The 56,671-nt window shown below is 67.6% G+C and carries 50 protein-coding genes (2 of these 50 only partly in view); 15 read left to right on the top strand and 35 right to left on the bottom strand.

The window, feature by feature from the left end; translation table 11 throughout:
* The 3 genes in view from FHR94_RS08065 to iadA are tightly spaced (each overlapping or abutting the next) and all read left to right on the top strand, a layout consistent with a single transcriptional unit that may run on beyond the window.
* Positions 1–377 carry the final stretch of a cyanophycinase gene (locus FHR94_RS08065; protein ID WP_183325124.1) on the top strand. It extends 472 nt beyond the left edge of the window, so only the last 377 of its 849 coding nucleotides appear in the window; the start codon falls outside the window, past its left edge; its stop codon occupies positions 375–377.
* A complete protein-coding gene (gene cphA / locus FHR94_RS08060; RefSeq protein ID WP_183325123.1) occupies positions 374–3,007 on the top strand; it encodes a cyanophycin synthetase in 2,634 nt (877 codons plus the stop codon). Before FHR94_RS08065 ends, cphA begins: the two co-directional genes overlap by 4 nt.
* Entirely contained in the window at positions 3,004–4,179 is a 1,176-nt protein-coding gene (gene iadA, locus FHR94_RS08055; RefSeq protein ID WP_183325122.1) for a beta-aspartyl-peptidase, read from the top strand. Before cphA ends, iadA begins: the two co-directional genes overlap by 4 nt.
* Before the next feature lie 13 nt (positions 4,180–4,192).
* Here iadA and FHR94_RS08050 read toward each other — a convergent pair whose 3' ends face one another.
* The 10 genes from FHR94_RS08050 to FHR94_RS08005 form a co-directional block, all read right to left on the bottom strand.
* Positions 4,193–4,597 carry a putative zinc-binding protein gene (locus FHR94_RS08050; protein WP_183325121.1) on the bottom strand — a complete coding sequence of 135 codons (405 nt, stop codon included), beginning with the start codon at positions 4,595–4,597 and terminating at the stop codon, positions 4,193–4,195.
* Between the two features lie 27 nt (positions 4,598–4,624).
* Positions 4,625–5,368 carry a Crp/Fnr family transcriptional regulator gene (locus FHR94_RS08045; protein ID WP_183325120.1) on the bottom strand — a complete coding sequence of 248 codons (744 nt, stop codon included), beginning with the start codon at positions 5,366–5,368 and terminating at the stop codon, positions 4,625–4,627.
* A complete protein-coding gene (locus FHR94_RS08040) occupies positions 5,328–6,584 on the bottom strand; it encodes a molybdopterin molybdotransferase MoeA (RefSeq protein WP_183325119.1) in 1,257 nt (418 codons plus the stop codon). The genes FHR94_RS08045 and FHR94_RS08040 overlap by 41 nt, the downstream gene beginning before the upstream one ends.
* A complete protein-coding gene (moaB, locus tag FHR94_RS08035) occupies positions 6,581–7,177 on the bottom strand; it encodes a molybdenum cofactor biosynthesis protein B (RefSeq protein WP_183325118.1) in 597 nt (198 codons plus the stop codon). The genes FHR94_RS08040 and moaB overlap by 4 nt, the downstream gene beginning before the upstream one ends.
* A gap of 11 nt (positions 7,178–7,188) precedes the next feature.
* Positions 7,189–8,010, bottom strand: a complete 822-nt coding sequence (locus tag FHR94_RS08030; protein WP_183325117.1) for a peptidylprolyl isomerase — start codon at positions 8,008–8,010, stop codon at positions 7,189–7,191.
* A 22-nt stretch (positions 8,011–8,032) separates the two neighbouring features.
* Positions 8,033–8,716 (bottom strand): respiratory nitrate reductase subunit gamma, encoded by a 684-nt coding sequence (gene narI, locus FHR94_RS08025; protein ID WP_183325116.1) that lies wholly within the window; start codon positions 8,714–8,716, stop codon positions 8,033–8,035.
* Between the two features lie 12 nt (positions 8,717–8,728).
* On the bottom strand, positions 8,729–9,514 hold the full coding sequence (narJ, locus tag FHR94_RS08020) for a nitrate reductase molybdenum cofactor assembly chaperone (protein WP_183325115.1): 786 nt from the start codon (positions 9,512–9,514) through the stop codon (positions 8,729–8,731).
* A complete protein-coding gene (narH, locus tag FHR94_RS08015) occupies positions 9,507–11,093 on the bottom strand; it encodes a nitrate reductase subunit beta (RefSeq protein ID WP_183325114.1) in 1,587 nt (528 codons plus the stop codon). The genes narJ and narH overlap by 8 nt, the downstream gene beginning before the upstream one ends.
* On the bottom strand, positions 11,090–14,866 hold the full coding sequence (locus FHR94_RS08010) for a nitrate reductase subunit alpha (RefSeq protein ID WP_183325113.1): 3,777 nt from the start codon (positions 14,864–14,866) through the stop codon (positions 11,090–11,092). The genes narH and FHR94_RS08010 overlap by 4 nt, the downstream gene beginning before the upstream one ends.
* 219 nt (positions 14,867–15,085) lie before the next feature.
* Positions 15,086–16,390, bottom strand: a complete 1,305-nt coding sequence (locus FHR94_RS08005) for an MFS transporter (RefSeq protein WP_183325112.1) — start codon at positions 16,388–16,390, stop codon at positions 15,086–15,088.
* Positions 16,391–16,562: 172 nt separating this feature from the next.
* On the opposite strand from FHR94_RS08005, the gene FHR94_RS08000 reads away from it, so the two are divergent.
* The 7 genes from FHR94_RS08000 (at position 16,563) to FHR94_RS07970 (ending at position 24,218) form a co-directional block, all read left to right on the top strand.
* Positions 16,563–18,467 carry a histidine kinase gene (locus FHR94_RS08000; RefSeq protein ID WP_183325111.1) on the top strand — a complete coding sequence of 635 codons (1,905 nt, stop codon included), beginning with the start codon at positions 16,563–16,565 and terminating at the stop codon, positions 18,465–18,467.
* A 6-nt stretch (positions 18,468–18,473) separates the two neighbouring features.
* Positions 18,474–19,139: a two-component system response regulator NarL gene (narL, locus tag FHR94_RS07995; RefSeq protein ID WP_183325110.1), complete on the top strand. Its 666-nt coding sequence runs from the start codon at positions 18,474–18,476 to the stop codon at positions 19,137–19,139.
* A gap of 278 nt (positions 19,140–19,417) precedes the next feature.
* A complete protein-coding gene (locus FHR94_RS07990; RefSeq protein ID WP_183325109.1) occupies positions 19,418–21,073 on the top strand; it encodes an MFS transporter in 1,656 nt (551 codons plus the stop codon).
* Between the two features lie 198 nt (positions 21,074–21,271).
* Positions 21,272–22,666 carry an MFS transporter gene (locus tag FHR94_RS07985; protein ID WP_183325108.1) on the top strand — a complete coding sequence of 465 codons (1,395 nt, stop codon included), beginning with the start codon at positions 21,272–21,274 and terminating at the stop codon, positions 22,664–22,666.
* 176 nt (positions 22,667–22,842) lie between these two features.
* Positions 22,843–23,301: a DUF4870 family protein gene (locus FHR94_RS07980; RefSeq protein WP_183325107.1), complete on the top strand. Its 459-nt coding sequence runs from the start codon at positions 22,843–22,845 to the stop codon at positions 23,299–23,301.
* Positions 23,298–23,867 carry a cytochrome c oxidase subunit 3 family protein gene (locus FHR94_RS07975; protein WP_183325106.1) on the top strand — a complete coding sequence of 190 codons (570 nt, stop codon included), beginning with the start codon at positions 23,298–23,300 and terminating at the stop codon, positions 23,865–23,867. The genes FHR94_RS07980 and FHR94_RS07975 overlap by 4 nt, the downstream gene beginning before the upstream one ends.
* A 60-nt stretch (positions 23,868–23,927) precedes the next feature.
* Positions 23,928–24,218, top strand: a complete 291-nt coding sequence (locus FHR94_RS07970) for a hypothetical protein (protein WP_183325105.1) — start codon at positions 23,928–23,930, stop codon at positions 24,216–24,218.
* Positions 24,219–24,233: 15 nt separating this feature from the next.
* Here the strand turns inward: FHR94_RS07970 and FHR94_RS07965 are convergent, their stop codons facing one another.
* From FHR94_RS07965 to FHR94_RS07890, 16 genes are all read right to left on the bottom strand, one after another.
* Complete coding sequence (locus FHR94_RS07965) at positions 24,234–24,443, bottom strand: hypothetical protein (protein ID WP_183325104.1); 210 nt, start codon at positions 24,441–24,443, stop codon at positions 24,234–24,236.
* 25 nt (positions 24,444–24,468) lie between these two features.
* Complete coding sequence (locus tag FHR94_RS07960) at positions 24,469–26,415, bottom strand: nitric oxide reductase activation protein NorD (protein ID WP_183325103.1); 1,947 nt, start codon at positions 26,413–26,415, stop codon at positions 24,469–24,471.
* Between the two features lie 173 nt (positions 26,416–26,588).
* Positions 26,589–27,398, bottom strand: coding sequence for a CbbQ/NirQ/NorQ/GpvN family protein (locus FHR94_RS07955; protein ID WP_183325102.1), 810 nt, complete (start codon positions 27,396–27,398; stop codon positions 26,589–26,591).
* A gap of 55 nt (positions 27,399–27,453) precedes the next feature.
* Positions 27,454–28,809 (bottom strand): cbb3-type cytochrome c oxidase subunit I, encoded by a 1,356-nt coding sequence (locus FHR94_RS07950; protein ID WP_183325101.1) that lies wholly within the window; start codon positions 28,807–28,809, stop codon positions 27,454–27,456.
* Between the two features lie 39 nt (positions 28,810–28,848).
* Positions 28,849–29,301 (bottom strand): c-type cytochrome, encoded by a 453-nt coding sequence (locus FHR94_RS07945; RefSeq protein ID WP_183325100.1) that lies wholly within the window; start codon positions 29,299–29,301, stop codon positions 28,849–28,851.
* 189 nt (positions 29,302–29,490) lie between these two features.
* Positions 29,491–29,811: a carboxymuconolactone decarboxylase family protein gene (locus FHR94_RS07940; protein ID WP_183325099.1), complete on the bottom strand. Its 321-nt coding sequence runs from the start codon at positions 29,809–29,811 to the stop codon at positions 29,491–29,493.
* 60 nt (positions 29,812–29,871) lie between these two features.
* Positions 29,872–30,258, bottom strand: coding sequence for a SirB2 family protein (locus tag FHR94_RS07935; RefSeq protein ID WP_183325190.1), 387 nt, complete (start codon positions 30,256–30,258; stop codon positions 29,872–29,874).
* Between the two features lie 142 nt (positions 30,259–30,400).
* Positions 30,401–31,612 (bottom strand): NnrS family protein, encoded by a 1,212-nt coding sequence (locus FHR94_RS07930; RefSeq protein ID WP_183325098.1) that lies wholly within the window; start codon positions 31,610–31,612, stop codon positions 30,401–30,403.
* Between the two features lie 97 nt (positions 31,613–31,709).
* Positions 31,710–33,290 (bottom strand): cytochrome D1 domain-containing protein, encoded by a 1,581-nt coding sequence (locus tag FHR94_RS07925; protein WP_343064647.1) that lies wholly within the window; start codon positions 33,288–33,290, stop codon positions 31,710–31,712.
* Positions 33,287–34,135, bottom strand: a complete 849-nt coding sequence (gene cobA / locus FHR94_RS07920) for a uroporphyrinogen-III C-methyltransferase (RefSeq protein ID WP_183325097.1) — start codon at positions 34,133–34,135, stop codon at positions 33,287–33,289. Before cobA ends, FHR94_RS07925 begins: the two co-directional genes overlap by 4 nt.
* A gap of 19 nt (positions 34,136–34,154) precedes the next feature.
* Positions 34,155–35,357: a heme d1 biosynthesis radical SAM protein NirJ gene (gene nirJ / locus FHR94_RS07915; protein ID WP_183325096.1), complete on the bottom strand. Its 1,203-nt coding sequence runs from the start codon at positions 35,355–35,357 to the stop codon at positions 34,155–34,157.
* A gap of 18 nt (positions 35,358–35,375) precedes the next feature.
* A complete protein-coding gene (gene ahbB, locus FHR94_RS07910; RefSeq protein ID WP_183325095.1) occupies positions 35,376–35,918 on the bottom strand; it encodes a siroheme decarboxylase subunit beta in 543 nt (180 codons plus the stop codon).
* Positions 35,893–36,351: an Lrp/AsnC family transcriptional regulator gene (locus FHR94_RS07905; protein WP_183325094.1), complete on the bottom strand. Its 459-nt coding sequence runs from the start codon at positions 36,349–36,351 to the stop codon at positions 35,893–35,895. Before FHR94_RS07905 ends, ahbB (FHR94_RS07910) begins: the two co-directional genes overlap by 26 nt.
* Positions 36,348–36,881 (bottom strand): siroheme decarboxylase subunit beta, encoded by a 534-nt coding sequence (gene ahbB, locus FHR94_RS07900; RefSeq protein WP_183325093.1) that lies wholly within the window; start codon positions 36,879–36,881, stop codon positions 36,348–36,350. The genes FHR94_RS07905 and ahbB (FHR94_RS07900) overlap by 4 nt, the downstream gene beginning before the upstream one ends.
* Entirely contained in the window at positions 36,878–37,363 is a 486-nt protein-coding gene (locus FHR94_RS07895) for an AsnC family transcriptional regulator (RefSeq protein WP_183325092.1), read from the bottom strand. The genes ahbB (FHR94_RS07900) and FHR94_RS07895 overlap by 4 nt, the downstream gene beginning before the upstream one ends.
* Before the next feature lie 63 nt (positions 37,364–37,426).
* Positions 37,427–39,154, bottom strand: a complete 1,728-nt coding sequence (locus FHR94_RS07890; protein ID WP_281375960.1) for a nitrite reductase — start codon at positions 39,152–39,154, stop codon at positions 37,427–37,429.
* Positions 39,155–39,514: 360 nt separating this feature from the next.
* On the opposite strand from FHR94_RS07890, the gene FHR94_RS07885 reads away from it, so the two are divergent.
* From FHR94_RS07885 to FHR94_RS07875, 3 genes are all read left to right on the top strand, one after another.
* Positions 39,515–39,856: a c-type cytochrome gene (locus FHR94_RS07885; RefSeq protein WP_183325091.1), complete on the top strand. Its 342-nt coding sequence runs from the start codon at positions 39,515–39,517 to the stop codon at positions 39,854–39,856.
* A 29-nt stretch (positions 39,857–39,885) separates the two neighbouring features.
* On the top strand, positions 39,886–41,088 hold the full coding sequence (locus FHR94_RS07880; protein WP_183325090.1) for a cytochrome D1 domain-containing protein: 1,203 nt from the start codon (positions 39,886–39,888) through the stop codon (positions 41,086–41,088).
* Positions 41,089–41,236: 148 nt separating this feature from the next.
* Positions 41,237–43,003: a PHA/PHB synthase family protein gene (locus tag FHR94_RS07875; protein ID WP_183325089.1), complete on the top strand. Its 1,767-nt coding sequence runs from the start codon at positions 41,237–41,239 to the stop codon at positions 43,001–43,003.
* A gap of 36 nt (positions 43,004–43,039) precedes the next feature.
* On the opposite strand, the gene FHR94_RS07870 is transcribed toward FHR94_RS07875, so the two are convergent.
* Positions 43,040–44,458, bottom strand: coding sequence for a dihydrolipoyl dehydrogenase (locus FHR94_RS07870; protein ID WP_183325088.1), 1,419 nt, complete (start codon positions 44,456–44,458; stop codon positions 43,040–43,042).
* 86 nt (positions 44,459–44,544) lie between these two features.
* Entirely contained in the window at positions 44,545–46,101 is a 1,557-nt protein-coding gene (gene norR / locus FHR94_RS07865) for a nitric oxide reductase transcriptional regulator NorR (RefSeq protein WP_183325087.1), read from the bottom strand.
* Positions 46,102–46,289: 188 nt separating this feature from the next.
* On the opposite strand from norR (FHR94_RS07865), the gene hmpA reads away from it, so the two are divergent.
* Positions 46,290–47,459, top strand: coding sequence for an NO-inducible flavohemoprotein (gene hmpA, locus FHR94_RS07860; RefSeq protein WP_183325086.1), 1,170 nt, complete (start codon positions 46,290–46,292; stop codon positions 47,457–47,459).
* 172 nt (positions 47,460–47,631) lie between these two features.
* Here hmpA and FHR94_RS07855 read toward each other — a convergent pair whose 3' ends face one another.
* The 7 genes from FHR94_RS07855 to norR (FHR94_RS07825) form a co-directional block, all read right to left on the bottom strand.
* Positions 47,632–48,120 (bottom strand): hypothetical protein, encoded by a 489-nt coding sequence (locus FHR94_RS07855; protein WP_183325085.1) that lies wholly within the window; start codon positions 48,118–48,120, stop codon positions 47,632–47,634.
* A 205-nt stretch (positions 48,121–48,325) separates the two neighbouring features.
* Positions 48,326–49,033: a succinate dehydrogenase iron-sulfur subunit gene (locus FHR94_RS07850; protein WP_183325084.1), complete on the bottom strand. Its 708-nt coding sequence runs from the start codon at positions 49,031–49,033 to the stop codon at positions 48,326–48,328.
* A 32-nt stretch (positions 49,034–49,065) separates the two neighbouring features.
* Positions 49,066–49,413: a hexameric tyrosine-coordinated heme protein gene (locus FHR94_RS07845; RefSeq protein WP_221188411.1), complete on the bottom strand. Its 348-nt coding sequence runs from the start codon at positions 49,411–49,413 to the stop codon at positions 49,066–49,068.
* Between the two features lie 132 nt (positions 49,414–49,545).
* On the bottom strand, positions 49,546–52,647 hold the full coding sequence (locus FHR94_RS07840) for an efflux RND transporter permease subunit (RefSeq protein WP_183325083.1): 3,102 nt from the start codon (positions 52,645–52,647) through the stop codon (positions 49,546–49,548).
* Positions 52,644–54,026, bottom strand: coding sequence for an efflux RND transporter periplasmic adaptor subunit (locus tag FHR94_RS07835; RefSeq protein WP_183325082.1), 1,383 nt, complete (start codon positions 54,024–54,026; stop codon positions 52,644–52,646). Before FHR94_RS07835 ends, FHR94_RS07840 begins: the two co-directional genes overlap by 4 nt.
* Positions 54,023–54,640 carry a TetR/AcrR family transcriptional regulator gene (locus tag FHR94_RS07830; protein ID WP_183325081.1) on the bottom strand — a complete coding sequence of 206 codons (618 nt, stop codon included), beginning with the start codon at positions 54,638–54,640 and terminating at the stop codon, positions 54,023–54,025. The genes FHR94_RS07835 and FHR94_RS07830 overlap by 4 nt, the downstream gene beginning before the upstream one ends.
* 107 nt (positions 54,641–54,747) lie before the next feature.
* Positions 54,748–56,283 carry a nitric oxide reductase transcriptional regulator NorR gene (gene norR, locus FHR94_RS07825; protein ID WP_183325080.1) on the bottom strand — a complete coding sequence of 512 codons (1,536 nt, stop codon included), beginning with the start codon at positions 56,281–56,283 and terminating at the stop codon, positions 54,748–54,750.
* 151 nt (positions 56,284–56,434) lie between these two features.
* Here norR (FHR94_RS07825) and ytfE point away from each other — a divergent pair, with 151 nt between their 5' ends.
* Positions 56,435–56,671: the 5' end (the start) of an iron-sulfur cluster repair protein YtfE gene (ytfE, locus tag FHR94_RS07820; RefSeq protein ID WP_183325079.1), read on the top strand. The gene runs 420 nt beyond the window's last position; 237 of the gene's 657 nt are visible here — the first part of the coding sequence; its start codon is at positions 56,435–56,437; its stop codon lies beyond the right edge, outside the window.

The following is a 56,671-nucleotide window of genomic DNA, read 5'->3' as shown; positions in this document are numbered from 1 at the left end:
CCGTCAACATGACCTTCGGCCTCGGCCTCGTCGAAGGCCTGATCATCGACAGCCACTTCCTCGAGCGTGGACGCTTCACGCGCCTGATGGAGGTCGGGGCGACCAACCCGGAGTACCTGGGCGTGGGGCTGGGCGAGGATGCGGCGGTGATCATTCATGCAAACCGGGTTCTCGAAGCCATCGGCCCGGGCCATGTCATCCTCATCGACAGCCGCGACCTGGCGAGCTCGAACATCGCCGACCTGGCAATGGGAGAGGCGGTGGCCATCGAGCACCTGATTCTGCATGCGCTGGTCAGCGGTCACGGCTTCGATATCGAGGCGCGTCGCTATCTCGCCGCCGATGCGCTCGTCACCACGCTGGCAGATCGCCGATGAATATCCTCGAACACCGGGCCCTGCGGGGCCCGAACTACTACAGCCGCTACCTAGTCATCTTCATGCGCCTGGACATCGGCGAACTCGAGGAACGGCCGAGCGATACCGTCCCCGGCATCGTCGAACGCCTCCTCGGGTTATTGCCCACCCTGCAGGAGCATCGTTGCTCGGTCGGCCGACCCGGCGGCTTCGTGGAGCGTTTGGTGCGAGGTACCTGGGCCGGCCACGTCGTCGAGCATGTGGCGATCGAACTCCAGAACCTGATCGGCTTCTCGGTCGGCTACGGCAAGACCATCGACAGCTACGAGCCCGGGATCTACAACGTCGTCTACCGCTACCGGGACGAAGCCTGCGGCCTGGCGGCCGGGGTCGAAGCCGTCGAGCTGGTCACCCGGCTCTTCCAGGGAGACGAGATCGACATGCCGGCGATCATCACCCGCCTCAAGGCGGTACGCGACGCCCACATGCTGGGCCCCTCCACCGCCTCGATCGTGGCGGCCGCCGAGCGTCGTGGCATCCCCCACATCCGCCTGAGTGACGAGAACAGCTACATCCAGCTGGGTCACGGCCACCGCCAGCAGCGGATCCAGGCGACGGTGACCTGCCATACGGATCTGATCGGCTACGGCATCGCCGACGACAAGGCCTGGACGAAGCAGGTGCTCGGTGACGCCGGCATTCCGGTTCCCCACGGCCGAGTCTGCGCCGGCGTCGATGACGCCCTCGACGCCGCGCGCGACATCGGCTACCCCGTCGCGGTGAAGCCGCTGATCGGCAACCACGGCCGTGGCGTGAGCACCAACATCGATGATGGCCAGGCCCTGCGCGAGGCCTTCGGCATCGCCGCCCACCGCCATCCCTCAGTGATCGTCGAGCAATACATCAAGGGCGAGGATCATCGACTGCTGGTCATCGACAGCAAGCTAGTGGCCGCCGCCAGGCGGCGACCGGCCCATGTGATCGGCGATGGGGTCGCCACGCTGCAGGCCCTGGTCGACAGGGAAAACCAGGACCCGCGACGCGGCGTGGGGCACGAGAACCTGCTCACGCAGATCCAGCTGGACGAGCAGTCCCAGCGGCTGATCGACCAGCAGAACCTGACCTTGCACAGCGTGATTCCAAAGAACGAGATCGTCTATCTGAAGCCTACGGCGAACTTGAGCACCGGCGGCACGGCCACGGACGTGACCGACGACGTCCACCCGGAGGTCCGCTACGCGGCGGAGCGAATCGCGCGCCTGGTCGGGCTCGACATCATCGGCATCGACCTGCTGGCCGAGACCCTGACCCGGCCACTGGAAGAGCAGTCCGCCGCGGTGGTCGAGGTCAATGCCGGACCCGGTTTTCGCATGCACCTGTCGCCCACCCACGGCAACGGCCGCGATGTCGGCCAGCCTGTGATCGACATGCTGTTCCCGGACAGCGAGACCGACGCCCGCATTCCCATCGTTGCGGTGACCGGGACCAACGGCAAGACGACCACGGTGCGCCTGCTCTCGCACCTGCTGCGCCAGGCGGGACGCAACGTCGGCATGGCCTGTACCGGGGCCATCGAGATCGACAACCATGTCATCATGCGCGGGGACTACAGCGGCCCCCAGGCGGCGGCCATCGTGCTGCGCGAACCCACGGTCGAATACGCCGTGCTCGAAGTGGCCCGCGGCGGCATCATGCGCCGTGGCCTGGGGTTCGACGAGTGCGACGTGGGGGTGCTGCTCAATATCGCCAGCGACCACCTGGGGGAGCATGACATCCATACCCTCGACGAGCTGGCACGCTGCAAGACGGTGGTGATCGACGCCGTGAGCAAGAGCGGCACCGCCGTGCTCAATGCCGATGACCCCCGGGTGCTGGCCGGCCAGGAGTGGGCGCGGGGCGATATCATCTTCTTCACCCTGGACCCGGATTCACGCCCCATCCGTCAGCATGTCCGCGATCATGGGGTGGCCTTCACGGTCCACAATGAGCGGATCGTGATGCGTCAGGGCCATGTCGAGGCCGAGGTGATCCCGGTAGTGGACGTGCCGATCACCTTCGAGGGGCACGCCAGCTTCAATGTCGCCAATGCCCTGGCCGCCAGCGCGGCCGCCTATGCCCTGGGGCTCTCCATCGCCGATATCCAGATGGGCCTGCAGACCTTCCATCCCACCCCCGGCCAGAATCCCGGACGCACCAACCTCATCGACGCCGAGGGCATGAAGGTGCTGATCGACTACGGGCACAACGTGCCGGCGCTCGAGGCCTTGAGCGAGCTGGTGAGCGCTATCCCGGCGCGACGCCGCATCAGCGTGGCCAGCGCACCCGGCAATCGCCGCGACGAAGACCTCTTCAACCTCGGCACGCTGCTCGCCCGGATGCACGATGTCGTCTTCATCTACGAGACCGACGCCCGCGGTCGTGCCATCGGCGAAGCCGCCGGCCTGTTGCGCGACGGTGCCGAGTCGATGGGGGGCTGCCGGGTCGAGCTCGTCCTGGAGGAGCAGCAGGCCGTCGACCGTGCCTTCGATGAGGCCAGCGAAGGTGACCTGCTGGTGTTGCTGATCGACGATGTCGAGGGCGCCATCGAGCGCCTGAAGGGACGTCGCTTCGCGCCGCCGGCGGCGACTGCCCCCACCGACGAGTCGCCATGATGTCCCTCGATGAGCGGGACGTCCCCCTGCTGACCCTGCTGCGCGTCGGCCGCATCTTCGCCCCGGCGCCCCTCGAGGCCACCGACCTGCTGATCGCGGACGGGCGGATCGCGGTGCTGGGGCGCGACCTCGCCGTGCCCGAAGGGTGGCCCGTGCGCCTGGTCGAGGCACGCGATCTCACCGCCGTTCCCGCCTTCATCGACCAGCACGTGCATGTGACCGGTGGCGGCGGCGAAGGCGGCTGCGGCAGCCGCTGCCCCGAGATCACCGCCCGGGAGATCGTCGCCATGGGGATCGGCACCGTGGTGGGGGTGCTGGGCACCGACGGCATCAGCCGCTCGCCGGCGGACCTGCTGGCCAAGGTCCGTGGACTCAAGGCCGAGGGCATCGCGGCCTACATGTACACGGGGTCGTATCGCGTGCCGCCACCGACCCTCACCGGCGACGTGCAGCGCGACCTGGCCTGGATCCCCGAGGTCATCGGCCTGGGCGAGCTGGCGATCTCGGATCATCGCTCCAGCCAACCCCGCCAGGACGAGATCGCGCGGCTGGTCGGTGAGGCGCGCGTCGGCGGCATGCTGGCCGGCAAGCGTGGCATCTGCCACTTTCATGTCGGCGACGGACAGCGGGGGCTCGAACCGCTGCGCCAGCTGCTCGCGGAGACCGAGATTCCCGCCGAGCAGGTGATCCCCACCCACGTGAACCGCCACCGCGCCCTGCTCGAGGAGGCCGCCGACTATGCGCTGGCCTTCGCCGCCAGCGTGGATGTGACCGCCTTCGACGACCCCGGCGAGGAAGGCCTCTCCGGCTTCGAGGCGGTGTCGCGGCTGCTCGCGCGCGGCGTGCCGGTCGAGCGCATCACCATGAGCTCCGACTGCAACGGCAGCCTGCCCGAGTTCGATACCCAGGGTAACTACATCGGCATGCGGGTGGCGCGCAACACCGCCCTGATTGCGGACTGGCAGCGCCTGGTCCGCGAGGAGGTGCTGCCACTCGACCAGGCCCTGGGCCTGATCTCGGGCCATGTGGCCCGGGTGCTGGGGCTGCATGACCGCAAGGGTCGCCTGGCCATCGGCCATGATGCCGACGTGACTCTGCTCGACGGAAACCTCCAGCCGCAACAGACCTTCGTGGCAGGGAAGCGACTCTACGCCAGGGACGGCTCGCCGTAGTGCCGTGGACGCCTCAGGTGTCCATGACGCGAGCCGTCGCTCCCATGGGCAGCCGGGCGATCAGCTCGCCGACGCCTTCAGTGACCGTGGCGATGGTCGCCTCGTCGTAGAGCCGCCCCTTGCGCTTCTTCAGCCCCTGCTCGTAGAGCCGCACGTGCTCGGTGGGCGCGACCCCGACATTGGCCAGGCAGTGGCTCGCGCAGTGCATCTGGCAGCCGTCGATGGCCACGATGGGGCGGCCGGAACGGGCGATGCGCACCAGGCCCGGCACGCCACCGCCCACCCCGGCGATGCAGGACATCTCCGCCACGCCGCCATGGTCGAGGCGCAGGGCCACCTCATTGGCCAACTGCGCCACGTCGGAGCAGCCGGAACAGGAGTAGACCAGGGGGCGGGACGGCTTCACGGTTCGGGACATGGGACCTCCAGGAAAGATGACCAGATGTCAGTCCTCGGCGAGCATGATGTCGCGGAGCTTCTGCTCGTCGAGCACTTTCAGGCGCTGCCCGTCGATATGGATGGCGCCCTCGTCACGCAGCCGGGCCAGAAGCCGTGACAGGGTTTCCGGCGTCATGGCCAACTGGGCGGCCAGCCAGCGCTTGGGCATGGCCAGGCGCACCACCGGCGCCTGCGTCGTGTGTCCGGACGGCAGTTCACGCAGCAGATAGCTGATCAGCCGCGCCATGGCGTCGGCCTGGGTCAGCAGCGCCAGATCCTCCAGGCGCTCGGTGAGCTCCAGCGCCAGGCGGCTCATGAACTCGGCGCGACAGGCCGGCTGGCGGTCGAGAATCGCGCGGCAGCGGTCCGCGGGAATCGCCAGCACCCGGGTCCGGCGCAGGGCCTGGGCAGAGTAGAGATAGACGCCGGCACGGGACACCATGCTCAGCTCGCCGAGGGTGCCGCCCCGTGCCACGCAGCGGATGGTGGCGAGCCGGCCGTCCCGAGTGGCGCGAACCAGGCGTACCGCCCCGCTGATGACGATATACAGCCAGTGGGCCGGGGCCTCCTGGCGGAACAGCCACCCGTGGCTCGCGAGGGTGCGCACCTCGGTGTCCTTCAGCAACGCCTCGAGCGCGTCGTCGTCGAGGTCGCCCAGCCAGGACACGCCGCGCACCAGCTCACGCAGCTGCCGAGGCCGCAGCAGCGGCTCAGTCGAGGAACTGGGCACCGGGACAGTATCCGTAAGCATGGCCTTCCTCCACCGGGGTGTCGGCATCGATGATCAGGTAGCCATGGGCCTGGCTGGCGGCTCCCAGCATATGCGAGCCCTGACCGCCCGCGAGGCGCGCGACCGGCGCCCCGCCGGTCCAGTCGAGCACCACCCGGAGCAACTCCCGGCGGCCCCGAGGTGCCGGTCGGGAGAAGCCGGCGGTGACCGAGAAGCGTTGCAGAGGCGGTGGCGTGCGCCCTTGGCAGCCCTGCACGAGGGGCAGGGCCAGCCACTGCCAGCCCACCAGCGAGGCCACCGGGTTGCCCGGCAGGCCGATCAGCGGCGTGCCGTGCCGGAGCGAGTCGCCCAGGTAGCCCAGGGCGAAGGGCTTGCCGGGCTTCATGGCCACGCCATGGAAGGCGATCCCGCCCAGGCGTTCCAGTACCGGTCGCACATGGTCCTCCTCGCCCACCGAGATCCCGCCCGTACACACGACCAGATCGGCCTCGTCACGCGCCCGGGCAAGACATTGACCCAGGTCATCCGCCCGGTCCGCCGCGATGCCCAGGTCGAGGATCTCGCAGCCCTGGCCGGCTATCAGGGCCCGCAGCATGGCACCGTTGCTGTTATAGACGGCGCCCGGGGTCCAGGCCTGGCCGGGCTCGATCAGCTCATCGCCGGTGGCGAGAAGCGCCACCCGCAGCCGTCTGTGGACCTCGACCTCGGCGATGCCCTGCCCGGCCAGCAGGGCGATGGCCGCGGCGGTGAGTGGCGCGCCGGCCTCGAGCACGACATCGCCGGCCCGATGCTCCTCGCCACGCCAGCGGATATTGGCACCGTGGGCCACCGCACCGGCCAGGTGCACGCGTCCCTGGCCATCGACCTTCACGCGCTCCTGAGGCACCACGGCGTCGGCGCCCCGCGGCACCGGGGCGCCGGTGAAGATCCGCGCACAACCGCCCGTCGGCAGGTGCGTCACACCGGCACCGGCGGGGAGACGCTGAGCCACCGGCAGGCCGTCGGGCGCCGCGGCCAGGTCCGAAAGCCGCAGGGCATAGCCGTCCATGGCGCTGTTGTCCACCCCCGGCATGTCCAGCAGGGCCCGGACCTCCTCGGCCAGCACCCGCCCCGCGGCGTTGCCGAGCGTCAGGCGCTCGCGTCCGGCCACCGGCCGGGCGGCGGCGATCATCCGGGCTCGCGCGTCGAAGAGGTCGAGCAGGCCGGGAGTGACCACGTCTGCGCAGCCACAGTTCATGAGGCCACTCCTTCGCGGGTCCTCGTGTCCGCCGGCCTCCCCGTCGGTGCCTGGCGGCTGTCGCAGCGCTCGGCCTCGGGCAGCACCATGGCGACGAAGTTGCAGGGCCGGGTACGGGCATCAAGCTGGGCGGCCAGGATGCCATCCCAGGCGGTGGCGCAGGCCTTCGGCGAGCCGGGCATGGCGAACACCAAGGTGCGGTCGATCAACCCGGCCACGGCGCGAGACTGCACGGTGGAAGTCCCGATGCTCTCAAGCGACAGATGGCGGAAAAGCTCGCCGTAGCCGTCGATCGCCTTGTCGAACAGGGGCATGAGCGCCTCGGGGGTGGTATCGCGGGGCGTGAAGCCGGTACCGCCGTTGACCAGCACCACCTGGATATCGTCGCGCACCACCCAGGCCGATACGACGGCCCGGATGCGGTAGACATCGTCGGGCACGACCTGGCGCTCCCTCAGGGCATGGCCGGCCGCGGCAAGCCGTTCGCCGAGAAGATCACCGCTGCCATCCTCATTAAGGCCACGGGTGTCGGAGACGGTCAGCACGGCGATGCCCAGGGGCACGAAGGGCGCATCGGCAGGGACATGGGACATGGAAACTCTCCTCACTGCATCAGCGCCCCGGCGGCATCGTCGTCGAGCACGATGCCCTCCACGCCGATCTCCGCTTCCAGGGCCAAGAGGTAGTGGCGCAGGGCGCGGCGGGTGGCCTGCTCCCGCAGGCTGTGACGGACCTGGTCGGCCACCGCCTCATAGGGCAGCTCGCGACCCTCCACGCGCTCGTCGATGCTCACCACATGCCAGCCATAGCGGGAAGCCAGCGGCCGCTCGTAGAGTCCCTCAGGCAGGCGCTGGAGCGCCCGGTCGAACTCGGGCACGGTCTGACCCGGCACCAGCCAGCCCAGCTCGCCGCCCTGGTCCTTCGAGGGGCAAACGGAGTGGCGCTGGGCCAGCTCGGTGAAGCGCGCCGGCGCTTCCTGGAGCTCACGGATCAGCGTCTCGCCCAGCCGATAGCCGCTGTCGCGGGCCGGGGCGTCATCCGGGGCCGCGGCCAGCAGCAGGTGGCGTACCCGCAGGCAGGTGGGCTCGCTGAAGCGCTCGGGATGGGCGGCATGGAAGCGTCGGCAGTCCGCCTCGGCAGGCTCGGGCACGTCCAGCTCCTGCTCCAGCAAGGCCGCGATGGTGGCGTCGCCCTCGTCCAGGGCATCGCCATCGGCCTCGACCAGGCCCAGAATCGCGGCGCGCTGGCGTAGCAGCTCGCGCACTACCAGGGCCCGAGCCGCCTTGAGCTGGGCGCTGCCGGCGCTGTCCGCCGGGTGATACTGCATCTCTCGGGCGATGGTGGCCTCGTCGAGGGTCGCCTCACCGACCCGGATCGGTGGGGGGCTGGCGCCCCCCGGAAGCTGCTCGATATCGATCTTCTGCATGGCACTTTTCCTCCCCGTTAGATTAGCCGCGGCGACGGACCACCTGATAGCGCCGAGTGATATAGCCGAAGGGCACGCTCCATACATGTACCAGACGGGTGAAGGGGAACAGCAGGATGATGGTCAGACCGAGGAAGACATGCAGCTTGTAGATCCAGGACACCTCGGTCATGTAGTCCGCCGCCCCGCCACCGAAGAACACGATGGCCTGTGCCCAGGCGGCCAGGGTCAGCATCATCTCGCCGTCCAGGTGGCCCAGGGAGAAGAACACGCTGACCACGCCCAGGGCGGCCTGGAAGACGATCAGCCCGAGGATCAGGTTGTCCATGGTGCTGGACGACGCCTTGACCCGCGGATTGGTCAGGCGACGATGGAGCAGCATGGCGCCGCCGACCAGGCACAGCACCCCGGCGATGCCGCCGACCACGATGGCGACCACCTGCTTGGCCCCGGCACTGAGGAAGGGCGCATAGACCCAGTGGGGGGTCAGCATGCCGAACAGGTGACCGAAGAAGATCACGATGATGCCGATATGGAAGAGGTTGCTGGCCAGGCGCATGTTCTTCGACGAGAGCATCTGGCTGGAGCCGGTCTTCCAGGTGAACTGGCCGTGGTCGTAGCGCATCAGGCTGCCGACCAGGAACACCGTTCCGGCCAGGTACGGGTAGTAGCCGTAGAGCAGGTGTTGCAGGTATTCGCTAAACATGACGGGTCTCCTTTAGCGTTCGGTCGCGGCGCGGTCGGTCGAGCCGATGCTGGGCATGATCTTGACGGGGTCACTGGGCACGGCCTGCTTGCGCTCGGCGAGTCGCCGGCCCTCGGCGGACTGCAGGGCGCAGTCCTGGTCGGAGGAGGCGGAGAAGCGCACCGCCTCCTCCTCCCAGACCTCGTCCAGCGCCTCGGGGGTATCGTCGGGCGTCTCGTCCCGGACCGTCTCACGGTGGGCGTTCACGTCGTCCTCGGCACCGACCAGGGCCAGCAGCCCCAGCGGCACCAGGGCGTGGTCGGCGTCGCGTTCCTCCAGGCGGGCGGTGAGCAGCGCCAGGATGTGGCGGATCTCCCCCAGCCAGCGGCCGATGTCGGCCTCGGGCCGGGTGGAGAGGTACTCCAGGAACAGCGGCAGATAGTCGGGGAGCTCTCGGGCGTCGAGCTCGAAGCCCGCGGTGCGGTACTCGGCCATCAGGTCGACCATGGCCTGGCCGCGGTCCCGGGACTCGCCATGGACATGCTCGAAGAGCAGCAACGAGGTGGCCCGCCCGCGGTCGAACAACGCCACGTACTCGGCCTGCAGGTCCATGAGGTCGGCCTCCAGCAGGCGCTGACACCAGTCCATCAGGCGGGTGCGCAGCGCCGCCGGCCAGCGGCGCTCGGCGTCGAGGATCTCGATCATCTCACCGGCGGCCGCCTGGAGCTCCGCCGTGGGGTAGTCGAGCAGCCGGGCCAGCACCCGCAGGCTCAGCATCGGCTCGACCGGCTCGGGCAGTGTCATCGCACTCTCAACCATGACGGGCCTCCTCAGGTTTTTCATGGCGCCGACCCTCGCTCTGGGCCTGGGGTTCATAGACCTCCACCGGCTTGACCAGGGTGGTGGTTTGGGGACGGCCGTTGAACAGGCTCGGCTTGCTCTCGCCGTGGCAGCCATCGCCGAAGCTGAAGCCGCAGCCGCCGCGCTCCGGGAAGGCCTCGGTGGCCATCTCGCGGTGGCTGGTGGGGATCACGAAGCGATCCTCGTAGTTGGCGATGGCGAGATAGCGGTACATGTCCTCTACCTGGGCCTCGGTGAGGCCCACGCTGTCGAGCACCTCGGTCTCGGCCTTGCCGTCGACGTGCTTGCCACGCATGTAGAGGCGCATGGCCATCAGGCGCTTGAGCGCCAGCACCACGGGCTCCTCCTCGCCGGCGGTGAGCATGTTGGCCAGGTACTTGACCGGGATGCGCAGCGACTCGATCTTGGGCATCACGCCGTCGAACTCGACCTTGCCGGCTTCGGCGGCGGACTGGATCGGCGACAGCGGCGGCACGTACCAGACCATGGGCAGGGTGCGGTACTCGGGGTGCAGCGGCAGCGCCAGCCCCCAGTCCATGGCCAGCTTATAGATCGGGCTCGCCTGGGCGGCCTGGATGACGTTGTCGGGGACGCCATCCTTGCGCGCCTGGGCGATCACCTCCGGGTCGTGGGGGTCCAGGAAGATCTCGCGCTGACGATGGTAGAGGTCGCGTTCGTCCGGGGAACTCGCCACCTCCTCGATGCGGTCGGCGTCATAGAGCAGCACGCCGAGGTAGCGGATGCGGCCCACGCAGGTCTCGGAGCAGACGGTCGGCTGGCCGACCTCGATGCGCGGGTAGCAGAAGATGCACTTCTCGGATTTCCCGGTCTTCCAGTTGTAGTAGATCTTCTTGTAGGGGCAGCCGGAGATGCACATCCGCCAGCCGCGGCACTTGTCCTGGTCGATCAGCACGATGCCGTCTTCCTCGCGCTTGTAGATCGCGCCGGACGGACAGGAGGCCACGCAGGACGGATTGAGGCAGTGCTCGCACAGCCGCGGCAGGTACATCATGAAGGTGTTCTCGAACTGGCCGTAGATGTCGGCCTGGATCTGCTCGAAGTTCGCGTCCTTGCGGCGCTTGGCGAACTCGGTGCCGAGGATCTCCTCCCAGTTCGGACCCCATTCGATCTTCTTCATGCGCTGACCGGAGATCAGCGAGCGCGGCCGGGCGATCGGCTGGTGCTCGCCCTGCTTGGCGGTATGCAGGTGCTGGTAGTCGAAGGTAAACGGCTCGTAGTAGTCGTCGATCTCCGGCAGGTCGGGGTTGGCGAAGATGTTCGCCAGCACCCGCCACTTGCCGCCGATACGCGGTTCGATGCGGCCATCCTTGCGACGCAACCAGCCTCCCCGCCACTTCTTCTGGTTCTCCCACTCCTTGGGATAGCCGATGCCGGGCTTGGTCTCGACGTTGTTGAACCAGGCATACTCCATGCCCTCGCGGCTGGTCCAGACGTTCTTGCAGGTCACCGAGCAGGTATGACAGCCGATGCACTTGTCGAGGTTGAGGACCATGCCTACCTGGGAACGAATCTTCATTTCACGGCCTCCTGCTCATAGTCGTTGCCTTCGCCGTCCAGCCAGTCGATCTTCCGCATCTTGCGCACGATGACGAACTCGTCGCGGTTGGAGCCGACGGTGCCGTAGTAGTTGAAGCTATAGGAGAGCTGCGCATAGCCCCCGATCATGTGGGTCGGCTTGGGACACACGCGGGTCACCGAGTTGTGGATACCGCCCCGGGTGCCGGAGATTTCCGAGCCGGGGATGTTCACCAGGCGCTCCTGGGCGTGATACATCATCGCCATGCCGTTCTTGACCCGCTGGCTGACCACGGCCCGGGCCGTGATGGCGCCGTTGGCGTTGTAGAGCTCCATCCAGTCGTTGTCCTCGATACCGATGGACTTGGCGTCGTCCTCGGACAGCCAGACGATCGGGCCGCCTCGTGACAGGGTCTGCATCAGCAGGTTGTCGCTGTAGGTGGAGTGGATGCCCCACTTCTGGTGCGGAGTGATCCAGTTCAGGGCGATCTCCGGATTGCCGTTGCTCTTGGGCGCATGGACGCTGGCCACCGCCTTGGTGTCGATGGGCGGACGGTAGACCAAAAGGCTCTCGCCGAAGGCGCGCATCCAGGGGTGATCCTGGTAGAACTGCTGGCGACCACTCACGGTGCGCCATGGGATCAGCTCGTGGACGTTGGTGTAGCCGGCGTTGTAGGAGACGTGCTCGTCCTCGAGGCCGGACCAGGTTGGGCTGGAGATGATCTTGCGCGGCTGGGCGACCACGTCGCGGAAGCGGATCTTCTCCTCTTCCTTGGGCTCGGCCAGGTGGGTGTGGTCGCGGCCGGTGATCTTCGACAGCGCGTCCCAGGCCTTCACGGCGACCTGGCCGTTGGTCTCCGGCGCCAAGGCCAGGATCATCTCGGCGGCATCGATCGCGGAATCGATCAGCGGGCGGCCCTTTTGCGGCCCGTCCAGCTTGCGATGATTCAGCTTGCCGAGCAGCTCGACTTCCTTCTCGGTGTTCCAGCTGATGCCCTTGCCGCCATTGCCGATGTTCTCGAGCAGCGGCCCCACGGAGGTGAAGCGCTCGAAGGTCTCGGGGTAGTTACGCTTGACCTCGATCAACGCCGGCATCGTCTTGCCGGGGATCGGCTCGCACTCGCCCTTTTTCCAGTCCTTGACCTCTGGCTGGGCCAGCTCGGCCGGGGAGTCGTGCTGGTGTGGCAGCGTGACCAGGTCGGTCTCCTCGCCCAGATGCCCCACGCAGACCTTCGAGAAGGCCTTGGCGATGCCCTTGTAGATCTCCCAGTCGCTGCGCGACTCCCACGCCGGGTCGGTGGCCGCGGTCAGCGGGTGGATGAAGGGGTGCATGTCGGAGGTGTTGAGGTCGTCCTTCTCGTACCAGGTCGCCGTGGGCAGCACGATGTCCGAGTAGAGGCAGGTGGTGGACATGCGGAAGTCCAAGGTCACCAGCAGGTCGAGCTTGCCTTCGGCGGCCTCGTCCTGCCAATCGACTTCCTGAGGCTTGATGCCATCCATCTTGCCCAGGTCCTTGCCCTGCACCCCGTGGTTGGCTCCCAACAGGTACTTGAGCAGGTAGTCATGCCCCTTGCCGGAGCTGCCCAGCAGGTTGGAGCGCCATACGAAGAGGTTACGCGGGAAGTTCTGCGGGCTGTCAGGATGCTCCGCGGCGAAGCGCAGCTTGCCGCTCTTGAGCTCGTCGACCACGTAGTCGGCGGTGGACTTGCCCGCCTCCTTGGCCGCGCCGGCCAGGCGCAGCGGGTTGGTATCCAGCTGTGGCGCGGAGGGCAACCAGCCCATGCGCTCGGCACGCACATTGAAGTCGATCAGGCTGCCGGGGTAGTCCTCGACCCTGGCCAGCGGCGAGAGGATCTCCTTGACCTCGAGCTTCTCATAGCGCCACTGCGAGGAGTGGTTGTAGAAGAAAGAGGTGGAGTTCATGTGGCGCGGCGGGCGATGCCAGTCGAGGCCGAAGGCCAGCGGGGTCCAGCCGGTCTGCGGGCGCAGCTTCTCCTGGCCCACGTAGTGGGACCAGCCGCCGCCGCTCTGGCCGATACAGCCGCACATGACCAGCATGTTGATCAGGCCACGGTAATTCATGTCCATGTGGTACCAGTGGTTCATGCCGGCACCGACGATGATCATGGACCGTCCCCGGGTCTTGTCGGCATTCCCGGCGAACTCGCGGGCGATGCGCAGGCACTGGTCGGCGGGCACACCGGTGATCTTCTCCTGCCAGGCCGGGGTATAGGGCTTGACCTGGTCGAAGGCGGTGGCGCCGTCGTCCTCGCCGTCCTTGCCGAAACCGCGGTCGATGCCATAGTTGGCGCACATCAGGTCGAAGACGGTGACCGCCAGGACCTCGCGTCCGTCGGCCTTCTTGAGGCGCTTGGCCGGCAGGCTGTGGAACAGCAGCTCGTTGCTGGCTCCCTCGCTCTTCACATGCGCAAAGTGCTCATGGGCGATGCCGCCGAAATAAGGGAAGGCGACCTTGGCCACCGTGTCGCGCTTGTCGGCGAGCGTCAGCAGCGGCTCGATCTCGTTGCCCTCGGCGTCCAGCGGCTCGAGGTTCCACTTGCCCTGCTCGCCTTCCTTCTCTCCCCAGCGGAAGCCGATGGAGCCGTGCGGGACCACCAGCTGGTCGCGGGTCGCGTCCCAGGCCACGGTCTTCCACTCGGGGTTATTGTCCTGCCCCATGTTCTCGGCAAAGTCGCTGGCGCGCAGCTGCTTGCCGGGCGCATAGCTGCCATCCTCACGAGCCTCGAGCTCGACCAGGAAGGGCATGTCACTGTAGCGGCGCACGTAGTCGGTGAAGTAGGCGCTGGGTCTATCGAGGTGGAACTCCTTGAGAATCACATGCCCCATGGCCATGGCCAGGGCGGCGTCGGTGCCCTGCTTGGCGGAGAGCCACTCGTCGGTGAGCTTGGCGACCTCGGCATAGTCGGGGGTGACGGAGACGGTCTTGGTGCCCTTGTAGCGCACTTCGGTGAAGAAGTGGGCATCCGGCGTGCGGGTTTGGGGCACGTTGGAGCCCCAGGCGATGATGTAGCCCGAGTTGTACCAGTCGGCGGATTCCGGCACGTCGGTCTGCTCGCCCCAGGTCTGGGGGCTGGCCGGTGGCAGGTCGCAATACCAGTCGTAGAAGCTCATGCACACGCCACCGATCAGCGACAGATAACGGCTGCCGGCGGCGTAGGAAACCATGGACATGGCGGGGATCGGCGAGAAGCCGATGATGCGGTCCGGCCCGTACTGCTTGGCGGTGTAGACGTTGGAGGCGGCGATCAGCTCGTTGAGTTCGTCCCAGCCGGCACGCACGAAGCCCCCCAGTCCCCGGGCCCGCTTGTACTGCTTGGCCTTGGCCGGGTCCTCGACGATGGCCGCCCAGGCCTCGACCGGATCGCCCTTGGCCGCCAGCGACTCGCGCCACAGCTTGAGCAAGGGCTTCCTGATCAGCGGATGCTTGAGGCGGTTGGCGCTGTAGAGGTACCAAGAGTAGCTGGCCCCCCGCGGGCAACCCCGGGGCTCGTGGTTGGGCAGGTCCGGGCGGGTGCGCGGGTAGTCGGTCTGCTGGGTCTCCCAGGTGACCAGGCCGTTCTTGACGTAGATCTTCCAGCTGCATGAGCCGGTACAGTTCACCCCGTGGGTGCTGCGCACGACCTTGTCATGCTGCCAGCGCTGCCGGTAGCTATCCTCCCAGCCGCGAGACTCCTCGCGGGTCTCGCCGTGGTCGTTGGCGAAGGGCTCGCGGGCCCTGCGAAAGAAGTTCAGCCGATCGATGAAGTGACTCATGGTCGCTCTCCAGGCTCCTCGAAAGTTGCATGACCGTCTCGGGTCACCCGTCCTGTACCGTCGCCTCACGTCGCTCACGGCCAGGGTCGTTGGCGCCGATTCTGGTGGATCGGATGGCGGAATACTGCCCGGTTACCTCCATATACATGCCCCCTACCCCCAAGGGGATAGGCAGCCGGATGACAGGGGATAAGCCGATGGCGACAAGGGTCAGCCGGACTAGCGCGACGCCGGTGGCAGTCCACGCACATGGTCGGCCAGCATCACCAGCATGCAGGCCACCAGGGCGGCGTAGAGGAACATGAAGCCGGCGGTATCGAGGCCGATCCAGGCACGCCCGAGCACGAAGACCGGTGGCAGCAGGGCGGCGAAGAGCCCGCCCAGGGTCAGCGCCAGCCCCCCCACCAGGGCCATCTCGTCGGCGTGGTCGCGATGGATCAACCGCATCAGGCTGCCGAGTCCCAGACCCATGGCCGCGCCCATCGCCACCAGCAGCAGCTCGAAGCCCCACAGCGGGGCCTCGTAGCGTAGCGACAGCTCGCCGTGCACCCCCTGGATCTGCATGGTGAAGGGGGAGTAGGAGAGCAGGAAGAGACAGACCAGCACGAAGGCGCTGACCCACCAGCGCAGGCTGCGAAAGTCATAGCGGTCGGCCAGGGCGCCCCCCAGTACCTGCCCCGCCCCCACCGCCAGGGTGAAGGGCAGCGCCCAGAGTGCCGAGACCCGCAGCGGGAAGTCATAACGGGCGGCCAAGTGACCGGGCAGCCACAGCGCCAGGGCGACGAAGGCGCCGAAGAAGAAGGCGTAGGTGATCACCAGCCGCCATAGCGACCAGTCCCGCAGGCGTCGCAGCCCCATGAGGAGGGCCGTCGCCAGGGAGCGCTCGGCCACGGGACCCGATCCATCGGGGTCATCGGCAAACAACCACAGCAGCCCCGCCACCGCCAGCACTGGCAGCAGGTAGAGCAGGGGCGCCGACCGCCAGCCATAGGCCTGGCTGACCAGCGGCAGCAGCAGATAGCTGAGCCCCGCGCCCAGCATGCCGGCCCCGTAGAAGCCAAGCGCCAGGCCCGTGTGGCGAGACGGACCGAGCACGGCCACGTAGACCAGGCCGGCGGCCAGCGACCCGGCCCCCAGCCCGAGGCCCAGGCCGGCCAGCAGCAGCTCCAGGTAGTGGTCGGCCCGGCTGATCCACCACAGGAAGGGACAGATCAACAGCAGGCACCCCAGCATCACCCGCCGCCCGCCGATACGCCGGGCCAGCAGGGCCATGGGCAAGCTGGCCAGCGCACCGGCGAACAGGGGCATGGCGAGCAGCAACGCGAAGGCGACCTCGCCCATCGCGAGGTCCGCCCTCAACTCCAGCCCCAGCACGGCGAACAGGGTCCAGCAAGCGAAGACCAGGGCGAAGGCCAACGGTGAGAGGACTACCACCACCAGGGCTCGATAGCCGGGAGGCGCCGACTCGTCCTCGGGCGGAGCGGCACGCGGCAGCGGCGGGTCAGGCTCGTCGTCGCGGATCATGGGCGGCAGGCTTCGTGCAGGTTTTGTGAAAGATTCCTGAATTCTCGGGAGCGCCGCCCGGGGCGTCAAAAGGGCATGGGAGGTACACCTTTGAGGGCGATCCCCCTACCTACTAGGGTATAATGGCATTTTGTACGTCTCGTTCGTCGCCCCGGGGAGGGCCCACCCGCCGATGAAGCTGCTGCAACGTTCCCTGGTCGCCCGTATCAGCGCCTCCCTGCTGGCCATCAGCGCCATGGCGCTGGTCAGCATCATGGTGACCATGACGGTGGCCGGCGACAGCCGCGGCGATGCCGCGGCCATCAACCTGGCCGGCTCGCTGCGCATGAACACCTACCAGATTGTCGCCGCCCTGCAGCGCCACGAGCAGCAGCCCGATCCCACCTCCCGCGAGCGAATCGAGGTGTTGGGCGCGCGCTTCAGCGACCGCCTGGCCAGCCCCCAGCTCACCGACGCCTTGCCTCAGGCCGGCGATCACCCGCTGCGCGAGCAGTACCGGCTGCTGCAATCGCGCTGGGACGATGAACTGGCCCCCCGGGTGAACGGGGTCATCACCGGCGAAGGGCTAAAGATCGAGGCGCTGCAGCAGTCCCTGGCTGGCCTCGTGGACGACATCGACCGTCTGGTGACGCGGCTCGAGGAGAACAGCGAGGCCAAGATCCGCCTGCTCAGCGCCCTGCAGATCCTGTTTTTGGTGCTGACCGCGGTGGTGGTGGCGATCGCCCTCTACGACATCCGCCATAACCTGGTGGCCCCCCTGCATCAGCTGGTGGTGCTGGCCCGGGAGGCAGGCCAGCGTAACTTTGGCTACCGGGCCGGCGTGAGGGGGCATGACGAGCTGGCCTTGCTGGGCCGCACCCTCGACACCATGGCCGAGGAACTCGGGGCCAGCTATGCGCAGCTGGAGGCGCGGGTGTCGCGCAAGCAAGCCGAACTCGAACGCAGCAACCAGGCCATGCAGGTGCTCCACGACGGCAGCCGGGCCCTGTATGGCGGCGGCAACGACCTATGTGCCAGCGCAGCGCCCATGCTGCGCCGCCTCGAGGCGCTGCTCGAGATCGGTCCCCTCCGGCTGTCGCTGCACGACCCCTTCGACCAGCGCGAAGTCCCCATCCTGGCCACCCATTCGCCGACCCGGCCCACCTACTGCCGCGACTACGACTGCCATGCCTGCCTGCTCGACCCCGAGCCCCAGGCGCTGGACGAGCCGGGTGACACCGAGTGCCTGCTGCTGCCGGTCAACGTCGGCGACACCCTGCTGGGTACCCTGGAAGTCTGGTATCCCCGGTCGCTCGCCCTCTCCGACAGCACCCGCCGGCTGCTCAACGCCCTCACCGACCAGCTGGCCACGGCCATCTATCTGCAGCGGCGCATCGAGGAGCAGCAGCAGGTGACGCTGATGAATGAGCGCACCATCATCGCCCGGGAACTCCATGACTCCCTGGCTCAGTCGCTCTCCTACCTGAAGATGCAGGTGGCGCGGCTCGAGCGCATGCAGCAGAAGAACATGCCCCGGGAGACCCAGGCGGCGGTATTCGACGAGCTGCGCATCGGGCTCGACAGCGCCTATCGCCAGCTGCGCGAGCTGCTCACCACCTTCCGCCTCAAGCTCGAGGGGCCGGGCCTCTCGAGCGCCCTGCGCCAGACCACCGAGGAGTTCGCCGAGCGCCTGGGCTATCCCGTGGAACTGTTCTTCGACGTCCCCCCCCACCTGCTCAACCCCAACGAGGAGATCCACGTGCTGCAGGTGGTCCGCGAGGCGCTGGCCAACGTGCACAAGCACGCCCTGGCCCACTGGGCCTCGGTGTCGATACGCTTCAGCGAGGCGCGCCTGCGGGTCATGATCGAGGACGACGGCATCGGTCTTCCGGACGACGGCTCGCCCCCCATGCACTACGGCCTGGTGATCATGCGCGACCGGGCCGATACCCTCGGCGGCGAGTTTCAGGTATGCAATCGCGCCGCGGGCGGCACCCTTGTCGCCTTGACCTTCACCCCGCAGACCGCGCGTCTGATCGCCCAGCAGCCTGCCAGCGGGCCCGAGGCCACCGCCATTCCACACGGACACAGGGACTAGCCCAGGATGACCCGGACCGATCACGATACCCCTGCCACGATCCTGCTCATCGATGACCATCCGCTGCTGCGCCGCGGGGTGGCCCAGCTGCTTGAGCTGGAGGACGACCTAGACCTGGCCGGCGAAGCCGGCGACCCGGAGGACGGAATCCGGCTGGCCGGCGAGCTCGACCCGGACATGATCCTGCTCGACCTCAACATGCCCGGCCTGGATGGCATCGCCACCCTGAAGCGCCTGCGCGAGGAGGGCTTCGCCGGGCGCATCGTGATGTTCACCGTTTCCGACCATGAGGAGGACGTGGTCAACGCCCTGCGCAGCGGGGCCGACGGCTACCTGCTCAAGGACATGGACCCGGATGACATGGTGCGCCAGCTGCGCCAGGCCGCCCTGGGGCGGATGGTGATCAGCGAGAGCCTCACCGCCCTGCTGGCCGAGGCGCTGCGCAACCAGCGCAACCAGCCCGCGGCACCGGATATCCACAGCCTCACCCAGCGGGAGCGGGAAATCCTGCGCGAGCTGGCCGGCGGCCTGTCCAACAAGCTGATCGCCCGCAAGCTCGACATCACCGAGGGCACCGTGAAGGTCCACGTCAAGCATCTGCTCAAGAAGCTTAACCTGCGCTCGCGGGTGGAAGCCGCGGTGTGGGCCGTGCAAGAGGGTGTGGATCGCTAAGGGGGGCGGGATTCTGTGTGGATACCTCCAAAGAATCCCGCCGTCCGGGTCCCCGCGTCCGCCCCATCGACCGCAAGGCTAACTCCCTGAAGCGACAGGGAAACGATGCCCCTACCCCTCTACCCCTCAAGGGGTATCTCGCTGTTTTTTGGGCTTTTTCGGGCCGTTTCGCCGGCCTTCCCCCAGGCGTATCTTTCGCGACAACGCCCCAGGCTTGATGTCGGTCAACCGCCATCGCGCGACGGGGCTTCATCGAGAGACCGCAAGGGGGACCTATCATGACCCGAGAGAGTGCCGATTCCGCCCGCTGGGCGGCCGAGCATGCAGCACGCCCACCCGGCTCGGACCGGCGTAACGCCGATATCGAGCAATGGGACGTCGAGGACGAGGCGTTCTGGCAACAGACGGGCAAGCGGATCGCCAATCGCAACCTGTGGATCTCCATTCCCAGCCTGCTGATGGGCTTCGCCGTCTGGTTGATGTGGGGGATGATCACCACCCAGATGCAGAACCTGGGCTTTCCCTTCACGGTGGATCAGCTGTTCACCCTGACCGCCATCGCCGGCCTGTCGGGTGCCACCCTGCGTATCCCGGCCTCGTTCATGATCCGCATCGCCGGCGGGCGCAACACCATCTTCCTGACCACCGCCCTGCTGATGATTCCCGCCCTGGGCACCGGCATCGCGCTGATGAACCCGGACACGCCCTTCTGGGTGTTCCAGGCGCTGGCGCTGCTCTCGGGGATCGGCGGCGGCAACTTCGCCAACTCGATGAGCAATATCTCCAGCTTCTTCCCCAAGAAGCAGCAGGGCTATGCCCTGGGCATGAACGCGGGCCTCGGTAACTTCGGCGTCACCACCATGCAGATCCTGATCCCGCTGGTGATGACCGTGGGCATCTTCGGTGCCATCGCCGGCGACCCCATGGAGCTGCAGAAGGCCAGCGGTACCCTGATCGGCCGCATCGAGGCGGGCACCGATACCTGGATCCAGAACGCTGGCTTCATCTGGCTGGTCTTCTTGATCCCGCTGGCCTTCGCCGGCTGGTTCGGCATGAACAATATTCGCACCATCACGCCCAACCCCGGCTCTCCCTTGCAGGCATTTGGCAAGATCGTGGGCCTCTACGGGGTGGGCCTGATCACCTCCGTGGTCGGTGTGGCCGCCTTGGGCTGGCTGAGCATGTGGATCGCCCTGCCGCTGACCATCGTGCTGACCCTGGGGTTGCTGCGCCTGATCCCTGGTGACATCAAGCCGAACATCCAGAAGCAGTTCGCGATCTTCTCCAACAAGCACACCTGGGCGATGACGGTGCTCTACATCGCCACCTTCGGCTCCTTCATCGGCTTCTCCGCGGCGCTGCCGCTCTCCATCAGCGTCATCTTCGGCAACATGATGGAGGTGGCCGCCGATGGCAGCCTGACCCGTGTGGCCAATCCCGATGCCCCCAGCGCCCTGACTTGGGCCTGGATGGGCCCCTTCGTCGGCGCCCTGATCCGCCCGGTGGGCGGCTGGATCTCCGACAAGGTGGGCGGCGCCATCGTCACCCAGGCGATCTCCGTGGTGATGGTCCTGGCCTCCGCCGCCGTAGGCTACGTGATGATGCTGGCCTACAACGCGACCGACCCCAACCAGTACTTCTGGATGTTCCTTGGGCTGTTCATCGTGCTGTTCGCCGCCAGCGGCATCGGCAACGGCTCCACCTTCCGCAGCATCGGCTTCATCTTCGACCTGCAGCAGAAGGGCCCGGTGCTGGGCTGGACCTCCGCCGTGGCCGCCTACGGCGCCTTCATCGCCCCGCGGGTGATGGGCGAGCAGATCAAGGCCGGCACCCCGGAGATGGCCATGTACGGCTTCGCGGTCTTCTACGCCCTCTGCCTGGTGGTCAACTGGTGGTTCTACCTGCGCCCCGGCGCCTATGTGAAGAATCCCTGAACCATACAGGGAACCTGCCATCGCCCAACCGGGCCCCGGAGCGGGCCCGGTCGGGGCACCGAGGGCCTACTCCCAAAGGGATAGGCCCCGGGAATCAAGGAGTAGCGGCGGCGGCATCTTGATGTACATCAATATCGTCGTCGTCGTGACTGTCAGTCTGGAAGGCGACCATTCCTGCATCGCCGAAGGAGGCACGACATGAAACATCTTGAGGGCGTGACCCGACCACAGCAGTACCGGGCCCTGACGCTCAGCACCCTGGCGTTCACCACCTGCTTCGCGGTGTGGACGATCTTTTCCATCATCGGCATCAAGATCAAGCAGGACCTGGGCCTCAACGAGACCCAGTTCGGCATCCTGGTGGCCACTCCGATTCTCACCGGCTCCATCAGCCGGCTCTTCCTCGGCATCTGGACCGAGCAGTTCGGCGGGCGCCGCGTCTTCAGCCTGCTGATGCTGATCACCGCCGCCTGCGTCTTCCTGCTCTCCTTTGTTGAATCCTATGCCATGTTCCTGGTCGCCGCCCTCGGGGTGGGCCTGGCCGGGGGGTCCTTCATCGTCGGGATCGCCTACACCTCCTACTGGTTCGAGAAGGAGAAGCAGGGCACGGCGCTGGGCATCTTCGGCGCCGGCAACGCCGGGGCGGCGGTGACCAACTTCGCCGCCCCCTTCCTGCTGCTGGCGCTGGGCTGGGAGCAGACCGCGGTGGTCTATGCCATCGTGCTGGCCGTGGTGGCCGTGGGCTTCTGGGTGTTCTCCAAGGAAGACCCGCTGACCCGCTCCCGTCGCGGCGGCGGCGGCAAGGCCACCTCGGCCCGCGAACAGCTGGAGCCGCTCCGGTATCTGCAGGTATGGCGCTTCGCCCTCTACTACTTCTTCGTGTTCGGCGCCTTCGTCGCCCTGGCCTCCTACCTGCCGCGCTACTACGTCGGCGCCTACGACGTCAGCATCGCCGTGGCGGGCTCGCTCGCGGCGCTCTACACCCTGCCGGCCAGCGTGTTCCGGGCGCTCGGCGGCTGGATGTCCGACCGCTACGGCGCCCGGGCGATCATGTACCTGACCTTCATCGCCTCGCTGGTGTGCCTGTTTTTGCTCGCCTACCCGGAAACCAGCTACGTGGTCCAGGGCAAGGAGGGCGAGATCGCCTTCACCCTGGCCATGCCGCTGTGGGGGGTGGTGGTGCTGACCGTGCTGCTGGGCTTCTTCATGTCGCTGGGCAAGGCCGCGGTCTTCAAGCACATTCCGGTCTACTACCCGGAGAACGTCGGCTCGGTGGGCGGTCTGGTCGGCATGATCGGCGGCCTGGGCGGCTTCTTCCTGCCCATCCTGTTCGGCGCCGTGCTCGACCTCACCGGCATCTGGACCAGCTCCTACATGGTGCTCTTCGTGCTGGTGGCCGTCTCGCTGATCTGGATGCACGGCGCCATCCGCCGCATGGAGCGTGCCCGGGTGCCGGAACTCGGCGAGGAGCGCTATCGCTACCTGCCCGAGATCCAGGGGCCGGCGGCCCGCTATGCCGGCCGGCAGGCGTCTCAGGCCGGTGCGTCCGACCCCACACCGCCTCATTCCTCCTCCCGGAACGCCGAGGCCTGAGCCCCTCGCCGCCATCGAATGCCGCCTTCGGGCGGCATTCGGCATTCAGGAGCGCCGCACCTTGATCCAGGCCAGGAAAATTCACCACGCCCTGCACTATAGTGGTATCTTAAATACATCAATAGGAGCCGGACCCGACCGGACGATCCGACTCCTCGCCAGACGAGAGGTCCGCCATGTCAGCCACTCCCTCCCCGTCCGCCGACTCGCTTCACGCCGCCTCGTTTCAGAACAGCAAGGCCGCCCGCGGCCGCGGCACGGCCATCATCGTCTACCTGCTCTTGCTGGGTAGCGTACTGGCGGTGGTCACCGCCCCCATCGGCGTCGCAATCGCCCACCTCAGGCGCCGCCAGGCCGAGCCTTGGGTCGCCACCCACCTGCAGTTCCAGATCCGCACCTTCTGGCTGGGCGTGCTGGGCGGCGGCCTCTTTGTGGCCGCCTGGCAGTTGCTTGGCTTGCTCGGCGCCCCCGCCCTGGCCCCCTGGGCACTGGGTTATATCTACTTCACCGCCTGCCTGATCTGGATGGTGGGCCGCTGCGGGGTCGGCATCGCCCGGCTTACCGACAATCGCCCGGTGGCCAATCCACGCAGCCTGGCCTTCGGTGGCGCGCGCATCACCCTGGCGGACACATGACCCCTCGCGCGTTGCCCAACCCCGGCTGGGGGCCCCTCTCGGCCCTGCCCGGCAACCCGCTGATGTGGGTGTTGATCCTCAGCGAGATGCTGGTGTTCAGTGCCTTCTTCGCCCTCTATGCCTGGCAGCGGGCCAGCGAGACGGCCATCTTTAACGCCTCGCAGCAGCAACTGGAGCCGCTGATGGGCGGGCTCAATACCCTGGTGCTGCTGACCAGCGGGCTCTGCGTGGCCCTGGCCGTGGAGGCGGTGAGTGCCGATCGCATCCCTCGTGCCCGCCGCTGGCTGGGCGGCGCCATGGCGCTGGGCATGCTGTTCGGGGGGATCAAGATCATCGAGTACGCTGACAAGTTCGCCGTCGGGATCACCCCGGAAACCAACACCTTCTTCGGCTTCTACTACGGCCTCACCGCCTTCCACTTCGCCCATGTGCTGTTCGGCCTGGCGCTGCTGGCGCTGGTTACCTGGCGGACCTCCACCGAGAACGTGGAGACTGCGGCGGCCTTCTGGCACATGGTCGATTTGATCTGGATATTGCTCTATCCGCTGCTCTATCTACTTCGCTAAAGGCTCCCTCGCTTCGCCAAGCCGCATGCGACCGGGATTCCCTGCATTCTTGAGGTGACCATGACCGCACTGCCCGGCACCCGCCGCCTGCTGATCACCTGGGCGACCCTGATGGGCCTGACGGTGGTCTCGATGGTCTCGGCGCGCCTGAACCAGGACGACTGGCAGGCGCTGCCGCTATGGTCGGCGGCGCTGGTGATCCTCGCCACCGGCTTCAAGGCCCAACGGCTGCTGATGGTCTACCTCAACCTGCGCGCCGCCACCCCAGCCTGGAAGGGCACCTTCGTGGGGCTGGTGGTGCTGACGCTGGCGCTGATCGCCGGCGGCTACCTGGCGGCGCGGTTGACCTGAAACAGGCCAGATGCCTCAGTGCCTCGAGGGTGGCGGCGTGGCCCGTGCCCAGCCCTCCAAGGCGCGGCCCAGGCGCAGCAGCCCATAGACCACGAAGGGCATCAGCAGCATCAGCCCAATGCCCCAGTCGCGGTTGTTGATCAGCCAGACCAGTGGTAGTACCACCGCCACGGCGGTCAGGCACCAGGCCGCCACGGCCAGCAGGAGTCGGGAACGGGGGGACATGGCGGGCCTCCTTGTGAGGAATGCGTCAGGTGGCGATGATCTGGCGGTAGATCCCCGGCAGCGCCAGGGAGAGATGCTCGGGGCGCGCTACGATGGCATAGCCACCGCGACCGAACAGCCGGGGGATGTACTCTCCCGCCTCGCGGTCGATGGTCACTCCGAACACCTTCACCTCCTGGCGGCGCGCCTCGAGCACCGCCTTGCGGGTGTCCTCGATGCCGTAGCGTCCCTCGTAGTAGTCGTTGTCGTTGGGCTTGCCATCGGTGAGCAGCAGCAGCAGGCGATGCCGGTTGGGCCGCTCGGCCAGTTGCCCGGCCAGGTGGCGGATCGCCGGCCCCATGCGCGTATAGCTGCCCGGCTTGAGCGCGGCGATACGCCGCGAGACCCGCTCACCCATGGGTTCGTCGAAGGCCTTGAGGGTATTGACCCACACCTTGTGGCGCCGCTGGGAGGTGAAACTGTGGATGGCGTAGTCGTCGCCGCAGCCGGCCAGGCCATGGCCCAGCACCAGCAGCGCCTCCTTGGCCACGTCCAGCACCCGGCGATCCTCCAGCCAGGCCTCGGTGGACAGCGACACGTCCACCAGGATCGACACCGCCAGGTCCCGGGCCTGGGTGCGGCTGGCCAGGTAGAGGCGATCGCTGGCCTCGCCGGTGGCGGCCAAATCACAGCGGGAGCGGATCACCGCGTCCATGTCGAGCTCGCTGCCGTCGAGCTGGCCGCGCAGGATCTCGCGGCGCGGCCGCAGCGCCTCGAACTCGCGGCGCACCCGGCGGATGCGCCGGCGGGTGGCCTCATCGGGTTCCCAGTCCTCTCCCTCCTCCTCCTGCACGTCGCTCACCACTACGCAGTGATCGGGCAGATAGGCCTGCTTGCGATGGTTCCACTCGGGGTAGGTATGGCGCCCCGTCAGGCGCCCTCCGCTCGCCGCATCCGGCGCCAGGTCAAGATCAAGCTTGAGCCTCGAGCTGGCTCGCTGGCAGTTGGGCGTCAGCACGATCTCGTCGATCTGGTCGGCGGCCTGGCGCGCCTCGTCCTCCTCCTCATCTTCCACGTGGCGGTTGAGGTTCACCATCTCGGCCCAGGAGAGCATCTTCTCCATGTTGTTGAGCATCAGCGGGTCGTCGCGGTCGGCCTGGTCCTGCTCGCGACGGTCGGCCTTGCGCTTGCCGTGGTCATCGTCAGGCGAGGCGCCGGCGCGAGCCGGCTCGTCATCATCTGCCACCGTGGCCTCGCGGGCCCCGTCGCGGGTGCCCAGGGTCATCGCCTGGCCCCACAGCGGCACCGGCAGCGGCGGACGATAGCCGCGGGGCGCATGGAACGCCTCCAGGGGCAAGGTCTCATCGCGGATGGCGCGCTGCATGGCCGCCGCCCACTCCCCTTCGGGGTCGGGCGCCCCGAGCTCCGCGCACAGGGCGGCTTCCAGGTCCGCCTCCATGGGCGGCAGCCGACGGCGCCGAGGACGGATCGCCAGCAGCTCGCCGCACAGGCGGACATAGCGCTCCGTCAGCCCCGGGAAGCGCGCCAGGGCCGCCCGCGCGGTACGGCGTGCCTCGCGCAGCCGCACCAGATCCGCCTGCAGGGAGTCGATAGGTAAGTTTAGCGGACGGGCCTCGGCCAGGAAGGCGGTGAGCCACAGATAGAGGTCACGGTTCAGGGCGGCCTCGGGGAAGAGCGCCAGGCACGGCGGCAACAGCAGGTGTTCCTCGTCGCGGCGGGCCTGGTCGAGGTCCTCCTCGTCGAGGCCCAGGCGCTGGCGCAGGCTCAGGCGGTGGGCGGAGCCGCGCCGGGCGATGGCGGCCACCTCGAGGCCCGGCTCACCGCCCCCGGCGCGGAAGAACACGCCAAGCATGGGGCGCAGGCTCTCGAGGGACACCGCCGCCTCGGGGTGGTCCGGGTAGCTCGCCGCCCCGGAGGCCCAGCGGTGCCAGAAGCGGCCGACGGTCTCCTCGACCTCAAGAAAGTCCAGCATTCTAACGCTCCTTTCAGAATCGAATAGGGCCCTGTAGGTCGGATAAGCCGAAGGCGCATCCGACGATGTGACGGGGCCTCTTCGACCCGATCCGCCGGGTGCGCTCGCAGGCTCGCTTACCCGACCTACACCGCTCATCGCCCCATGCGGTTAGAGGTCCATTCCCACGCCCTTCAGCCGAAAGTGGCGTGAATGGCTTCCATCAGTCCCTCCTGGACATCCGCGTCATCCGAGAGCGGCTCCACCAGGGTGGCCCGCGCCGCCTCGAGGATCGGCATCCCGCCCTGGATCAGGGTCGCGCAATAGACCAGCAGGCGAGTGGACACCCCCTCCTCCAGGTCCTGGCCCTTCATGGCGCGCAGGCTGGCGGCTAGGTTGACCAGGGCGGCGCACTGGTCGGCGGCCAGGCCGCTCTCGCGGGCCACGATATCGCGCTCCACGCGGGGCGGCGGGAAGTCGAAGGACATCGCCAGGAAGCGCTGGCGAGTGCTGGGCTTGAGGGACTTGAGGATATGCTGGTAGCCGGGGTTGTAGGAGACCACCAGCATGAAGTCGTCCGGTGCCTCGAGCAGCTCGCCGGTGCGCTCCAGCGGCAGCAGGCGACGGTCGTCGGTGAGCGGGTGCAGCACCACGGTGACGTCCTTGCGGGCCTCCACCACCTCGTCCAGATAGCAGATGCCGCCCTCGCGCACGGCGCGGGTCAGGGGGCCGTCGACCCAGCGGGTCTCGCCACCCTGCAGCAGGTAGCGCCCGGTGAGGTCGGCGGCGGTCAGGTCATCGTGGCAGGAAACGGTGAACAGCGGCTTGCCGAGCTTCGCCGCCATATGGCTGACGAAGCGGGTCTTGCCGCAGCCGGTCGGTCCCTTGAGCAGCAGCGGCAGGCGCTGGCGAAAGGCCTGGTCGAACAGGCCGCACTCGTTGCCGACGCTCTCGTAGAAGGGCACCTCGCGCTCGCTGGCGGCGGCCAGGGGGGAAACAGGCATCAGAACACTCCCGAATCGGTGAAGCGAGGGACGGCCCCGCGGGGCCGTCCGCTTATCAGAGGCGCTCGGCGCCGGTGGTCATCTGGGTGCCACCCGCCGGCACCTGCTCGCGGGTCGGGCCGAAGAAGGCATAGAGCAGCATCACGGCCCCCACGGCCACGGCGATCCCGGCGCCGAGGCGCATGACGTAGAACAGGCCGAGCTGGCTCTGCACTTCCATGAAGTTCATCCCCAGCACCCGCTGCAGGTGCGTCTGCACCACCCCGGCGAAGGTCAGGGTGAAGGTCATGAAGCACATCGCCGAGGTCATGATCCAGAAGCCCCACATGTTCAGCACCTGGTTGTACGGCTGCACGCGGCGCAGCTGCGGCATGGCGAAGCTGATGATGCCGAGCATCAGCATCACATAGGCGCCGTAGAAGGCCAGGTGGCCATGGGCCGCGGTGACCTGAGTGCCGTGACTGTAGTAGTTGATGAACGACAGGGTGTGCATGAAGCCCCACACACCGGCGCCGAAGAAGGCGATGACGGGGCAGCCGAGTGCCCAGAGCATGGCGGCCTTGTTGGGGTGGTTGCGGCTGCCCTTCCAGAACATCACGAAGGCGAACACCACCATGGCGAAGAAGGGAATCACCTCCAGGGTGGAGAAGATGCTGCCGATGGGCTGCCAGTAGCTCGGCGCGCCGATCCAATAGTAGTGGTGACCGGTACCCAGCAGGCCAGAGAACAGCGACAGGCCGACGATGACGTAGAGCCACTTCTCGATCACCTCGCGATCGACGCCGGTCATCTTGATCAGCAGGTAGCCGAGCAGCGAGGCCATGATCAGCTCCCACACTCCCTCGACCCAGAGGTGCACCACCCACCACCAGTAGAGCTTGTCCACGGCCAGGTTGGTGGGGTTGTAGAAGGCGAACAGCCAGAACACCGCGGCCAGCCACAGCCCCAGCATCAGTACCAGGTTGATGGCGGTCTTGCGGCCCTTGGCCAGGGTCATGCTGGTGTTGAACAGGAACATCAGAAACGAGATGGTGATCAACACCTTGACCCAGAACGGCTGTTCGAGGAACTCGCGGCCCTCATGGATCCCGAACTGGTAGCCGACCAGGGCGGCCGCGCCGGCGAAGGCGAAGATGGCCAGTTGCAGGTAGGCTAGGCCCGGGCTGTGGATCTCGCGCTCGGCCTCTTCCGGCATCAGATAGTAGGTGGCGCCCATGAAGCCGATCAGCAGCCAGACGATCAGCAGATTGGTATGGCTGACCCGCATGATGTTGAAGGGCATCAGCTCGGCCATGAAGTTGGGCCAGGCATAGACGGTGGCGGCCAGCAGCCCAAACACGATCTGCAGCGCGAACAGGGCCATGGCCACCATGAAGAAGGGCAGTGCCACCCTCTGGGTTGCGTATTTCATCGGTGTAGTTCTCCTTGCGTCATCCGAAGCGCTCGTAGCCTAGCCGGCGGGATGCGGTGGCCAGTCCTGGGCATCGATGCCGTCGGTCCACTGCAGGAAATCGATCAGGGCGTCCATTTCCTCGTCGCTGAGATCGAATTGCGGCATCTGACGGCGGCCCGGCGCCCCCAACGGCTGGGCACGCATCCAGGCGGCGAGACCGGCGCGGGCCGCCTCGGGATTCTCGCGTCCGCCGTAGCGGGTCCAGACGTTGCCGAGCTCCGGCGCGAAGTAGGCGCCCTCGCCCATGATGCTGTGGCAGTTGATGCACATGTTCTTTTCCCACACCTCCTTGCCGTGCTTGACGGACTCGGTGAGCCCCTCGCTGTCGGTAGACGTGTTGACCATGTACCAGTGGCTGTGGGCCGTCAGGGCGGCGAACAGCAGAAAGAAGAACAGCGACCCGCCGTAGAAGATGTTGCGGGCCGCCGACTTGGTGAGACCGTCGGCCATTGACCTTACCCCCTTGCTCGTGTGGTACCGCAGCCATCGGGCAAGGGCTGCGGCGCGCTTTTTAAGATGTATTGAAAATGCATGTTAAGAGTAGCAGGAGATCACCCGCCGGAGCCTTGACGCCGGTCAAATTCCGCGAAGAGGAAGGCGGATGGCCCCTCGACGAGGGGCCCTTCGCTCGGCAAGGCCTCAATTCCCTTCCGTGATGTCCTCGATCCAGGTCAGGGCGGCGACGCCGCTGGGCAGGCCCAGGGTGGGAATGGACAGCATGGCCACCTGCCTGAGGGCCTCGGGGGACTCGCCTTCGGCCAGGCCGCGACGCACATGGGAATGTACGGCCCCCTCGGAGCGGGCCCCCACGGCCAGCGCCAGCTTCACCAGGCGGCGTGTGCGGGCGTCTAACGGGCCGGCCTCCGCACACGCCTTGCCCAGCGCGGTATAGGCCTCCCAGACCTCGGGATACTGCTCGGCCACCTGGCCGGCGCCGGCGGGAAGATCCTCTATCGACATGGCATCGTCCTTTGAAAGCTGAGTGGCGAGGTCAGTATAGGACAGTGAGCGCCAAGCGTTTCACGCCAGCCAGGAGAGCGGACTGTGGCGGACCGCCGCGCCGATCATGTAGGCGAATACCGCCACGGCGGCCAGCCCGGCCGCCCCGCGTACCACCGGCGTGCGCCCGCGCTTGATCGCCAGCGTGCCCAGGACGACATAGGCCACCAGGGCCAGCAGCTTGGCGGCCAGCCAAGGCTGCTGCTGGGGCCACAGCGAGAGGCCGACCATCAGCCAGACCCCGAGACCGAGCAGGACCGTGTCGACCAGATGCGGTACCACCTTCACCCAGCGCCGCTGGAGGATCGGCGCCTCGCGCACCGACCACCAGGCGCGCAGCATGAAGAAGAGGATGCTCAGGGTCGCCGCACTGACATGCAGCTGCTTGATCAGGACATAGTGTTCCAGCAAGTCTTCCTCCGGGCTGCGGGCTGCGGGCTGCGGGCTGCGGGCTGCGGGCTGCGGGCTGCGGGCTGCGGGCTGCGGGCTGCGGCAGGAGTATCGCTCGAAGCGCGAAGCCCGCGGCTCGCCGCTGGCGCGAAGCGCCCGGCTAGCCGTCCTGGCCGTCCGCCCGGGGCGACAGCAGCGGTCCCGTATAGTGGAACAGGAAGATGGCGTAGGCCAGGCACCAGAAGAGGATGCCGAGGCTATAGGTCCAGTGGCTGATCTGCGGGAAGAATGCCAGCACCGGCGAGCGCACCACGGCCGCGGCGAGCATCAGCCCTAGGGCCACCCCGATGCCCGGCAGGGTGCGGATGGGGCGTGCGGTATGGCCCAGCGAGACCCGTGACATCATCGCCAGCATCATGGTGCCCATGCCACCCACGGTCAGGGCATGCACCGCCAGGTCGGCCCGGAAGACCCCCAGCGCTGCCAGTGCCCACATCGCCAGGCCCAGGGGGATGAAGGCGTAGCTGCCATGCAGCCCCCACAGCAACGGCTCGCGCCAGCTGTAAAGCCCACCCCAGCGGGCCAGGCGAACGGCATTGGATAGAGCCGCCAGCCCCATCAGCACCGCCATCAGCGTGCCCGATAGCGGCACCGTCAACATGACCAGCAGCTGGGCCACCACCACCGCCAGGGTGCTGCCTAAGGTCAGGCGCTCCAGGGCCGGGATCGGGTCAGGCTTGGGACGCCCCAGGCGATTGGCGGTGAACATGGCGATCACCCGGCCGCCCACGACCACCATCAGCAGGGTGACCAGCAGCACCGCGAGGTAGGCTGACTGGCGAATCAGCTCGGCATCGCCGTTCATCACGCCCAGATGCATCCCCAGGTTGGCGATGACCAGCAGGGTAAGCGCCGGCAGAAAGATCAGGTTGCGCCAGCGCCTGGCCCTGACCACCAGGTGCGCCATCACGACGGCCACCAGCGGCAGGAAGGCCAGGTCGACCAGCACCGGCAGCCAGGTCGGCAGCCCCAGGGGGAAGGCCATCAGGGCACGGCCTGCCAGCCAGAGGCCGACCAGTCCCAGCAGCGGGCCTCCCTTGAGGCTCGGCAGGCCGGTCCAGTTCTGTACCGCGGTGAGCAGAAAGCCCGCCACCACCGCGGCGGCGAAACCGAACAGCATTTCGTGCTGGTGCCAGAACAGCAGTCCCCCATGGGGGCGCAGCAGGATGTCACCGTGCCAGAAGGCCAGCCAGACGATCATGGCGACCACGCTGAACAGCGCGGCCAGCAGGAAAAAGGGGCGAAAGGCCAGCCGGGCCACCGGCAGGCGCGTCAGCATGGAGGAGCGTGCGGAAGAGGAGAAAGACGGCATGGCGCGATACCCGTCGAAAACGCTTGGATATGGTCATTGTGCCCCACTCCCGGCACGCCTTCCATGACAGGTATCAAGAATACTTCTTTTGATACCCTCAGTGGCTGGTGCCCTCCTCGTACCTTGTCTTGTTCCAGACGTTGTACTTGCCGGAGGGCTTGCTCATCGGGATGCGCTGCTCCTCCTCCAGGCTATGGGCGTCATAGACGATCACCGCCCCGTCGTCCTCCCAGAGGCTAAGCAGGGCCTTCTCGCCGTACCGATCGAACTCCACGTGGGCGGCGGTCTTGCCGGGTTCGGGAATCAGGGTCTCGACGATCTCCAGGCTCGCCTTGTCGATCACGTGGACCCGGTCGCGGCTCGGACCGAAGAAGACGTCTACCCAGGCATAGGGCGAGCCCGCATGGCTGCGCATGAAGAAGCCGGGACCGTCGGTCTCGAGGGTCTTGACCAGTGTCCAGTCCTGCATGTCGATGATCGACACCGCCGCCTTACCCAGGTGAGGGATGGCCATCACCCGGCGTCCCTCGTGCTCCCAGGTGATGCCCGAGCCCAGGTGCGGCATCCCGGCGAGAGGCAGGTCGGCGACCTTCTCGCCGCTGTCCAGGTCGACCACCATGCCGCCCTGGCCGTCCCGCGAGGCGCCGATGACGTGGCGGTAGTCCAGGTCGAAGAAGAAGTCATCCAGGTAGCCCGGCACCGGGATGCGCCGCACCCGGAAGCTGGGCGTGTCGTGGCCGCGTTGCGGCGCCAGCGGCGTCGCCATATGCCCGGTGGCGACCACCGGCTCGGTTGGCAGCGGCCAGGGGATCTCCCACACCTCCTCGATGTCCTTGAGGGCGGCGATGAAGCTGCCCCGGGGCGGTGCGGCGTAGACGGCGCTGACCCGGGAGCTCTCGCCGGCCGCGCTCGCCACCGGATAGACCTTCATCAGGTCCAGGTTGTGGGCGTCGAAGAGCACCAGGCTGTGGGGCAAATAGTTGGCGGCCATCACGTAGCGCCCATCGGCGGAGACGGCGATGTTGCGCATGTTGATGCCGGCGCGCACCTCGGCCACCACCTCGAGGTTGTAGAGGTCGACCTTGGTGATCCAACCGTCCCGGGAGCCGAAGAAGACATAGCGACCGTCGGGGGTGTACTTGGGTCCACCGTGCAGGGCATAGCGGGTCTCGAAACGGTGGAGTCGCGCGAAGGTGTCGCCGTCGAGCAGGCTGGCGTGATGGTCGCCGGTCTCCACCACGAGGAAGAGGTTGAGCGGGTCGGCATCGAAGACCGGCGCGTCAGGCAGGCTACCGTCGGGATGCGGGACGACCTGGCTTTCCAGGATATCCGCCTTCGTCCAGGTGGGTTCGACCTCGGGCGCGCGGTAGATCCACTCGGCCAGGGAGGCGATCGCCTCGTCGTCGAGCGTCTCGCCGAAGGCCGGCATCTGGCTGGCGGCGCGCCCGTCACGAATCACCGCCTCGGCAGCCGCCGGCGTGAGGCGCGAGAGGTTGCCCGGCAGCAGTGCCGGGCCGAGGCCGCCGAGGCGCTCCTCGCCGTGGCAGGACGCGCACCGGGCCTGGTAGAGGGTCTCGGTATCATTGGCACCGGCCGCCGCCCCGGTCACGCACAACACCAGCAGTGTCGCCGCGGCCAGGGCCTGCCGGGCCATGCGGAGGGAAACAACGCGTTTCACAGGGCCATTCGCTCCCGTACCAGTTCCCGGGTCTCGCCCTCGGCGAAGATCGCCTCTTCCGGGGCCGGCTGGGCCAGGGTATCGGCCAGGCACACCACCTCGCCCACCACAATCAGGGTGGGCGGCGTGAGCCCTTCGCGCTCGATGGTCGTGACCAGCTCGCCCAGGCAGGTGATCATCCGGCGCTGCTCGGGGGTGGTGCCCCGCTCCACCAGCGCCACCGGATGGCTCGCCGGCAGGCCATGGGCCATGAGCCGATCGCGGATCAGTGCCGCATTGGCCAGGCCCATGTAGAACACCACGGTGTGATGCGCCGCCGCCAGGGCCGCCCAGTCCAGGGCCAGCTCACCGTCGCCCTTGCAGTGGCCGGTAACGAAGGTGACGCTCTGGGCGTGGTCGCGATGGGTCAGCGGGAAACCGCCGTAGGCCGCGCAGCCCTGAGCGGAGGTGATCCCTGGCACCACGCGGAAGTCCACGCCGTGGGCGATCAGCATCTCGGCCTCCTCGCCACCGCGTCCGAAGATGTAGGGGTCACCCCCCTTGAGGCGCACCACCCGCCGGCCCTCCCCGGCCAGACGCACCAGCAGGGCGTTGGTCTCCTCCTGGGTCAAGGCATGGCAACGCGAGGCCTTGCCCACATAGAAGCGCCGGGCCCGAGGGCTGGCCAGGGCCAGTACCTCTCTCGAGACCAGACGGTCGAAGACCAGGCAATCGGCCTGCTCGATCAGCGACAGAGCCCGCAGGGTCAAAAGGCCCGGATCGCCAGGGCCTGCGCCGACGATGGCCACCTCGCCGGGGGAGAGGGGCGCCTCGGCCAGGGCATGGGAAACACGACGTGACGGCATGGCGGGTTCCTCGCGAGCCTCAGGTGATCTCGACGGCCTGGATGGGATCGAAGGGGGCGGCCACGCGACGCTCGCTTGCCTCGGCGATGCCGATCTCGGCGTTGGTCAGGTAGCAGCCGGGATCCTCCTCCCAGGGATCGCCGCTGATCTTCCAGGCGCGCACCCGGGTGTTACCGTTGCAGATGGAAAGAAAGCGGCACGCGGCGCAGCGTCCCTTGACCGGCCTGGGGCGCTGTCGGAAGCCGACCATCAGCGGGTCGCGGGTGTCACGCCAGATCGCGGAGAAGGGGCGGTTGCGGACGCTGCCCAAGTCATGGTCCCACCAGAAGGTGTCGGGATGCACGTGGCCCAGGTTGTCGATGTTGGCGATATGCTCGCCGGAGGCGTTGCCGCCCCAGTGGATCAGCCGCTGTTCCAGGGCCTCGGCCTCGCCGGGGAAGTGCTCCCGAGCCCACATCAGCAGGAAGGGACCATCGGCGTCGTTGTTGCCGGTGACATACTCCCGCTCCACGCCTCTCTCGAGCTCCTCCCGGCAATGGTCGAACAACCGGGTCATGGCGTCGCGGGTCATGCGGTACCAGGCGTCCTGCTTGCTGTGGCGCCGGCCGCGGCCGCCGTAGTTGAGGTGCGAGAGGTAAAACTTGTCGACATCGTGCTCGTCAATCAAGGCCAGGATATCGTCGAGTTGCTCGACATTCTCGCGGGTCAGGGTGAAGCGCAGCCCCACCTTGATGCCGCGTTCCTTGCACAGCGCCACCGCATGCATCGACTCGCGGAAGGCGCCCTTACGCTGACGGATGGTGTCATGGGTGGCCTCCAGGCCGTCGATGCTGATCCCCACATAGTCGTAGCCGACCTCGGCGATCGCGTCGATGTTGGCCTCGGTAATCAGGGTGCCGTTGGTGGAGAGGCCGGTGTAGAGACCCAGTTCCCGGGCGCGATGGGAGAGCGCGAAGATGTCGGGACGCATCAGCGGCTCGCCGCCGGAGAGGATCAGCGCCGGCACGCGGAAGGCGGCCAGGTCGTCGAGGACCGCATGGGCCTCGGCGGTGGAGAGCTCGCCGGCGAAGTCGATGTCTGCCGAGGTGGTATAGCAGTGCTTGCAGGTCAGGTTGCAGCGGCGGATCAGGTTCCAGATCACCACCGGGCCGGGCGGCTTGCGCGCGGGAGGGATGGGGCCCGGCTCGATCAGCGACTTGATATAGCGGGTGACGCGGAACATGGCGTTCTCCTGCCTTGGTTACGCTTGCGGGGCGCGACGCGCCAGGCGCAGCCCGGTCTTCTTGAGAATGCGTGAGCTGTAGAGGATGCGGTGGTCACGACACGCCTCACCCAGGCGCTCGCGCAGCACCGCCGCCTGACGCTCGACCTCCTCCCGGCTTTGGCCGTGGAGCATGGCGAAGAGGTTGTAGGGCCAGTGGGGCCGGTGACGCGGGCGGCGATAGCAGTGGCTGACGCCCTCGATGGCGGCCACCTCGCGGCCCAGGCGGTCGATCTGGGCATCGTCGACATCCCATACCGTCATGCCGTTGGCCACGTAGCCCAGGCGATAGTGGTTGGGCACGGCGGCGATGCGACGGATCACCCCGCGCGCCGCCATCGCCAGCATGCGCTCGAGCACCGCCTCGCCGTTCAGGCCCACCTCGCGGCCCACCGCGCCCCAGGGGTCGGGGACCAGTGGCAGGCCGGCCTGGGTGGCCAGCACGATGGCACGGTCGTGCGCGTCGAGCCCCTGCTCGTCGCGGACCGGGCACTCCCTAGACGGGCAGGTGGAGACGGACATGGAACTCCTCCTCCTTGGGCATGTTGTAGACCGGCAGGCCCGTCGCCGTCTCGATGGCCTCGATCACCTCAGCGATGCGCGCCGGGGTCTCGGTGGCCAGCACGAACCACATGTTAAGGACATGCTCACGGCGATAGTTGTGGGCCACCTCGGGGAAGGCGTTGATGGTCTCGGTAACCCGCTCGAAGTCCGCCTCCGGCACCGCCAGCGCCGCCAGGGTCAGGCCACCGCCCAGCCGCTCGGCGTGGTACATGGGCCCGAAGCGGCTCAGCACGCCATCCTCGCGCAGGCGCGAAAGGCGCTCGAGCAGCTCACCCTCGGTAAGGCCCAGTTCCTCGGCCACCGTCGCATAGGGGCGAATCACCAGCGGCAGGCCGTTCTGCAGGCGGTTGAGCAATCGCCGGTCGACGGCATCGAGCACGGCCGGGCTCATGCGTCGCCCTCCCGGGCATAGCGGCCACCGCACTGGCGGTAGGCGTGCTGGCTGAACAGCACCCGGCACTCGATGTCCCCCAAGCCGTGACGCTCGACGATCGTCGCGAGCTCGGCCAGCACCCACTCGCGGCGGGTGCCGTGAAGCATGCAGAAGAGGTTGTAGGGCCAGTCGGGTAGGCGGCGCGGTCGCCGGTAGCAGAGGGTCACCGCGGTCTCCCGGGCCAGGCGCCGGCCGACCTCGGCCACCCGCGTATCCGGCACGTCCCACACCACCATGGCGTTGGCCTGGATACCCAGGCGGCGATGGCGCACCACCAGCCCCAGGCGCTTGATCAGCCCCTCGGCCTGCCAGCGGCGCACACAGGTCATCACCTCGTCCTCGGTGAGGCCACTCTGCTCGGCCAGGATCTGCCAGGGCCGGGGCGAGAGCGGCAAGCCCTGCTCCAGCAGCACGCGCAGGCGGTGCTGGGCCGCGGGCTCGCCGAGTTGGCGATCCGGTTCGACGACGATCGGGATGGCGACGGTCATGCATCCTCCAGTTCGGCCCAGGGAATGGGGAAGGAGAGGTCGATATGAAAGCCCTCCAGCATTGGCAGACGCAGGACCGGTACGCCCAGGCGCACCTCCAGGGTCTCGAGCCGCGCCTCGAGCTCGGGTGCGTCCGGTGCGGTCATCACGAACCACAGGTTGTAGTCGTGTTCACGGGCATAGTTGTGGTTGACACCCGGGGCGGCATTGATGAGTGCGGCGAAGGCATCGCGTTCGGACTCGGGCACGGCCACGGCGGCGAGCAGACTGGCACCGGCTCGGGTGTGGTCGAAGACCGGCCCCACACGGCTGAGCACCCCCAGCGACTGCAGCCGCTCTAGGCGCGCGATCACCTCCGCCTCGGAGGTGCCCAGGCGCTCGGCGACGGTGTGGAAGGGCCGGGTGCAGACCGGCAGGCCACGTTGGTAGCTATCGATCAGGCGACGATCCAGGGTATCGAAGTCTCGGGCTTGGCAAGGCATCGGCACAGCTCACTCGAGCGAAGGGCAGTCGGGCGGGCCCGCAGGCCCGCCGTGCTTTCCCGGTCAGTAGATGTCGTGCTGGGTGTTGAGGACATTGAACTTGCCGGTCGGGGTGACCAGCCGTTCATCCTTGATCACCTTCTTCAGCTCGCGGGTCTTGTCATCGACAACCACCAGGGCGGAGGTCTCGTCCATGGTGTTCCATACCGAGAACCACACCTCGTCGCCGGCCTTGTTGTACTCGGGCTGCACGACCCGCTTGGGCCCCTCGCCGACCTCGGCCCACTCGGCGATGGGTAGCACCTCGAAGCCCGCCTCCAGGTCATTGATGTCGAAAACCGCCACACTCTGGCTGGGCCCTTCGCCCGGGTTGAGGGCGGTGTCGACGTAGAGGTTCTCGGACTCCGGGTGGGTCTTGATGAACAGCGAGCCGCCGCCCTGGCCTTGCAGGGTGCGCACCACCTGCCAGGCGTTGTCGGGGTGCCCTTCCGGGTCGGTGCCGATCAGCTGGACGGTGGCATCGCCGAGGTGGCTGGTGGCCCACACTGGTCCGAACTCGGGATCGATGAAGTTGGCCCCGCGCCCTGGATGCGGGATCTTGCCCACGTCGACGATGGCCTCGAGCGCACGCTCCTGGGCATCGATGACCACGATCTGGTTGGACTCGTTAGCCGCGGTCAGGAAATAGCGCCCGGTGCTGTCCCAGCCACCATCATGCAGGAAGCGGGAGGTGTCGATCTCCACTGTGGAGAGGGCGTCCAGGTCCTCGTAGTTGACCAGCTGAACTTTGCCGGTCTCCTTGATGTTGACGATGAACTCCGGGTGCTGGTGGGAGGCCACGATGGCCGCCACGCGAGGCTCGGGGTGGTATTCCTGGGTATCGACGGTCATGCCCCGGGTGCTGACGATCTTCAGCGGCTCCAGGGTCTGGCCATCCATGATCACGTACTGAGGCGGCCAGTAGGCGCCGGCGATGGCGAACTTATCCTCGAAGCCCTTGTACTTGGAGGTTTCCACGGAACGCGCCTCCATGCCGATCTTGATGGAGGCGACGATCTCGGGCTCCTCCATCCACAAGTCGATCATGTCGACCTTGGCATCGCGGCCGATGACGAACAGGTAGCGGCCGGAGGCGGAGAGACGCGAGATGTGCACCGCATAGCCGGTATCGAGGACCTTGACGATCTCCTTGGTGCCACCGTCGATCAGGGCGATCTGGCCGGCATCACGCAGGGTGACCGAGAACAGGTTCTCGAGCTCCAGGTCGTTTTTCTGCTCGGTGGGGCGATCCTCCGGCGCCACCTTCACCTCCCAGGTCTCCTGCATCTTCGGCATGCCGAACTCCGGCGGTACCGGCGGCTCATGCATGATGTACTTGGCCATCAGCTCGACCTCGTCCTCGCTGAGATCGCCCGAAGTGCCCCAGTTGGGCATACCGGCCGCGGAGCCGTAGGTGATGAAGGCCTTGAGGTACTCCAGTCCCCGTTCCTGGGTAATGTCGGAGGTCAGCGGCTTGCCGGTGGCCCCCTTGCGCAGCACCCCATGGCAACCGGCACAGCGCTGGAAGTAGATCTGCTTGGCCTTCGCGAACTCGGCCTCGGTCAGGTCCGGCGCCCCAGGCGTGCGCATCACCTTGGCGGACTCGGCCTCCACCGCCGACTCGGTGCCCTGATAGGCCGCCTTGGACTCATCGATGTCCTTATGCGGCTGGGCATGCGCCACACCGATACCCAGGGCCGCGGCGGTCACCGCCACCGCCAGGGGTTTGAGATACCCGTCTTTCTTCATCATCGGTCCACCTCTGTCATGATCCTCGAAGGGCGTTCGCCAGGCCCTGATGTTGTCGTTATGTGCTGGACGGTCACCAGAATCGAGCAGCATACGACATGGCCGATGACCCTCCTTGGCGTCAAGGCTGGCCCAATAACCCGCACACTTCATGCGTCTTTAGGGGGGCCTGCCCGGCTTTCCCGGGGAAGCTTGACCTGCATCAAAGGCGGCCCGACCCTACCTCCAAAAGCCGATTGCCAATTCCTCGCCCATCGGCTCCCTTGTGAGGAAGTGCCCGCGGATTGATCCCCGTCATGGTGGCCACCCCCGGCCGCCACGACACTGGCGGCACCCCGTTCGGCCCTGCTGCGAGGAGAGCCCATGCCCCTGCACCGCCTGCCCTGCGTCATCCTGGTCACGCTCCTGCTCCAGCCCCCGGGGACCGTCCTGGCCGAGAAGCCCCTCTCCGCGGCGCGTCAGGCGGAGCTCGAGACCCTGCTCTACCAGGACTGCGGCTCCTGTCACGGCATGACCCTGCGTGGAGGCCTGGGGCCGGCCCTGCCGGCGTCACGCATGAACGCCTATAGCCGCGACAGCCTGGCCTCGCTGATCCTTAACGGCGTTGCCGGCACCGCCATGCCCGGCTGGGCGGGACTGCTCAGCGAACAGGACGCCCGCTGGCTCGCCGATCACCTACAGCACGACAACCCGCTGAAAGAGTGAACCCTCTCGATGATCCAGAAGGAGTGGCCATGCTTTCTCAAGGCTTTCGCAAGCCCCTCGTCGCCGTCTCGTTAACTGCCCTGCTGACCGGCTGCCAGGCCACGCCGAACGCGGAGCTTCGCGGCACCGGCGACCTCGGCGTGGTCGTCGAGCGCGCCACCGGCAGCCTGGCGGTGGTGGACACCAGCGAGCACCGCCTACTCGCGCGGGTCGAGGGACTGGGCGATCTGTCCCACGCCTCGGTGAAGTTCAGCCGGGATGCCCGCTACGCCTTCGTCTTCGGTCGCGACGGCGGACTGAGCCGGGTCGACCTGCTCACCGGCACGATCACCCACCGAGTGATGCAGTCGGGTAACAGCATCGGCGGCGCCATCTCCCAGGATGGGTCCCTGGTGGCGGTGGCCAACTATGAGCCGGGAGGGGTGCGGCTCTTCGACAGCGAGACCCTCGAGCCGGTCGCCAACATTCCAGCAACCTACCGGGACGAGGCCGGCCAGGAGCAGCGCTCCAAGGTGGTGGGGCTGGTGGATGCCCCGGGGAACCGCTTCGTCTACAGCCTGTTCGAGGCCGACGCGATCCACGTGGTCAACATGAGTGGCAAAACGCCCGAGGTGACGCGCTTCACCGATATCGGCGAGGCGCCCTACGACGCCCTGATCGGCCCCAACGGGCGCCACTACATCGCCGGCCTGTTCGGCGAGGATGGCCTGGTGCTGCTCGATCTCTGGCATCTCGAGGACGGGGTCCAGCGCATCCTGCCCGATTACGGCCGTGGTGAGGCGCGCCTGCCGGTCTACAAGATGCCGCACCTAGAGGGCTGGGCGATGGCCGGCGGCGAGGCCTGGCTACCGGCGGTGGGCCGCCATGAGGTGCTGGTGGCCGACACCGACAACTGGTCGCTCACGGGTCGTATCTCGGTCCACGGTCAGCCGATCTTCGTGATGCGCCGTCCCGACGAGCGCCAGGTGTGGGTCAACTTCGCCCACCCGAATAACGATGTGGTGCAGGTGATCGATACCGAGCGTCGCGAGGTGGTGGCGACCCTGTCACCCGGCGAGGCGGTGATGCACATGGAGTTCACGCCTAGGGGCGAGCAGGTGTGGATCTCGGCTCGGGACAGCGACCGGGTGGTGATCTATGACACCCGCACCCTGGAGGAGGTCGCCCGCCTGCCCAGCGAGTCGCCCAGCGGCATCTTCTTCACCGACCGAGCGCATCGCATCGGGCTCTGACGCATGTCGTGATACCTTGACTCGCGGCGAACCTGCCATGGCATTCTCCCTCAGAGGGGGGAACAAAGCATGGGCGCGCGCTCAACCGCCTTCGCTTACTCAGGCGATGATCGCAGCCAGGGCCGAATACCGAGGAGAATAAATGATCATGAACAATTATAATCACGCGGATTCTCGACATGCCCCGCACATCGGGCACAATGCCACGCGCATGCTGGATCGGACGATCAAGGCCAATATGGCCTCTCTGACGGGGGGCATCACCCCCGCCGGCGTGTCCACGGTCATCTATGAGTGGCTTGCCCACCTGGCCATGTCCCCGGGCAAGCAGTTGGAGCTGGCTGAGGAAATGGCCTACAAGTTCGAATACCTGCTTCATCATTCACATCAGCTTCCCCTGGGAGTGGACAGCAAGCCCTGTATCGAACCCGGACGGAACGACAGCCGCTTCAAGGGAGAGGCCTGGTGCCGCTGGCCCTATAACCTGATCTATCAATCCTTTCTCCTGCAGCAGGAGTGGTGGGAAAGCGCCACCACCAATATCGACGGCCTGTCAAACACCACCGAGAACGTGGTGTCCTTCATCGGCCGGCAGATGCTCGACCACTGGTCGCCTTCCAATTTCCCTTGGCTCAACCCGGAAGTCATCGATGTGACCCTGGAACAAGGCGGCATGAATTTCCTGCGCGGCTGGGAGAACTTCTGCGAGGACTGGGAGCGACGGATGAGCGGATCTCCCCCGGTGGGTACCGAGCAGTTCAAGCTCGGCGAGAACATCGCCACCACGCCGGGCAAGGTCATCTATCGTAATCACCTGATCGAACTGATCCAGTACACGCCGACTACCGAAAAGGTCTATGCGGAGCCGGTGCTGATCATGCCCGCCTGGATCATGAAGTATTACATCCTCGACCTGACCCCGAAAAAATCCCTGGTGCGCTACTTGCTGGACCAGGGTCATACGGTGTTCATGATTTCCTGGCGCAACGTGACCTCCGAGGATCGCGAACTGGGCATGGGGAGCTATCGGCGTCTGGGGCCCGAGGCGGCTCTGGAGGTGGTGTCGTCGATTCTGCCGGATCGCAAGATTCACGCGGTGGGCTATTGCCTGGGGGGCACGCTGCTGTCGATTCAGGCCGCCGCCATGGCCCGGGACAACGACAACCGCCTGGCCTCGCTTACCCTACTGGCCGCCCAGGTCGACTTCACCGAAGCCGGCGAACTGTCGCTGTTCATCACCGAGAGCGAGGTGGATTATCTCGAGAGCATGATGCAGGAGCGCGGCTATCTGGATGGCCAGCAAATGGCCGGCGCCTTTCAGCTGCTGCGCTCCAATGACCTGATCTGGTCGCGAATGGTACGCGACTACATGCTCGGCAAGCGCCAGAAGATGAATGCCCTGATGGCCTGGAACACAGACGTGACCCACATGCCCTACCTGATGCATGCCCAGTACCTGCGCCGCCTGTATCTCAACAACGACCTGGCCACCGGGCGCTATATCGTCGGCGACCGTCCTATCGCTATCACCGACATCAACGCGCCGATCTTCTCCGTGGCCACCAGCAGCGACCACGTCGCCCCTTGGCGCTCGGTCTACAAGATTCATCTACTCACCGACACCGACGAAGTCACCTTCCTGCTCACCAGTGGCGGCCACAATGCCGGTATCGTCAGCGAACCGGGCCATCCACGACGCACCTATCAGGTCGAGACTCGCCTAGAGAAACAGAGCTACATCGATCCGGATACCTGGCATAAAACGATGCCCACGCACAAGGGCTCCTGGTGGCTGGTCTGGCAGGCCTGGTTGGAAGAGCGCTCCTCCAAGGAACAGATCGATCCTCCGGCGATGGGCGGCGAGCCCTATTCGCCGCTCACCGATGCCCCGGGCACCTATGTACTGCAACAATAACGCCCTCTTCTTCGCCGACCGGTGATCGGCGCTTTTTCACCCCAGCGCCCAGTCCGCCGGCTCGTGACACAGCGGCAGATCGGGCTGGGTGCGCCGCTTGCCGAGTTCGTGACGCACCGCTTGCAAGGCGCCGCGCACCCCCTCCTCGACGGTCGGGTGATAGAACGTCATCTCGAGCAGCTGATCGACGTTCAGGTTCTGCTGGATCGACCAGGCCAGCAGATGCAGCAGATGCTCCGCGTCCGGGGCCACCAGCTCCGCACCGAGCAGGCGCCCGTCGCTCTCGTCGGCGTAGAGCTGCAGGCGTCCCGCATTGCGGCCGGCCATCAACGCTCGGGCCTGTTGGGTGAAGTCGGCACTGCCGGTTACCACGCCGCTCTCGGGAAGCTCGGCCCGGGTCAGCCCCGCATGGCCGGCGCCGGGTTCGGTGAAGACGATGCCCTGGGGCGTGCGTCGAGCGAGACACTCGGCGTCCGGATGCAGGGCATGATAGGCAGCTATACGTCCCGCGTCCGCCGCCTCGTGCATCAATGGGCGCAGTCCATCCACATCGCCGGCCATGAAGACCGGCAGGTCGCCGATTCTCAGGGTCGCCGCGTCGAACCGGGGCACGCCGCGGCCGTCGAGTTCCACGCCCAGGTTCTCGAGGCCCAAACCCTCGACATTGGGACGGCGCCCCAGGGAGGCGAGGACCCAATCGACCTCCACCTCCTGCCCGCCGCCTTGCATCACCACGCCTTTGTCGCTCCGATGCAGCGTCACCTCCGCCTCGGTGGTGACCGTCATCTGGCGTCGCAACGCCTCGAGCAGGCTGGCGTTGACCTCCGGGTCGCTCAGTCCCGCCACGCGGGGCCCGCGGGTGAAGCCATGCACCTCGCAGCCGAGCTGGGCGAAGGCCTGGCCCAATTCCACGCCGATCGGCCCCAGCCCAACCACGCCGAGGCGCCGCCCCGGCGACTGGAGCTCGAAGACATCGTCCGACGTGACGATCCGCTCGCCCAAGGATTGCCAGGCATCGGGGACGATGGGCCGGGTACCGGTCGCGATGATCACGGCCTCGGCCCGAATACGCTCACCGTTGACCTCGAGGGTCGTGGGATCGATGAAGCGCGGCTGTCCCTGGAGGCTGCGCTCGCCCAGGGCGTCGGCGGTGCCGATCGGCCCGGCAACGAAGCGATCGCGCAGGGCGCGCACGTGCGCCATGACCGCCGACAGATCCATCCGCAACGTGTCGCCGCCCTGCATGCCGCTCGCCGCCAGCCAGTCGCGACGCCCGTAGGCATGGGCCACCTCGAGCAGCGCCTTGGAGGGCATGCAGCCGACCCGCGCGCAGGTCGTGCCGTAAGGGCCGGCGTTGATCAGCAGCACGTCATCCGTGTAACGCTGCGCCTCCTTGAGGGCGGTCAACCCCGCCGTCCCGGCCCCCAGAATCACCAGCTTCGCGTGTCGCATCATGATGCCTCCACTTTCCAGAGAGCGTCCTGATTCAACATACAAAACCGCTATCGCGCCCGCCAATCCGCAGCGACTGATCACCAGCGTTACTTGAGGTCGAGCCGGCGGGCCAGGCGGTGCAGATTACCAGGATCCAGGGCGAGTGCCCGGGCCGTGGCGGCCCAGTTGCCGCCCTGCGCCGCCAGGGCGTCGCGGATCAGCCGGCGCTGGAAGGCGTCGGTGGCCTCGCGCAGGTCGAGGCCGCGCTCCGCCTCCCCGGCCACGGTCGCGGTGGCCGACGGCGGCGCCTCCACCGGGGAGGCGCTGGCGACAGGCAGTTGAAGGTGGCCAGGGGCGATACGCAACACCGTCGCCCGCTGCCGGGGGGCCGACAGCGGCCCCTGCTCGCCCAGGGCCCGCAGGGCGGCGCGGGCCAGCACGTGCTCCAACTCACGCACATTGCCCGGCCAGTGCCAACCGAGCAGGGCCGCCTGGGCCTCGGGGGCCAGGCGCAGGTTGGCGACCCCGAGGCGTACCCGGTTGTCCTCCAGGAAGTGGCCGGCGAGCAGCGGGATGTCCTCGGGCCGCTCGCGTAGCGACGGCACCGCCAGGGGAAAGACACCCAGCCGATGGTAGAGATCCTCCCGGAAGCGCCCCGCCTCCACCTCGGCGGCCAAGTCACGGTTGGTCACGGCGATGACCCGGACATCCACCTGTCGCGCCTGCTCGCTGCCCAGGGGCTGGATCTCCCCTTCCTGGAGCACCCTCAGCAGCTTGGGCTGCAGCGCCAAGGGCAGCTCACCCACCTCGTCGAGCATCAGGGTGCCGCCATCGGCCATCTCGAAGTGACCGCGATGGTCCCGTACGGCCCCGGAGAAGGCCCCGCGCCGGTGGCCGAACAGGGCACTCTCGATCAGGCTCTCGGGCAGGGCCGCGCAGTTGACCTGCACCAGGGGGCCACCGCGCCGCCCGGAGCGCTGGTGCAGGGCGCGGGCCACTCGCTCCTTGCCCACCCCGGTCTCGCCATGCAGCAGCACGCTCATCTGAGTGGGCGCCACCAGGTCGACGGCGCCCATCAACCGCTGCATGGCGGGGCTGTGCCAGTGCTGCAGCGAACCGCCCCGCTCCTCGCCGTCGAGCGCCTCGCTGAGCCGCGAACGGGTGTCCGCGAGATGCCCGGCCAGGCGCAGGCAGATGGCCAGCAGCCCGGCGGCGGCCAGCAACTCCGCCTCTTCCAGGTCCTCGAGCGCGCCGGGGGTCAGGGCGTCCAGGGTCAGCAGGCCGATCAACCGCCCCTCATCACGCAGGGCCACCCCCAGGCAGTCATGCACCTGGCTCAGGTCCTCGTCGAGCAGGCCATCGAAGGGGTCGGGCAGTTCGGTATCGACGGGAAAGCGACAGACGCCGGGATGGGCGGCGATGGCGGCGAGGCGGGGATGCCGTGACGGCTCGAAGCGCCGACCGCGCACGTCGTCAGGCAGGCCCAGCACCGCGACCGGCTTCAGGGCGCCGTCCTCCATCACCATCAGGGTCGCGGCGTCCAGGGAATGTCCGCCGACCAGGGCCTGGAGCAGGGCATCCCATTCCCCGGCCAGGGACGTGTCCGGGGCCTGCTCGCCCAGGCAGGCCAGGAGCTCGTGCAACGCACGCAGGAAATCGGTCATGAGAGTGTACTTTTGACAATAAATGTCATTATGACAACACGAATCATGTCATTTCAACAACACTTGCCTCATGCCGGCTCCGCAGGCCACGGGTATGCGGCGCCGCGACCAGGCTTCCGGGCCAGACTGGCACAGGTCTTGCCTTCCGGGGAGGGCCATCATGACCACCCCAGACAACAAGGACTCCCATGCTGACGAAAGAGCAGGAACGACTGATCGACGCCACCGCCCCGGTAGTCGCCGAGCACCTCGACGCCATCACCCAGCGCTTCTACCCGCTGATGTTCGCGCGTTATCCCGAGGTGAAGCCGCTGTTCAACGAGACCCACCAGCGCGACGGCGGCCAGCCGCGGGCCCTGGCCGGCGCGGTGCTCGCCTATGTGCAATTGCGCCAGAATCCGCAGCAGGCGCGCGGCGTGCTGGCCACCGTGGTCAGCAAGCACGTCTCCCTGGGCATCCAGCCCGACCAGTACCCCATCGTCGGCGAGTGCCTGATGGCCGCCATCGGCGAGGTGCTGGGTGAGGCGGTGACGCCGGAGATCGCCGCCGCCTGGAGCGGCCTCTACGAAGAACTGGCCGGCCTGCTCATCGAGCTGGAGGATCAGCGCTACCGGGAGTTCGCCCAGCGCCCCGGCGGCTGGCGCGGCACTCGCCGTTTCCGCATCGCCGCGACCCACCAGGAGAGCGCGGTGATCCGCTCCTTCGTGCTGGAGCCCGAGGATGGCGGACCGGTGGCCGACCACACCCCGGGACAGTTCATCGGCGTGCGCCTCACCATCGACGGCGAGCCGGTCTATCGGCACTACAGCCTATCGGACGTGCCCAACGGCAAGAGCTATCGGATCTCGATCAAGCGCGAACCCGAGGGCCGGGCGAGCCGGCATTTCCATGACGTCCTGGCGATCGGCGACACCCTGGAGCTGCTGCCTCCCGCCGGCGACCTGACCCTGGCCGATGGCGACGAGCCGTTGCTGCTGGCCAGCGGTGGGGTCGGCCAGACCCCGCTGCTGCCCATGGCCCGTCGCGCCCTGGCCGAAGGCCGCCGGGTGGTCTATCTGCACGCCGCCCTGGACGCCGAGCACCATGCCTTCCGCGACGAGATCGCCGCGCTCGCCGTCGAGCACCCTGAGCGTCTGCGGGCCGTCACGGTGCACGAGCATGGCGACAGTGCCGATCACACCGGGCGGGTCGACCGCGAGCTGCTGGCCCGCTATGTGCCCGAAGGGGCCCGCTGCTACCTCGTCGGTCCCCAGGGCTTCATGACCGCGGTGAACCGCGCCCTGGCCGAACTCGGGGTACCCGACGAGCGCCGCCACTACGAGCATTTCGGCCCCTCGCGGCCCCTCGACGCCGCCTGAGGCCAAGCGGCCCAACCAAGACGACACGGCGCCCCGGCCAAACCGGGGCGTCGTCGTCTGCGGGCCAGCATGACCTGATCGATCGCGCTGCCGTCGCGAAGACGGCGTCGACTGCACACCGACACACGCGTTCGGCTTAACGAGTATCGATTCCCCAACTCCCGGGAATGGACTACTCCTGCAGCCCCTTAAAACGATCCGTCACGTAGCGGCTGTGACAGGCCACGCAGGATTCGGTCATGCGGTTGAAGACTTTGACCTGCTCCTGGGTGTTCTGCTGTCTTCCCGCCTCGGCCAGTGACGCCGACAACTGATGGAACCGCTTGTCCATTTGCAGGAACTCCACAGGCACCGCCGCTTTCAGGTCCTGTCGATCCTGCTCGGTAAGGGACTGCTCAAGGATGAAACTGTCGTGGATAGCCTGGCCCTTCTGTGCCACCTCGTCATGCTTGCCTTGGATGATGGCACTATAGGTCTCCTGCATGGCCGCCTCGACCTCGGTCATCTCCTTTACCAACAGTCCGCGCAGCTTCTCGGTCAACTGGGGGCCGACTGGCTCCACGGCGATCACGTCTCCAGCAGCCGCCAGACTGCCCAGCATCACGGCGAATGCGATGGCTCGGGAGCGTCGTCCACGGTTGCGCCACAAGGTGGCCATCATGGTGTTTCTACTGGTTCCTGTGCGCTTGTTCATCAGATTTTACGCGAGATACCCCGTACTTTTAGTGCGGAGAGAGATAGCGCGTCGCCATCAGGCAACCCTGTTCTCGCTGCCTCCTTACTTCGCTGTGCTATCTTCAAGGTTGACTTCGGACCTACCGACAGGATGTCGGAAAGTCACGCTTGTGGAGAATGACAACCGTCCGTCAACTGCCCCGGGCCAGCAGCATCGCCTTGATATGCCCGATGGCCCGCATCGGGTTGAGGCCCTTGGGGCATACCCAGGTGCAGTTGGCGATCTGCCGGCAGCGGAACACGCTGAAGGGGTCCTCGAGCTCGGCTAGCCGCTCGTCCGTCGCCGTGTCGCGGCTGTCGATCAGGAACCGATAGGCCTGGATCAGGCCGGCCGGCCCGATGTACTTGTCCGGGTTCCACCACCAGGAGGGGCAGGCCGAGCTGCAGCAGGCGCACAGGATGCATTCGTAGAGGCCATCGAGCTTTTCCCGGTCCGCGGGGCTTTGCCGTCGCTCGATGGCCGAGGGCGGTTCGTCATTGATCAGCCACGGGCGGATCTTCTCGAACTGGCGGAAGAACAGCGTCTGGTCGACGACCAGGTCGCGGATCACCGGCATGCCTGGCAGCGGACGCAGGGTCAGGGTATCGGCGCTTCCCAGCACCTCGGCCACCGATGTTACGCAGGCCAGGCCGTTCTTGCCGTTGATGTTCATGCCGTCCGAGCCACACACCCCCTCCCGGCAGGAGCGCCGATAGGCCAGGGTGGGATCGCGTTCCTTCAGCGACTCCAGCACATCGAGCACCATGGCCTTGCGGAAGCGGTCATCGACCTTCAGGGTCGCCATCCGGGGCCGCTCATCGAGCTCGGGGTGATAGCGATACAGGCGTACCTTGAGCATGAAGGTCTCCTCGATAACGACAGCCCAACGCCTCACTCTCGCCAGTAGTCGTTGGCAGCGGCGATGGTCTGGAAGTGAATGGCAATCACATGAGAGGCCGCAATCAGACTATCGGGATCCTCCGCGTATTCGGACCGCTTCGCCTTGCGCACCTCGGCATCCGGCTGGGTGGTGGCCACCCCCTTCTGGGAAAGCGTCACCGCCAGGGCGAAGCCCTCTTGGGGCGTCTCGGTGGTCAGGCTCGGCAGCCAGGTATCGCCGGAATCCATCGCTTCATGATCATCGGCCATGGCGGCGCTGCCCAGTAACAGCGAGGCAGCCAGCATCAGGGCGCCGGTGGGCTTGGCTGACGGGAAATACACTCGATGATGTGTCGACATGATGATCTCCTGCGTTGCCCTGTTCCGCGAGCCAGCCGGACCCGCCATTAAGATTTATAAAAAATACCTCTTTGAAGTTAGCCAAGGACTCAGCGGCGTCAAGGCGGGACCGGCAGGCCCCGCTCCATGTCGCTATGCCTTGGCAGGCGTCACGCGGGCCCAGCCCCAATCATCGAACAACACGTAGAGCGCCGGAATCACCAGCAGCACCAGCACGGTGGCGCTGAGCAGGCCGAAGACCACCGCGATCACCAGCGGCTTGATGGCATCCGCCTGGGTGCTGGTCTCGGCCAGCAGCGGCGCCAGGCCGGCGATGGTGGTCGTGGAGGCGATCAGGATGGCGCGCAGCCGGTCGCGGCAGGCCTGACTCGCCGCGGCCGCGGCATCGAGCCCGCGCGCACGGTGGGTCTTGATGAAGTGGATCAGCAGGATGGCGTTGTTGACCACGATGCCGGCCAGCGAGGCGGCGCCGATCAGCGAGGGCATGGAGAGGTAGTAGCCCATGATCACGTGCCCCCAGAGGGCCCCGATGAAGGCCAGCGGGATCGAGAGCATGACGATCAGCGGCTCCACATAGCTGCGAAACTGGAACGACAGGATCACGAAGATCCCCACCAGGCCGATCAGCAGGGCGCGGGCGATGGAGCCGCCGGTCTCGGCGGAACTGGCCACCTGCCCCTCGAAGGTGACCGCCACCTCGGGATGGCGCCCCTCGAAGCCGGCCAGCCAGCCGCTGCCGACGAGGTCGTCGACGATGGCCTGGCCGCTGGCCCGGCGGGCATCCACGTTGGCCTCCACGGTGACGGTGCGCCGCCCGTCGATGCGGGTGATGCGCGCCCACTCGCGGCGCTCGGCCATCTCGGTCACCACCGAGAGCGGCACCCGGCTACCGTCGGGGAGCATCAGGGTCTGGTCGGCCAGGTCGTCGAGACCGTCGCGGTCGCTCTCGGCCTGGCGCACCAGCACCTCGATCTCCTGCTCGCCGATGCGCTGGGTATCGGCGATCTCGCCGAGCAGGCCGGCACGCAGCTGGCTCGCTACCTCCTCGGCGGTGAGCCCCAGGCCGTGGGCGCCCGATGCCAGCGAGTAGGCACGCTGGGGCTTGCCCAGGCGCTGGTCATGCATGACGTTGTAGACCGCCGAATAGCCCGCGAGGTGCGTGGTCAGTTCGAGCGCCGCCGCCTCCATGGCCTCGAGATCCTCGCCGGTCAGGCGCACCTCCACCGGCACCCCGGCGGGGCCGAAGCCCGGTTCCTGGATGATCAGGCGCTGCAGGCCCTCGATCTCGCCGATCGCCTCGCGCCACTCGGCGGTCAGGGCATCCAGGGTCAGGGTGCGCCGCTCGGCGGTGAGCAGGTCGACGCTGACCGTGGCCACGTGGGGGCCCGCCTCCCGGGCGCTGAGGTTATGGTTGAAGCGCACCTGGATCGCCTCCACCAGTGCCGCGCCCTCCGGCTGCTCGGGCGAGTAGCGCGCCTCGAGCTCGCCCATGGCCGATGCGATCCGCTCGGCTACCGCCTCGGTGCGTGCCAGGGGTGTGCCCTGGGGCATCAGGATGCGCGCCTCCAGCACGTTGCCGTCGATGCCAGGCATCGCCTCGCTGCCGACATGGCCACCGGCCATGAGCCCGACCGACCCCAGCATCACCGCCAGCACCGCGCCGAGCACCGCGTGGCGGAAACGGATCGCCCGGTCGGCCAGCCGCCCCACGCCCTCGCGGAAGCGCTCGAAGCCGCGGTCGAAGGCGGTACGCAGGCGCGAGTCGCGGCCCTGCTGCAGGTGTTTCACGCTGCCCTTGAGATGGTGGGGCAGGATCCAGAACGCCTCGATGAGGCTCGCCGCCAGGGCGGCGATCAGCACCACCGGCAGCACCTCCAGTACCGCGCCCAGCTCGCCGGCCAGGAAGGAGAGCGGCACGAAGACCGAGGCGGTGGTCAGGAAGGATGACAGCACCCCGGGCAGGACCTGACGGGTCCCCGCCACCACCGCCTCCAGCGGCGTGGCACTCTCCCCGGCGTGGGCGGCGATGTTGTCGGTGATCACGATGGCGTCGTCCATGACGATGCCGATGGCCATCAGCAGTGCCACCAGGGTGATCATGTTCAGGGAGAGGCCGGCGAGCCCCATCACCAGGAAGGCCCCCATGAAGGCGGCGGGCAGTCCCAGCACCGCCCACAGCGCCAGGCGCGGGCGGAAGAAGAGGCTCATCACCAGCACCACCAGCGCCAGCCCCATGACCCCATTGGCCACCAGCATCTGCAGGCGGTCGCGGACGATGCTGGTCATGTCCTGGGTTAGGGTCAGCGCAACGCCATCGTCGAAGCGGCGGCGCTCGGCCGCGATCAGCCCCTCGAGGCGCTCCTTCACCGTCAGGGCATCGTCGCGCAGGCTCTTGCTTACCTCCAGCACCAGCGCCGGTTCGCCGTTGAAGCGAATCTTCTCCTCCTCGCGCTCACCGGTCTCGGTCAGGGTGGCGATGTCGCCCAGGGTCAGCTCGCCGCCGGACGTATCGGACATCACCACCAGGCTCTGCAGCTCACGCAACGAGCGGCGCTGGTCGGTGAAGCGCAGCAGGATATCGCGCTCGGGCGTTTCCAGGGTGCCCAGCGGCAGATCCAGGCTCTGTGTGGAGATCCGCCGGGCCAGCTCGCGGGCCGAGAGGCCGTGCTGGCCGAGCACCTCGCCGGGTACCTCCACCTGCCACTGGCGCTGGGACATGCCGTGGATGGTTACGTCCGCCACGCCGGGCAGCGCCATGATGCGCTCCTCCAGGCGCAGGGCGTACTCCTCGAGCTGGCCGGCGGGCATGTCGGATGACATCGCGACCGCCGCCACCAGATCACTGCGGTGCAGCTCGCGCACCACCGGTGGGTCGGCCTGGGCCGGAAACTCGCTGATAGCACCGATCTCGGTGTCGATCTCGCTGAGGAAGCGCAGGGGATCGCCGCCGGCCTGCATGGTGGCGGTGGCGCTGGCCAGGTTGTCCTGGGCCACGCAAACGAACTCGTCGAGGAACTCCACCCCCTTCACCGCCTCATGCAGGCGTCGGCACACGGCGTCCTCCACGTCGGCGGCGCTGGCCCCGCGATAGACCACCTCGACGCTCACCTCCACCGGGCGGTAGACGGGGAAGGTCTCGCGCTTGAGCGACGGAGCGGTGAAGAGCCCGGCGGCGAGCAGCAGCACCAGCAGCAGGTTGGCCGCAGTGGGGTGGGCGGCGAACCAGCGGATCATGGCTGCGCTTCCCTGTGTCCTTCACCCAGCGCCTGCTCGGCGATACGCGCCTCCAGGGCCTCGTCGCGACGCGGGGCCAGTGCCATCCCGGCGATCGCCGCGGGCAGGTCATCGACCACCACCCGCTCGCCGGGGGCCAAGCCCGCCTCGATCACCGCCAGGTCGCGCTGCTCGAAGGCCACGGTCACCGCGCGCCGCTCGAGGCGTGCCTCAGCATCCACCAGCCACACCTCACCCTGATGCACCGCACTGGCCGGTATCACCAGCCGAGACTCGGGGCTGGGCGCGCTAAGCCGCGTACGCACGTACATGTCGCGCTGCAGCGGAGGGCGATCCGGCGGCCGGGCATTGCGGTAGGGATGATCGACCCGCACCACGGCACGTACCGTGCGGGTGGCCGGGTCCAGTCCGCTGGCCACGCGTACCAGTTCACCCGACCAGCCCACGCCCTCGGCACCGACCAGGAAGAGCTCGGCCTGCACCGCCGAGAAATCCAGCCGCTCGTCAAGGTCCAGTCCCTGGCCGAAGGGTTCATCGGGCAGGATCGCGCCCAGCAGGCGGCGCATCATGGCGATAGGAATGTGCGCTTCCACCTCGGCAGCTTCGAGGCTATCGGCCTGGAACAGGCGCTGCCCGGTGCCGACGAACTGGTGGCGCTCCACCTCCACCGCTGCCAGGCGCAGATCGTAGGGTGCCACGAAGCGGGTATCCGCCAGGTCCTCCCAGGCCTGGGCCAGACGCACGGCGGCCCGCTCCCGCTGCGCCTGGAGCATCTCGCGCCGCGCGGGCAGCAGCGCCAGGGTGTTCTCCAGGGAAGCGACCGCCTGGCGCTGGCCCAGGGTGCTGCGGCGTTGCTCGTCGCGTCGTGAGCTGGAGACCGAGCCGCTGGCCGCCAGCCGCTCGATGCGCGCCAGCTCCTGCTCGGTCAGGGCGAGCGCCTGCTGCTCCAGACCCAGCAGGCGGCGGGTGTTCTCCTGCTCTGCCTCGAGCTGGGCCAGCTCGCCGGCCAGGCTCGCCAGCTCCGCCTCGGCCTCGGCGATGGCCAGCTCATAGCGACTGGGATCCAGCGCCACCAGCAGAGTGCCCTTGGGCAGCAGGGTGCCACTCTCCAGTTCCGGGTGGCGCTCGACGACGCGCCCCGCCACGTTGGCCATCGCCTGCCAGGTCTCGGCGGGTCGCGCCAGACCATGGCCGCGTGCCTCCAGGCGGAACTCCAGGGACCTGGCCTCGATGAAGCGCACCGGGGTAGCGGAGGCGTCCGCCTCCTGGTGCTCGGGGGTCTGGCGGTTGGCCACGAAGACCGTCAGCAGCGCCGCGCCCACGGCGACGCCGACCAGCACGGCCAGTCCCCGCCCCAGCCGCCGTATCCAGGGTCTCATGCATCCCCTCCCGGCGCCGCGCGGATGCCGTGCCGGTAGAGGTCGAAAGCCGCCGGCGCCCGGTCGACGATGCCCGCCACGTCGTCGGCGATCAGCGACTGCAGCACCAGTCCCTGGACGCAGCCGATGAACTGGGTGGCCGCCGCGTCCAGGTCGAGCCCGGGGCGCAGCTGTCCTCGACGCCCGGCCTCCTCGAGCAGGCCCAGCAGGCGACGCCGGTAGCGCGCCATCAGGCCCTTCACCATACGGCTGGCGGCGGTGGGCCTCGGGTGCTGCAGCTGGCCCATCAGCAGCCGCGGCACCCCCGGGTGCTCGGCGATGAAGGCCACGTGGGCCAGGAACATCGCCTCCAGGGCAAGCAGGGGGTCCTCGACGCCCTCGGCGGCGGTAGTTATCCTCGCCATTACCCGCTCGGCGACCCAGGCCACCGCCGCCTCCCAGATGGCCTCCTTGCTGGCGAAGTGGCGAAACAGCGCCCCCTGGGTGACACCCATGCGTCGGGCGATGCGCCCGGTGGTCAGGGTGGCGGGTTCCTCACGGCCGCAAAGCTCGATGACGGCTTCCACAGTGCGCTCCCGGCGCTCGTCGGCGGGGAGATGCTGGCGCTGCGACATGCTCGAGCCCCTAAAGATAGTAATTAGTCACTATCTAGCACGACGACCATACCGCCGCCAGCGAAACTCGCCGGGAGATGACCTCGATCAAGGGGCAGCGCGAAGGCTCAGCGCCCGGCCTTGATCCCCAGTCGTCGGGCCAGCTTGTGCAGGTTGCTGGGATCCACCTCCAGGCGCCGGGCGGCGGCGGCCCAGCGGCCGTCGCAGGTGGCCAGGGCGGCGCGGATCGCCTGGCGCTGCGCCTGCTCGACCTGGTCGCGCAGGCTCGATGACGCGACCTCATCCGGCTTCTCTGGTACGTCCGGTTCGTTGCCCCCTTCCCCCGCTGGGCCGGGAAGATCGAGCCAGTCCGGCACCAGGGTAATGATCTCGTCACGGCGGGCGCCCTGGCTCAATGCCTTGATCGCCGTCCGGCTGATCACGTGCTCCAGCTCGCGCACGTTACCCGGCCAGGCGTAGGCCAGCAGTGCCTCCTCGGCCGCGGGTGAGAGACGCAGGCTGCGTACCCCCAGCCGCGCGCGGTTGATCTCCAGGAAGTGACCCGCTAGCACTAGGACGTCGCTGCCGCGCTCGCGAAGCGGGGGAATGGCCACCGGATAGACCGACAGCCGGTGATAGAGGTCGGCGCGGAAACGCCCGTCGCGCACGCCGTCGGCCAGGTGGCGGTTGGTGGCGGCAATGATGCGCACATCGACCCGGCGCGGGGTGTCCTCGCCGAGCCGTTGTATCTCGCCATTCTGCAGGGCACGCAGCAGCTTGGCCTGGATCGGCAGCGGCAGCTCGCCCACCTCGTCGAGCAGCAGGGTGCCGCCATCGGCCGCCTCAAAGCGCCCGGCGCGATCGCCGGCGGCGCCGGAGAAGGCCCCCTTCACATGGCCGAACAGCTCGCTCTCGGCCAGCGACTCCGGCAGCGCCGCACAGTTGACCTGCACCAGCGGCGCCTCGCTTCGGGCCGAGCGCCGGTGGAGCCGGCGCGCAAACAGTTCCTTGCCCACGCCGGTCTCGCCGCTGAGCAGCACCGGCAGGTCGGACGCCGCCACCACGTCCAATTCCCGGAGCAGGCGCTGCAGCACGCTGCTGTGGCCCAGGATCTCGTCGGCCTCGGGCACGTCCACGGGCAGGCTCGCCCCCTGCCGTGCCATGCGCAGGGCGTGCAGGTCCTGCTCCAGGCGGGTCACCCGCACGGCCGCCTCGATCAGCAAGGCATAGCGCTCCAAGGCCGTCCGGTCGTCGGCATCGAAGGTGCCCGCCTCCAGCGCATCCAGGGTCAGCACGCCCCAGGGCTCACCCTCCACGTGAAGGCTGATCCCCATGCAATCGTGGACGTGCAGCGGCTGGCCTGGTTGCTGCTCGACCAGGCCGTCATAGGGGTCGGGCAGGGACGCATCCGGCGGGAAGAGCGTGGTACGGCGGCTGGCGAGGATGGTGGCCAGGCGCGGATGATGCGCCACCTCGAAGCGCCGGCCCAGCGCCTCGCGGACCAGCCCCTCCACGGCCACCGGTACCAGCACGTCCTCCTGCAGGCGCAGCAGGCAGACGGCACCGCAGCGAAAGCCTTCGCGCAGGGTGCGCACCAGACGCTGCAGGCGTACCGCGCTGGGCAACTCGGCGACCAGATCGGCCAGCAGGGTTTCGTCAAGCATGGTGAATTCTACCCTTTCATGGTCTTCATGACCTCGCTTGAAGAGGGTAATGGGTACCCGGCTGCTTGTAACTCCTTGACGGGCATGAGACAGGGAAGCTGGCATGCCAGTTGCTCAGGAAGAGTGTCATTCCCTTCCCTGGAGCCCGCCCATGAGCCTTCTTGAACAGACCGTCGGCCGTACCGCCCTGACCCTGCCAGGCGCGACCCGTATCTTCCATGACCACCACATCGATTTCTGTTGCGGTGGCCGCCTCAGCCTGCAAGAGGCCGCCGAGCGCGTGGGCCTGGCACCGCAGGCCCTGGTCACCGAGCTCGAGGCACTGCCCGCCGGTCAGCATGCGGAACGCGACTGGCAAGCGGCCAGCAACGAGGAACTGATCGAGCAT

It is taken from the genome of Halomonas cerina (assembly GCF_014192215.1).
Taxonomy (GTDB): domain Bacteria; phylum Pseudomonadota; class Gammaproteobacteria; order Pseudomonadales; family Halomonadaceae; genus Halomonas; species Halomonas cerina.
The sequence above is the reverse complement of the archived record's forward strand: the minus strand, read 5'-3'. Positions and strand labels throughout refer to the sequence as shown.

Bases quoted from the DNA above. Each gene is read 5' to 3' on its own strand.
- cphA (WP_183325123.1), top strand. From the start codon at position 374: ATGAATATCCTCGAACACCGGGCCCTGCGGGGCCCGAACTACTACAGC.
- iadA (WP_183325122.1), top strand. From the start codon at position 3,004: ATGATGTCCCTCGATGAGCGGGACGTCCCCCTGCTGACCCTGCTGCGC.
- FHR94_RS08050 (WP_183325121.1), bottom strand. From the start codon at position 4,597: ATGTCCCGAACCGTGAAGCCGTCCCGCCCCCTGGTCTACTCCTGTTCC.
- FHR94_RS08045 (WP_183325120.1), bottom strand. From the start codon at position 5,368: ATGCTTACGGATACTGTCCCGGTGCCCAGTTCCTCGACTGAGCCGCTG.
- FHR94_RS08040 (WP_183325119.1), bottom strand. From the start codon at position 6,584: ATGAACTGTGGCTGCGCAGACGTGGTCACTCCCGGCCTGCTCGACCTC.
- moaB (WP_183325118.1), bottom strand. From the start codon at position 7,177: ATGTCCCATGTCCCTGCCGATGCGCCCTTCGTGCCCCTGGGCATCGCC.
- FHR94_RS08030 (WP_183325117.1), bottom strand. From the start codon at position 8,010: ATGCAGAAGATCGATATCGAGCAGCTTCCGGGGGGCGCCAGCCCCCCA.
- narI (WP_183325116.1), bottom strand. From the start codon at position 8,716: ATGTTTAGCGAATACCTGCAACACCTGCTCTACGGCTACTACCCGTAC.
- narJ (WP_183325115.1), bottom strand. From the start codon at position 9,514: ATGGTTGAGAGTGCGATGACACTGCCCGAGCCGGTCGAGCCGATGCTG.
- narH (WP_183325114.1), bottom strand. From the start codon at position 11,093: ATGAAGATTCGTTCCCAGGTAGGCATGGTCCTCAACCTCGACAAGTGC.
- FHR94_RS08010 (WP_183325113.1), bottom strand. From the start codon at position 14,866: ATGAGTCACTTCATCGATCGGCTGAACTTCTTTCGCAGGGCCCGCGAG.
- FHR94_RS08005 (WP_183325112.1), bottom strand. From the start codon at position 16,390: ATGATCCGCGACGACGAGCCTGACCCGCCGCTGCCGCGTGCCGCTCCG.
- FHR94_RS08000 (WP_183325111.1), top strand. From the start codon at position 16,563: ATGAAGCTGCTGCAACGTTCCCTGGTCGCCCGTATCAGCGCCTCCCTG.
- narL (WP_183325110.1), top strand. From the start codon at position 18,474: ATGACCCGGACCGATCACGATACCCCTGCCACGATCCTGCTCATCGAT.
- FHR94_RS07990 (WP_183325109.1), top strand. From the start codon at position 19,418: ATGACCCGAGAGAGTGCCGATTCCGCCCGCTGGGCGGCCGAGCATGCA.
- FHR94_RS07985 (WP_183325108.1), top strand. From the start codon at position 21,272: ATGAAACATCTTGAGGGCGTGACCCGACCACAGCAGTACCGGGCCCTG.
- FHR94_RS07980 (WP_183325107.1), top strand. From the start codon at position 22,843: ATGTCAGCCACTCCCTCCCCGTCCGCCGACTCGCTTCACGCCGCCTCG.
- FHR94_RS07975 (WP_183325106.1), top strand. From the start codon at position 23,298: ATGACCCCTCGCGCGTTGCCCAACCCCGGCTGGGGGCCCCTCTCGGCC.
- FHR94_RS07970 (WP_183325105.1), top strand. From the start codon at position 23,928: ATGACCGCACTGCCCGGCACCCGCCGCCTGCTGATCACCTGGGCGACC.
- FHR94_RS07965 (WP_183325104.1), bottom strand. From the start codon at position 24,443: ATGTCCCCCCGTTCCCGACTCCTGCTGGCCGTGGCGGCCTGGTGCCTG.
- FHR94_RS07960 (WP_183325103.1), bottom strand. From the start codon at position 26,415: ATGCTGGACTTTCTTGAGGTCGAGGAGACCGTCGGCCGCTTCTGGCAC.
- FHR94_RS07955 (WP_183325102.1), bottom strand. From the start codon at position 27,398: ATGCCTGTTTCCCCCCTGGCCGCCGCCAGCGAGCGCGAGGTGCCCTTC.
- FHR94_RS07950 (WP_183325101.1), bottom strand. From the start codon at position 28,809: ATGAAATACGCAACCCAGAGGGTGGCACTGCCCTTCTTCATGGTGGCC.
- FHR94_RS07945 (WP_183325100.1), bottom strand. From the start codon at position 29,301: ATGGCCGACGGTCTCACCAAGTCGGCGGCCCGCAACATCTTCTACGGC.
- FHR94_RS07940 (WP_183325099.1), bottom strand. From the start codon at position 29,811: ATGTCGATAGAGGATCTTCCCGCCGGCGCCGGCCAGGTGGCCGAGCAG.
- FHR94_RS07930 (WP_183325098.1), bottom strand. From the start codon at position 31,612: ATGCCGTCTTTCTCCTCTTCCGCACGCTCCTCCATGCTGACGCGCCTG.
- cobA (WP_183325097.1), bottom strand. From the start codon at position 34,135: ATGCCGTCACGTCGTGTTTCCCATGCCCTGGCCGAGGCGCCCCTCTCC.
- nirJ (WP_183325096.1), bottom strand. From the start codon at position 35,357: ATGTTCCGCGTCACCCGCTATATCAAGTCGCTGATCGAGCCGGGCCCC.
- ahbB (WP_183325095.1), bottom strand. From the start codon at position 35,918: ATGTCCGTCTCCACCTGCCCGTCTAGGGAGTGCCCGGTCCGCGACGAG.
- FHR94_RS07905 (WP_183325094.1), bottom strand. From the start codon at position 36,351: ATGAGCCCGGCCGTGCTCGATGCCGTCGACCGGCGATTGCTCAACCGC.
- ahbB (WP_183325093.1), bottom strand. From the start codon at position 36,881: ATGACCGTCGCCATCCCGATCGTCGTCGAACCGGATCGCCAACTCGGC.
- FHR94_RS07895 (WP_183325092.1), bottom strand. From the start codon at position 37,363: ATGCCTTGCCAAGCCCGAGACTTCGATACCCTGGATCGTCGCCTGATC.
- FHR94_RS07890 (WP_281375960.1), bottom strand. From the start codon at position 39,154: ATGATGAAGAAAGACGGGTATCTCAAACCCCTGGCGGTGGCGGTGACC.
- FHR94_RS07885 (WP_183325091.1), top strand. From the start codon at position 39,515: ATGCCCCTGCACCGCCTGCCCTGCGTCATCCTGGTCACGCTCCTGCTC.
- FHR94_RS07880 (WP_183325090.1), top strand. From the start codon at position 39,886: ATGCTTTCTCAAGGCTTTCGCAAGCCCCTCGTCGCCGTCTCGTTAACT.
- FHR94_RS07875 (WP_183325089.1), top strand. From the start codon at position 41,237: ATGAACAATTATAATCACGCGGATTCTCGACATGCCCCGCACATCGGG.
- FHR94_RS07870 (WP_183325088.1), bottom strand. From the start codon at position 44,458: ATGATGCGACACGCGAAGCTGGTGATTCTGGGGGCCGGGACGGCGGGG.
- norR (WP_183325087.1), bottom strand. From the start codon at position 46,101: ATGACCGATTTCCTGCGTGCGTTGCACGAGCTCCTGGCCTGCCTGGGC.
- hmpA (WP_183325086.1), top strand. From the start codon at position 46,290: ATGCTGACGAAAGAGCAGGAACGACTGATCGACGCCACCGCCCCGGTA.
- FHR94_RS07855 (WP_183325085.1), bottom strand. From the start codon at position 48,120: ATGATGGCCACCTTGTGGCGCAACCGTGGACGACGCTCCCGAGCCATC.
- FHR94_RS07850 (WP_183325084.1), bottom strand. From the start codon at position 49,033: ATGCTCAAGGTACGCCTGTATCGCTATCACCCCGAGCTCGATGAGCGG.
- FHR94_RS07845 (WP_221188411.1), bottom strand. From the start codon at position 49,413: ATGTCGACACATCATCGAGTGTATTTCCCGTCAGCCAAGCCCACCGGC.
- FHR94_RS07840 (WP_183325083.1), bottom strand. From the start codon at position 52,647: ATGATCCGCTGGTTCGCCGCCCACCCCACTGCGGCCAACCTGCTGCTG.
- FHR94_RS07835 (WP_183325082.1), bottom strand. From the start codon at position 54,026: ATGAGACCCTGGATACGGCGGCTGGGGCGGGGACTGGCCGTGCTGGTC.
- FHR94_RS07830 (WP_183325081.1), bottom strand. From the start codon at position 54,640: ATGTCGCAGCGCCAGCATCTCCCCGCCGACGAGCGCCGGGAGCGCACT.
- norR (WP_183325080.1), bottom strand. From the start codon at position 56,283: ATGCTTGACGAAACCCTGCTGGCCGATCTGGTCGCCGAGTTGCCCAGC.